The sequence below is a fragment of the Pseudomonas furukawaii genome, assembly GCF_002355475.1.
GTDB lineage: Bacteria > Pseudomonadota > Gammaproteobacteria > Pseudomonadales > Pseudomonadaceae > Metapseudomonas > Metapseudomonas furukawaii.
The window spans coordinates 509,253-565,904 of the sequence record NZ_AP014862.1 but is presented as its reverse complement, the minus strand read 5'-3'; the positions used below and the strand labels follow the sequence as shown (position 1 = coordinate 565,904).

The window sequence follows — 56,652 nt, the reverse complement described above, 5'->3', positions numbered from 1 at the left end:
AGGCTGGGCTCGCCCTCCCGCGCTTCGCTGACGCGCCCATCCACCAGTTGGAAGTCTCCCCGAGGATGGTGCTCGGGGTTATCCACCAGGACGAGATGGGCCAGGCCGTCCAGTGGGCGGCACAGGTGGCCGAAGTCGTAGTCGGTCCAGACATCGCCGTTGACCAGCAGGAAAGGTTCATCCCCCAGCAGCGGCAGGGCCCGGAAGATCCCGCCCCCGGTCTCCAGGGGCTCGCCTTCGGGCGAGTAGCGGATCGACAGGCCGAATCGCTCGCCGCTCCCCAGGTGATCCTCGATCTGCTGGCCGAGCCAGGCGTGGTTGATGACCAGGTCCTGGAATCCGGCACGGGCCAGGGCGCGGAGGTGGAATTCGATCAGCGGCGTGCCGGCGGCGCGCACCAGGGGTTTCGGTGTGTGCAGGGTGAGTGGGCGCATGCGCTCGCCCTTGCCCGCCGCGAGGATCATCGCCTTCATCCGCGAGCCGCCTCCCCATCGGGCAGGCTGGCCAGCAACTGGCCCAGTTCGGCCAGTTCAGGCCGCCTTTCGATCACTGCCTTTATATAGGCAAAGAAGCGCGGCACATCGCCCAGGTACTTGGGCTTGCCATCGCGGTGGCAGATACGGGCGAAGATGCCGATCACCTTGAGGTGACGCTGCACCCCCATCAGATCGCTGGCACGCCGGAATTCGGCGAAGTCGGCCTGCACCGGGATGCCGGCTTCGCGGGCGAGGGTCCAGTAGCGCTGCAGCCAGCCCGCCACCCGCTCCTCGGGCCAACTGAGGAAGGCATCCTTGAACAGGCAGGTGATGTCATAGGTGACCGGGCCGTAGACGGCATCCTGGAAATCCAGCACACCGGGGTTGGGCGTGCTGAGCATCAGGTTGCGAGGCATGTAGTCGCGGTGCACCAGCACCTTGGGCTGGGCCAGCGCGCTGTCGATCAGCAGGCGGGAAATGCGCTCCCAGGCCGCCAGGCGCTCGCCCTCCAACTCCAGCCCCAGGTGGTGCTGCAGGTACCACTCCGGGAAGAGCTGCAGTTCGCGACGCAGCAGCGCGTCGTCGTAATGGGGCATGGGCGCATCGAGGCTGCGTTTCTGGAAAGTGAGCAGCGCCTGGATGGCGTCCTCGAACAGGGCATCGGCATTGCTCGCGTCGATCACGTCCAGGTAGGTCTGGCGACCGAGGTCGTCGAGGATCAGGAAGCCCTGTTCCACATCCGCAGCCAGGATGCGGGGGACATGCACGCCCGCCTCGGCCAGCATGCCGGCGACCTTGACGAAAGGGCGGCAGTCTTCGCGCGGTGGCGGAGCGTCCATCAGGATGAGGGTGCGATCCTCGGCCTCCCAGCGGAAGTAGCGCCGAAAGCTGGCGTCGCTGCTGGCGGGTACCAGCCGGGCCTCGGGAACCGGGCCCCAGCCATGGGCCGTGAACAGGGAGGGCAACTGCTGGTCCAGCCATTGGCTGAGCTGCGCGAGGCGCAGGTCTTCATGGTGCATCGAGTGGTCTCCGGCGGCGCTAGCCGTTGTGCGGGTCATGCTTTATTATCCAGCATCTTTTTCAGCCCATCGAGAGGCGTGCGGCCCCAGCGGGCCGAAGGCGCGCAGGAAGCCCGGACTAACAAGATGGCAGTAAGATCTCCCGCGTTTCGCAAGAAATTCCCCCTGCTGGTGACCGGCAGCCTGCTGGCCCTCCAGCCCGTAGCCAGCTCATTCGTCGTCGCCGCAGAGCAATTCGACTGCCAGGCATCCGCCACCGGCGGCTGGGCGTGCGCGCCCAAGGCCAGTGTAGAGAACCTGCCACCACGTCCCGTTCACAGTGACAGCGCCGTGAGCTCCACCATCGGTGCGGCCCCGGCTGCCGAAGGCGAAGCCCAGGGCGACAAGGCAACGCTGGTCACCGAGGCCGGCGGAAAAGGCCTGGCTTCCCGCAGCGCCGACTTCAGCCATATGGACTGGGTCCCCCGGGACCAACTGACCCCCGCGCAACTCGCCGAGGCCGGCCCCTATTGCGCCGGCGCCTATGTCGAGCCCACCCGCCCGGGCATGAACGACGACACCCCGATGGAGGACGCGCCCACCTACATCTCCGCCAAGGCCTCGCGCTATGAGCAGGAGCAACAGGTGGCGACCCTCGCCGGTGACGTGGTCCTGCGCCAGGGCAGCATGCAGGTGGAGGCCGACGAGGCCAATCTCCACCAGGCCGAGAACCGTGGCGAGCTGCTGGGCAACGTCAAGTTGCGCGACAAGGGCGCCCTGGTGGTCGGCGACCGCGCCGAGCTGCAACTGGACAACGGCGAGGCCAAGGTCGAAAACGCCGAGTACGTGCTGCACCAGTCCCACACCCGCGGTAGCGCCCTGTATGCGAAGCGCCAGGAAGACGCCATCATCCGCCTGAAGGACGGTACCTACACCCGCTGCGAACCGGGCGACAACGCCTGGCACCTGAAGGGCAACAACATCAAGCTGAACCCGGCCACCGGTTTCGGCACGGCGACCAACGTCACCCTGCGGGTCAAGGACATTCCGGTGTTCTACACCCCGTACATCTACTTCCCCATCGACGACCGTCGCCAGTCCGGCTTCCTGCCGCCCACCATCGGCAGCAGCAGCGACACCGGCTTCCTGCTGGTCACGCCCTACTACTTCAACCTGGCGCCGAACTACGACGCCACCCTCTACCCCCGCTATATGTCCAAGCGCGGCCTGCTGATGGAAGGCGAGTTCCGCTACCTGACCCACAGCAGCGAGGGCCAGCTGGGCGGCGCCTACCTGAACGACAAGGAAGATGAGCGCGAGCTCATGTCCGAGTACGAGAAGAAGCGCTGGCTGTACCACTGGAAACACACCGGCGGCCTGGACTCCCGCTTGCTGGCCGAGGTGGATTACACCGATATCAGCGACCCCTACTATTTCGAGGACCTGGACACCGACCTGGGTGTGGACGCGCCCACCTACGTCAACCAGCGCGGCACCCTGACCTACCGGGGCAACGGCTACACCGCCAAGCTCAACGCGCACGCCTACGAGCTGGCCACCATCACCGATATCACCCCTTACGATCGCCTGCCGCAGATCACCCTGGACGGCGCGCTGCCCTTCAAGCCGGCAGGGTTGAACTTCGCCTACAGCACCGAGTTCGTGCGCTTCGACCGCAACCTGCGCGACGGCCAGTTCAGCGACATCGACGGCAACCTGACCAATTGGAACGACAACAACATCCGCGGCCTGGCCCGCGCCAATGGCGACCGTGCCCACCTGGAGCCCAGCGTCAGCCTGCCGATGAACTGGACCTGGGGCTTCCTCAAACCCCAGGTCAAGTACGCCTATACCCAGTACGACCTGGATCTGGACGCACAAGGCTTCGACCTCACGAAGGGCGGCATCGCCAAGTCTGCCTTCGACGATGCCCCAGATCGCAGCGTGCCCATCTACAGCGTGGACAGCGGCCTGTACTTCGACCGCAAGACCCAGTTCTTCGGCAAGGACTACACCCAGACCCTGGAACCGCGCCTGTTCTACCTCTATGTCCCCGAGGAAGACCAGACCGATATCCCTGTGTTCGACACCGGCGAGTCGACCTTCAGCTACGCCTCCCTGTTCCGCGAAAACCGCTTCTCCGGCCGCGACCGCATCGGCGACGCCAACCAGGTCTCCCTGGGTGTGACCAACCGCTGGATCGAGTCCAACGGCTTCGAACGCCAGCGCTTCAGCATCGGCCAGGCCTTCTATTTCGAAGACCGCAAGGTGCAGCTGCCGGGCATCGACTACAAGACCCGTGACGACGCCCAGGCCTCAGTATCGCCCTATGCGCTGGAGTACATGTACCGCTTCAACCGCGACTGGCGCATCAACTCCACCTTCAACTGGGACCCGGACTCTCACAGCACCCGTTCGGGCAGTGCGATGTTCCACTACCAGCCTGAAGACAACCCGAACAAGGTGGTCAACGCCGGCTACCGCTACCGCAACGACACCGTGCGCTACGACCAGTCCACCGGTAACTGGGTCGTGGGCGGCGGCGACTTCGGCACCCCGGGCAGCGCGAACTTCATCGAGGACTACTACAAGATCAGCCAGCATGACTTCTCCGTCATCTGGCCGCTGGTCCCGCAATGGAGCGCAATCGCCCGCTGGCAGTACGACTACAACCGCGATCGCACCCTGGAAGCCTTCGGCGGCTTCGAGTACGACAGCTGCTGCTGGAAGCTGCGCCTGATCAACCGCTACTGGGTCGACTACGACGAGTTCGACCAGACGCCGGACACCACCAACAACAGCGGCGACCGCGGGATCTTCCTGCAGATCGTGCTCAAGGGCCTCGGCGGCATCGTCGGCAACAAGGCCGAAAGCTTCCTGGACAAAGGCATTCAAGGCTACCGTGAACGTGAAGAACAAGCTCGCTAATCGCCTGCGCCCGCTGCTGCTGGGCGCAGTTCTCCTCGGCGGCCTCGCCCATGCCGAGGTTCGCCCCATCGACCGAGTGGTCGCCATCGTCGACAACGACGTGATCATGCAGAGCCAGCTGGACCAGCGCCTGCGGGAAGTGCAGCAGACCATCGCCAAGCGCGGCGCCTCGCTGCCCCCCGAGAATGTGCTGAGCCAGCAGGTGCTGGAACGCCTGATCATCGAGAACATCCAGCTGCAGATCGGGGATCGCTCCGGTATCCGCATCGCGGACGAGGAACTGAACCAGGCCATCGAAGCCATCGCCCAGCGCAATGGCATGAGCGTGGACCAGTTCCGCGCCGCCCTGTCCAGCGACGGCCTCTCCTATGAAGACGCCCGCGACCAGGTTCGCCGCGAGATGGTGATCAGCCGCGTGCGCCAACGCCGCGTCGCCGAGCGCATCCAGGTCACCGACCAGGAAGTGCAGAACTTCCTCGCATCCGACATGGGCAAGCTGCAACTGTCCGAAGAGTTCCGCCTGGCCAATATTCTGATCCCGGTGCCGGAGGGCTCCTCGCCGAGCACCATCCAGTCGGCCGAGCGCCAGGCCCAGGAGCTCTACCAGCAACTGCGCCAAGGCGCCGACTTCGCCCAGCTGGCCATCTCCCGCTCCGCGGGCGAGACCGCGCTGGAAGGCGGCGAGATCGGCTGGCGCAAGGCCGCCCAGCTGCCGCCTCCCTTCGACGGCATGATCAGCGCCCTGCAAGTGGGCGAGGTCACCGAGCCGGTCCGCACCCCGGGTGGCTTCATCCTCCTCAAGCTGCTGGACAAGCGCGGTGGCGAGACCCAGGTACGCGACGAAGTGCATGTCCGCCATATCCTGCTCAAGCCCAGCGAAATCCGCAGTGAAGCGGATACCCGCCGCCTGGCCGAGCGCCTGTATGAGCGCATCCAGTCCGGCGAGGACTTCGGCGAGCTGGCCAAGGCCTTCTCCGAGGACCCGGGTTCGGCCCTCAACGGTGGCGACCTGAACTGGATCGACCCCAACGCCCTGGTGCCGGAGTTCCGCGAAGTCATGGCCCAGACCCCGGCCGGCAAGCTCTCCAAGCCGTTCAAGAGCCCCTACGGCTGGCACGTGCTGGAAGTCCTCGGCCGTCGTGCCACCGACAGCAGCGAGCAGTTCCGCGAGCAGCAAGCGATGAACATCCTGCGTAACCGCAAGTACGACGAAGAGCTGCAGGCCTGGCTGCGCCAGATCCGCGACGAAGCCTACGTCGAAACCAAGCTGTAATACCGAGCGAGTCTCGGCCACGCGCTGGCGGTACAATCGCCGCCAGCGTATCGGCCCCCTGCACAGGACTCGCCATGACCACCCTCCGCTTCGCCCTCACCCCCGGTGAACCCGCCGGCATCGGCCCAGACCTCTGCCTGCTGCTCGCCCGCAATGCCCAGCCCCACGCCCTGATCGCCGTGGCCAGCCTCGACCTGCTGGAGCGACGCGCCTCCGAACTCGGCGTGGACATCCGACTGATCGCCATCGACCCCGACGCCCTGCCCGATGCTCCGGCGCCCGCAGGCAGCCTCTATGTCTGGGACACTCCGCTGCGCGCCCCTGCATACCCCGGCAAGCTCGACCCCCGGAATGCCGATTACGTGCTGGAAACCCTGACCCGCGCCGGCCAGGGCTGCCTGGACGGGCACTTCGCCGGCATGATCACAGCGCCGGTGCACAAGGGCGTGATCAACGAGGCCGGGATCGCCTTCTCCGGTCACACCGAGTTCCTCGCGGACCTCACCGCCACCCGCCAGGTGGTCATGATGCTGGCCACGCGGGGACTGCGTGTCGCCCTGGTCACCACCCACCTGCCGCTGAAGGACGTCCCCGCCGCCATCACACCCGAGCGCCTGCAGCGTGTCAGCCGCATCCTGCACACCGACCTGGTGGAAAAGTTCGGCATCCCCCGTCCGCGCATACTCGTCTGCGGCCTCAACCCCCATGCCGGGGAAGGCGGCCACCTGGGACGGGAAGAACTGGAGATCATCGAGCCGACCCTTGAGGGACTTCGCGCCGAAGGCTTGAACCTGGTGGGCCCGCTGCCGGCGGATACCCTCTTCACCCCGAAGCACCTGGAGCACTGTGACGCCGTGCTCGCCATGTACCACGACCAGGGCCTGCCCGTGCTCAAGTACAAGGGCTTTGGCGCGGCGGTGAACGTCACCCTCGGCCTGCCCATCATCCGCACCTCGGTGGACCACGGCACCGCCCTGGACCTTGCCGGCACCGGCGACATCGATTGCGGCAGCCTGGAGGTGGCGCTGGAGACCGCCTATCAGATGGCCGGCAGTCGAGGCTGAGCGAGCCGCCGATCAGCTCCGCACTTCGGCCTGATCGGCGCAATGCTGTAGACTGCGCGCTTTTCCCCGCTTCCAGCTTCTAGCCACAGGCTTCAAGCTGCTCCCCTCGGAGCCCGCAATGCCAGATCACTACCAACACCGCGCGCGCAAGCGGTTCGGCCAGAACTTCCTGCACGACGCCGGCATCATCCATCGCATCCTGCGCAGCATCCACGCGAGGGAAGGCGAGCGCCTGCTGGAAATCGGCCCGGGTCAGGGCGCCCTGACCGAAGGCCTGCTGGCTAGCGGCGCGCAGCTCGACGTGATCGAGCTGGACCTGGACCTGATCCCCATCCTCACGCATCGTTTCGGCCAGTTGCCGAACTTCCGCCTGAACCAGGGCGACGCGCTCAAGTTCGATTTCCGCCGACTCGATGCCGCCCCCCACAGCCTTCGCGTGGTGGGCAACCTGCCGTACAACATCTCGACCCCGCTGATCTTCCACCTGCTGGCCCACGCCGACCTGATCCGCGACATGCACTTCATGCTGCAGAAGGAAGTCGTCGAGCGCCTGGCCGCCGAGCCGGGCGGTGGCGATTGGGGTCGCCTGTCCATCATGGTCCAGTACCACTGCCGGGTGGAGCACCTGTTCAACGTCGGCCCCGGCGCCTTCAATCCGCCGCCCAAGGTGGACTCGGCCATCGTGCGCCTGGTGCCCCATGAAGTGCTGCCGCACCCTGCCAAGGATCCCGCCCTGCTCGAACGCGTCGTCCGCGAGGCCTTCAACCAGCGCCGCAAGACCCTGCGCAACACCCTCAAGGGCCTGCTTGACGCCGCCGCCATCGAAGCCGCCGGCGTCGACGGCGGGCTGCGCCCCGAGCAGCTCGACCTGGCCGCCTTCGTCCGCCTGGCCGACCAACTGGCCGCGTCCCAGCCCGACTCCTAGACTCAGTACCCAGCTATTCGAGAGTGCCCGCGTGTCCGATTCCCGCTACCAGGTCGATGTCAGCGTCGCCACCCGCTTCCTCCCGGAACAGTCGCAGCCGGAGCAGAACCGCTTCGCCTTCGCCTACACCGTCACCATCACCAACAACGGTGAGCGGCCCGCCAAACTCCTGAGCCGGCACTGGGTGATCACCGACGGTGACGGCCATGTGCAGGAAGTCCGTGGCGCCGGCGTGGTCGGCCAGCAGCCACTCATCGCCCCGGGCGCCAGCCACACCTACACCAGTGGCACCGTCATGGCGACCCGGGTGGGCACCATGCAGGGCAGCTACCAGATGGTCGCCGACGACGGCAAACGCTTCGACGCCCCCATCGCCCCCTTCCGCCTGGCCGTTCCCGGCGCCCTGCACTGAGGGGACATCCATGACGACTTACGCGGTCGGCGACCTCCAGGGTTGCCTCGATCAACTGAAGTGCCTGCTGGATCAGGTGCACTTCGACCCGGCGAAGGACCGGCTCTGGCTGGTGGGAGACCTGGTCAATCGCGGCCCCAAGTCCCTGGAGACTCTGCGCTTCCTCTTTTCGATCAGGGACTCCGTGGTCTGCGTCCTGGGCAACCACGACCTGCACCTGCTGGCCGTGGCCCACAACATAGAACGCCTGCGCAAGGCCGATACCCTGAGGGAAATCCTCGACGCCCCCGACCGGGCCGACCTGCTCGACTGGCTGCGCCGACAGAAGCTGCTGCACTACGACGAGCAGCGCGACATCGCCATGGTGCATGCCGGCATCCCCCCCCAGTGGACCCTGAGGAAGGCCCTCAAGCGCGCCGCCGAAGTAGAAGAAGCCCTGCAGGACGATGCCCGGCTGCCGCTGTTCCTGGACGGCATGTACGGCAACGAGCCCGCCAAGTGGGACAAGGACCTGCACGGCGTCACTCGCCTGAGGGTCATCACCAACTATTTCACCCGCATGCGCTTCTGCAAGGCCGACGGAACCCTGGACCTCAAGACCAAGGAAGGCCTCGGCACGGCGCCGCCCGGATACGCCCCCTGGTTCAGCTTCCCCAACCGCAAGACCCACGGACAGAAGATCATCTTCGGCCACTGGGCGGCCCTGGAAGGCCAGTGCAACGAACCCGGGCTCTTCGCCCTCGACACCGGCTGCGTATGGGGTGGCACCATGACCCTGCTGAACATCGACAGCGGCCAGCGCATCAGTTGCAGCTGCCAGGAGAACCACCATGAGTGAATTCCAACGCATCGCCCCGGAACGGGCCCACGACCTGCGCGAACAGGGTGCAGTGGTTGTGGACATCCGCGACCCGCAGAGCTTCGCCCAAGGGCACATCAGCGGCTCCCGCCACCTGGACAACCACTCCCTTGCGGACTTCATCGCCCACGCCGACTTCGACAAACCGCTGATCGTCGCCTGCTACCACGGCAACTCCAGCCAGGGGGCAGCCGCCTACCTCGCCCACCAGGGTTTTTCCGAGGTCTACAGCCTGGATGGGGGCTTCGAACTGTGGCGAAGCGTCTATCCCGGGGATGTCGCCCAGGGCGGCACCGATTGAAATTTTTTTCCGCGTGGCGCAACCCCGCGCCACGCGTGGCTTGGCGCCATTTCTCCGACGGACGGTAATCCCTTGTTATCGTTCCGTCATCCTTGACCTCGCCGAGAACGGGCTACTCTTAGCTCAGGCCATCCAAAAAAGGGGAGAGCCGGTACACCGGCTCCGGGCCATCGGCAGCGACCATTGAGGTGTTCTGGGGGATTTCCATCGGCCGACCTTCCTCGGCTGACCGCCCGCACCCGCACAACCGACCCCGCGCCGGCTTCCTGTTTCCAGCGAGGTGACGTCATGAGCATTTTCAGCCACTTCCAACAGCGTTTCGAAGCGACCCGCCAGGAGGAATATTCCCTCCAGGAATATCTGGACCTGTGCAAACAGGATCGCAGCGCTTACGCCACCGCCGCCGAACGCATGCTCATGGCCATTGGGGAGCCAGAGTTGCTGGACACGTCGGCCGATCCACGACTGTCGCGGATCTTCTCCAACAAGGTGATCCGGCGTTACCCGGTGTTCGCCGACTTCCATGGCATGGAAGAGTGCATCGACCAGATCGTGTCCTACTTCCGCCACGCCGCCCAGGGCCTGGAAGAGAAGAAGCAGGTCCTCTATCTGCTGGGGCCGGTGGGGGGCGGCAAGTCCTCCCTGGCGGAAAAACTCAAGCAGGTCATGGAACGCGTCCCCTTCTACGCCATCAAGGGCTCGCCGGTCTTCGAGTCGCCCCTCGGCCTGTTCAACCCCGACGAGGACGGAGCCATCCTGGAGGAGGAGTACGGCATTCCCCGGCGCTACCTGCGCACGGTGATCTCGCCCTGGGCCACCAAGCGCCTGAACGAGTTCGGCGGTGACATCAGCAAGTTCCGCGTGGTCAAGCTCTACCCCTCGATCCTCAACCAGATCGCCATCGCCAAGACCGAGCCGGGTGACGAGAACAACCAGGACATCTCCTCGCTGGTGGGCAAGGTGGATATCCGCAAGCTGGAGGAATTCCCGCAGAACGACGCCGACGCCTACAGCTATTCAGGCGCACTGTGCCGGTCCAACCAGGGCCTGATGGAATTCGTCGAGATGTTCAAGGCCCCGATCAAGGTGCTGCACCCGCTGCTCACCGCCACCCAGGAAGGCAACTACAACAGCACCGAAGGCCTGGGCGGGCTGCCCTTCAGCGGCATCATCCTGGCCCACTCCAACGAGTCGGAATGGCACAGCTTCCGCAACAACAAGAACAACGAGGCGTTCATCGACCGGATCTACATCGTCAAGGTGCCCTACTGCCTGCGGGTCACCGACGAGATCAAGATCTACGACAAGCTCCTCATCAACAGTTCCCTGGCCAAGGCCCACTGCGCCCCGGACACCCTGCGCATGCTGGCCCAGTTCTCCGTGCTCTCGCGCCTGAAGGAGCCTGAGAACTCCAACGTCTACTCGAAGATGCGGGTGTACGACGGCGAGAACCTCAAGGACACCGACCCCAAGGCCAAGTCCATCCAGGAATACCGCGACTCGGCCGGCGTGGACGAAGGCATGAACGGCCTGTCCACCCGCTTCGCCTTCAAGATCCTCTCCAAGGTCTTCAACTTCGACCCCCATGAGGTGGCGGCCAACCCGGTGCACCTGCTCTACGTCCTGGAGCAGCAGATCGAGCAGGAGCAGTTCCCGGCCGAGGTACGCGAACGCTACCTGCGCTACATCAAGGAATACCTGGCGCCGCGCTACATCGAGTTCATCGGCAAGGAGATCCAGACCGCCTACCTCGAGTCCTACAGCGAGTACGGCCAGAACATCTTCGACCGCTATGTGCTGTACGCGGACTTCTGGATCCAGGACCAGGAATACCGCGACCCGGAAACCGGCGAGATCCTCAACCGTGTCGCCCTGAACGAGGAACTGGAGAAGATCGAGAAGCCCGCCGGCATCAGCAACCCGAAGGATTTCCGCAACGAGATCGTCAACTTCGTGCTGCGCGCCCGAGCCAACAACAACGGGAAGAATCCCAGCTGGCTCAGCTACGAGAAGCTGCGGGTGGTCATCGAGAAGAAAATGTTCTCCAACACCGAAGACCTTCTGCCGGTCATCAGCTTCAATGCCAAGGGCAGCAAGGAGGAACAGCAGAAGCACAACGACTTCGTCAAACGCATGGTCGAGCGCGGCTACACGGAGAAACAGGTTCGCCTGCTGTCCGAATGGTACCTGCGGGTACGCAAGTCGCAGTAATCGCAGCCACAAGCCGTCAGCTGCAAGCCGCAAGCGGGATCGCCCCCTTGCAGCTTGCGGCGTGAAACTTGGCGCTGCCCCGGAGGGGCATCTATGAGCTATGTCATCGACAGGCGTTTGAATGGCAAGAACAAGAGCACCGTGAACCGCCAGCGGTTCCTGCGGCGCTATCGCGAGCACATCAAGAAGGCCGTTGAGGAGGCCGTGAGCCGCCGCTCCATCACTGATATGGAGCACGGCGAGCAGATCAGCATTCCCGGTCGCGACATCGACGAGCCCGTCCTGCACCATGGCCGGGGCGGCCGGCAGACCATCGTCCACCCCGGCAACAAGGAGTTCACCACCGGTGACCGCATCCCACGTCCGCAGGGCGGCGGAGGGGGACGCGGCAGCGGCAAGGCCAGCAACCAGGGCGAGGGGATGGACGATTTCGTATTCCAGATCACCCAGGAGGAATTCCTCGACTTCATGTTCGAGGACCTGGAACTGCCCAACCTCGTCAAGCGTCACCTGACCGGCGCCGATACCTTCAAGACCGTGCGCGCCGGTATCAGCAACGAGGGCAACCCCTCGCGCATCAACATCGTCCGCACCCTGCGCTCGGCCCATGCCCGGCGAATCGCCCTCTCCGGCTCCAGCCGCGCGAAGCTGCGGGAAGCCAAGGAGGAACTGGCCCGCCTGAAGCGCGAAGAACCCGACAATTTCAGCGACATTCAGGAGCTGGAAGCGGAGATCGCGAAACTGCGCGCCAGGATCGAGCGCGTGCCCTTCCTCGATACCTTCGACCTCAAGTACAACCTGCTGGTGAAGCAGCCCAACCCCAGCTCCAAGGCGGTGATGTTCTGCCTCATGGACGTATCCGGCTCCATGACCCAGGCCACCAAGGACATCGCCAAGCGTTTCTTCATCCTCCTCTACCTGTTCCTCAAGCGGAACTACGACAAGATCGAGGTGGTGTTCATCCGCCACCACACCAGCGCCCGCGAGGTGGACGAGGAAGAGTTCTTCTACTCCCGCGAGACCGGCGGCACCATCGTCTCCAGCGCCCTGAAACTGATGCAGGAGATCATGGCCGAGCGCTATCCCATCAACGAATGGAACATCTACGCGGCCCAGGCATCGGACGGCGACAACTGGAACGACGATTCACCCATCTGCCGGGATATCCTGATCAAGCAGATCATGCCGTTCGTGCAGTACTACACCTACGTCGAGATCACCCCGCGCGAGCACCAGGCGCTGTGGTACGAGTACGAACAGGTCTGCGAAGCGTTCGACGACACCTTCGCCCAGCAGCAGATCGTCTCGGCGTCGGATATCTACCCGGTGTTCCGCGAGCTGTTCCAACGCCGGCTCGTGACCTGAGGGAGGCGTGACATGAGTGCCAGCAAGAAGGAACGCAAGCCCATCTCCACGGGGTCCGAATGGACCTTCGACCTGATCCGCACCTACGACCGCGAGATCAGCCGCATCGCCGAGCGTTATGCGCTGGACACCTATCCGAACCAGATCGAGGTGATCAGCGCCGAGCAGATGATGGACGCCTACGCCTCGGTGGGTATGCCCATCGGCTACCACCACTGGTCCTACGGCAAGCACTTCCTCGCCACCGAAAAGGGTTATACCCGCGGCCAGATGGGCCTGGCCTACGAGATCGTGATCAACTCCGACCCCTGCATCGCCTATCTCATGGAGGAAAACACCATCACCATGCAGGCGCTGGTGATCGCCCACGCCTGCTACGGCCACAACAGCTTCTTCAAGGGCAACTACCTGTTCCGCACCTGGACCGACGCCAGCTCCATCATCGACTACCTGGTGTTCGCCAAGCAGTACATCACCCAGTGCGAGGAGCGCCACGGCATCGACGCGGTGGAAGACCTGCTGGACTCCTGCCACGCCCTTATGAACTACGGCGTCGACCGCTACAAGCGGCCCTATCCCATCTCCGCCGAAGAGGAGCGGCGCCGGCAGAAGGAGCGCGAGGAACACCTGCAGAAGCAGATCAACGACCTCTGGCGCACCATCCCCAAGGGCGCCGGCAAAGGCGGCGAGAAGGACAACCAGCGCTTCCCGGCCGAACCCCAGGAGAACATCCTCTACTTCATCGAGAAACACGCTCCGCTGCTGGAGCCCTGGCAGCGCGAGATCGTGCGCATCGTGCGCAAGATCGCCCAGTACTTCTACCCGCAACGGCAAACCCAGGTGATGAACGAGGGCTGGGCCACCTTCTGGCACTACACCCTCCTCAACGACCTCTACGACGAGGGCCTGGTCACCGAGGGCTTCATGATGGAGTTCCTCCAGTCCCACACCAGCGTGGTCTACCAGCCATCCTTCGACAGCCCCTACTACAGCGGCATCAACCCCTACGCACTGGGCTTCGCCATGTACCGCGACATCCGCCGCATCTGCGAAGACCCCACCGAGGAGGACAAGCGCTGGTTCCCCGACATCGCTGGCAGCGACTGGCTCTCCACCCTCAAGTTCGCCATGAAGAGCTTCAAGGACGAGAGCTTCATCCTGCAGTTCCTCTCGCCCAAGGTGATCCGCGACTTCAAGCTGTTCAGCATCCTCGACGACGACCAGAAGGACGAACTGCTGGTTCCGGCCATCCACGACGAGTCGGGCTATCGAGTGATCCGCGAGCAACTGGCCGCCCAGTACAACCTCGGCAACCGCGAGCCCAATGTGCAGATCTGGAGCGTCGACCGCCGGGGCGACCGATCGCTGACCCTCCGCCACCAGCAGCACGACCGCAAACCCCTGGGTGAATCCACCGAGGACGTGCTCAAGCACCTTCACCGGCTCTGGGGCTTCGACGTCCACCTGGAGACCCGCTACGGCGAACAGATCACCGGAGTCCACCATGTTCCCCCAAAGGGGGAACGCACTGAGGACGGGGAATACCCGCGCCTGGACCTGATCATTCCACCCATTTGATCATGTGACCGCATGCCGGCACTCGCCGAGCATGCGGCCATGTCTCATGGAAGCCCTCCTCAGATGCGCCCGGCGCTAGTCACCTGCACCCGCCCAGCAGATCCGCATCCTCCAGCTCGTCGGTGCCGGCCCCGTCCGTGGCAGCGCCGAACCGATGGACAGCACCCTGATCGCACCGGCCGGACCGCTCCCCGCTGCGCGCCGGGCTGCTATCCTCCGCGTCCACGGAGGCAAGACATGCAGATATTCAAAGTGGGCGGCGCGGTTCGCGATCGCCTGTTGGGTCGCCTGGTAAGCGAAGTCGACTGGGTGGTCGTAGGCGCTACCGCAGAAGAGATGGCCGCACAGGGCTTTCGCCCGGTGGGCGCCGACTTCCCGGTGTTCCTGCACCCGGAAACCGGCGAGGAATACGCCCTGGCACGCACCGAACGCAAGAGCGGACGTGGCTACGGCGGCTTCACCTTCCACGCCAGCCCGGACGTCACCCTGGAACAGGACCTGATCCGCCGCGACCTCACGGTCAACGCCATGGCCGAAGACGAGCACGGCCGCCTCATCGACCCCTACGGCGGACGGAAGGACCTCGAGGCCCGGGTGCTGCGCCACGTCTCCCCGGCCTTCGCCGAAGACCCGCTGCGCGTGTTGCGCGTGGCACGCTTCGCGGCCCGTTATGCCCCCCTAGGCTTCCAGGTCGCCGGCGAAACCCTCGAACTGATGCGACAGATCGCTGACTCCGGCGAACTGGACGCTCTCACACCCGAGCGCAGCTGGAAGGAAATTTCCCGCGCCCTCATGGAGCCGCGCCCGGACATCTTCATCCAGGTGCTGCGGGACAGTGGCGCCCTGGCCGCGTGGATGCCCGAACTGGACCGCCTGTTCGGCGTGCCCCAGCCGGAGCAGCATCATCCCGAAGTGGACACTGGCCTGCATACCCTGGCGGTTCTGCGCCAGTGCGCAGAGCATGAGCAACCCCTGACCGTGCGCTGGGCCTGCCTGCTCCACGACCTGGGCAAAGGACTGACTCCCGAGACGGAATGGCCCCGCCATGTCGCCCATGAAGTACGCGGCCTGAAACTCATCAAGGCCGTGAACGAACGCTGCAAGGCCCCCCGCGACTGCCAGGAACTGGCCCTGCTGGTGGGCGAGTACCACACCCACGCCCACCGCGCCCTTGAGCTGCGCGCCTCGACGCTGCTCGAGCTGCTGCAGGCCTTCGACGTATTCCGCCGCCCACAGCGCTTCGAGGAATTCGTCGCCGCCGCTGAAATGGATGCCCGTGGACGCACCGGGCTGGAACAGCGCGACTACCCACAATCGGCGTACCTGCTGGGTGCGGCTTCCGTCGCGCGAGCGGTGGCCGTCCAGCCGCTGCTGGAACAGGGCTTCAAAGGCGCGGAACTGGGCCAGGCCCTGACGCGGGCTCGGCTGGCGGCACTGGAAGACTACAGGCGGAATAGCGCAGCCGACCGCCCGACCTGAGCACCTCAGGCCGGCGCGGGGTAGGCCTGCAGCAGCGTGACGGGAGTCAGCTCGACACCGTGCCAACGGAAGGAGGCCGGCCAGAGCGCCTGCTGAATGGCGGACGACTCCCAGAGGTCGGCGAAGCTGCGCTCCTCGCCCGGATGAAGGGTGTCAGGGGCCAGGATCGACAGGGGCCAGAGCACGAAAGCGTTCTTAAGCACCTCGGCGCGGGGCAGGACCAGGCCGTCGAAGTTGCCGACGCGATCGCCGTAGAGCAACACGTCGATGTCCAGCGGCAACCCCTTGCGACCTGGCGCATAGCGGCCGTTATCGGCCTCGATGTCCTTGAGCCGGCGATCCAGTTCATGCAAGGGAAGGTCGGTCTTCGCCTCCACCACGAAGTTGAAGAAGTTGCCGCTGCGAATACCGACCGGCAGGCTCTCGAACACTGGCGAGCAGCGCAGGTCATGAAGGAATACCGCCAGCGCGTCGAGGCCGGCGGTCAGGTTGCGTTCGCGCTCGATATTGCTGCCGAGCCCGAGGTAGATACGCGTCAGCGACATCCGCGCTCGATCTCCACACCAACGCTGCTGGCAGCCGGGACGGCCCCCGGCTTGTGCAACTTCAGGCGGACCCAGGGGATATTGAACTCGGCCATCAGCAGCGCCACCAGGCGCTCGGCGAAGGTCTCAACCAGAAGAAACTGGGACTCGGCGGCGAACGCCTGGATACGCTGGGACACAGAGGCATAGTCGAGGGCCTTCTCCAGGTCATCGCCTTCCGCGGCGGGACGATTGTCCCAGCCGAACTGCAGGTCCAGGCGCAGGCACTGGCGAATGCTGCGCTCCCAGTCGTAGGCACCGATGACGGTGTCGACTTCCAGACCTTCGATGAAAACCATGTCCACGTCAGTGCTGCCCCGCTAGAATCGGGACTTCCTCGCCCCGGAATGGATACCATGTTTTGGCTGCTGGCGACTCTCGCCTACCTGCTCGGATCGTTGTCCTTCGCCATTCTGCTCAGCCGGCTGTTCGGCACGGGCGACCCGCGTGCCCAGGGTTCCGGCAACCCTGGCGCCACCAACATGTTGCGGGTGGCGGGCAAGAAACTCGCGATCCTGACCCTGCTCGGCGACCTGCTTAAAGGCCTGCTGCCGGTACTGATCGCCCACCTCTGCGGCCTGGGTATCCAACAGCAGGCCTGGATCGGCCTTGCCGCTGTACTCGGGCACCTGTATCCGCTGTACTTCCGCTTCCGCGGCGGCAAGGGCGTCGCCACTGCCGCCGGCATGCTCCTGGGGCTCTATCCCCCCGCCGCCTTGCTGGCCATCAGCACCTGGCTGCTGACCTTCTACCTGACCCGCACCAGTTCCCTGGCCGCCCTGATCGCCACGCCGCTCACCCTGCCACTGCTGGCCTGGCGGCAACCCGGCGCCCTGCTGCCGATGACGGTACTCACCGCACTCATCGTCTGGCGCCATCGCGGCAATCTACGCGACCTTTTCGCCGGACGCGAACGGCATTTCTGATGCATCCGAGTGAACACCGCGTACACAGCGGTCAGATGGCGGGAAGCTGCTCCATCGGCCAACGGGCCTGCACGGTGATTGCCGGGCCGTCCTGCTGCCCCGCCAGCAAGCGCTGGCAACCGGCATAGGCAATCATGGCGCCGTTGTCGGTGCAGAAGCGCGGGCGGGCGTAGAACACCTCGCCGTTCAGCTCTCCCAGCATCCGCGCCAGGGACTGGCGGAGCGACTGGTTGGCACTTACGCCTCCCGCGATCACCAGGTTCTTCAAGCCGGTCTGCTTGAGGGCCCGCTTGCACTTGATGGTGAGAGTCTCCACCACCGCCTGCTCGAAGGCCAGAGCGATGTCGCAACGGGTTTGCTCGCCGTCGTCCCCAGCATTGCGGCATTGCTGCCAGGTATTGAGGGCGAAGGTCTTGAGGCCGCTGAAGCTGAAGTCCAGCCCCGGACGATCGGTCATCGGGCGAGGGAAAGTGAAGCGGCCCGGGGTACCGCTCTGGGCCAGACGAGCGATCTCGGGGCCACCGGGATAACCCAGTCCGATCAGCTTGGCGGTCTTGTCGAAGGCCTCGCCGGCGGCATCATCCACCGACTCGCCCAGCAAGGCGTAGCGGCCGATGCCATCGACCCGGACCAACTGGGTGTGCCCGCCCGAAACCAACAGGGCGACGAACGGGAACTGCGGCGGCTGCTCTTCCAGCATGGGAGCCAGCAGATGGCCCTCCATGTGGTGCACACCCAGTGCCGGAACGCCCCAGGCAAAGGCCAGCGCCTGGGCGCAGGACGCACCGACCAGCAGCGCTCCCACCAGTCCGGGGCCGGCGGTATAGGCGATGCCATCGATGTCTTCGGGGGTACGGCCGGCCTCTTCCAGCACCTGGCGCAGCAACGGCAGCATGCGCTTCACATGGTCGCGGGAGGCGAGTTCAGGCACGACGCCGCCGTAGACCCGGTGCAGGTCGATCTGACTGAACAGCGCATCGGCCAGCAGGCCGCGCTCACTGTCGTATAGGGCGACGCCGGTTTCGTCGCAGGAGGTTTCCAACCCCAGCACTAGCATGGGAACGAGCCTTTCTGGCCTGGTAATTCGAGAAGCCGCGAATCATAATCCTCGCCCCTCTCGCCGACCAGCGGTTTTCGACTGAAGGCTTTGCATTCCAAGGCCCAAGGCGTTAATATCCGCAGCCCTTGAAATCCGACGCACTGAGCCTGCTATTGCCGGAATGCGTCGACCATTCGGTAATTGATGAAGGTACGACCTGGATGCCAGCCGTCAAAGTTAAAGAGAACGAACCCTTCGACGTAGCCCTGCGTCGTTTCAAGCGCTCCTGCGAGAAAGCCGGTGTACTGGCTGAAGTCCGTAGCCGCGAGTTCTACGAAAAGCCCACCGCTGAGCGCAAGCGCAAGGCCGCTGCCGCCGTCAAGCGTCACGCCAAGAAAGTGCAGCGCGAACAGCGTCGCCGCGAGCGCCTGTACTGAGTTAACCTCTCAGCTGCACGCTCCAGCATCGCCCGGCCCTGGCCGGGCGAGTGCATGATGGGCACACGGAAAACTCCGCTTCGCCAAGGCGAATCGCGGGGTTTTTTGCTTTCCGGGACCATGCTCCCGCCTGTCGCCACTCCGCCCTGGCGCGAGTATGCTTTGACCCTTTCCGCGACCCGAGCAGCCCCTTTATGGCCGGCCTGATTCCCCAAGGCTTCATCGACGACCTGCTGAACCGCACCGACATCGTCGAAGTGGTCGGCTCGCGCGTGCAGCTGAAAAAGGCCGGCAAGAACTACACCGCGCGCTGCCCCTTCCATAACGAGAAAACGCCCTCTTTCAGCGTCAGCCCGGACAAGCAGTTCTACTACTGCTTCGGCTGCGGCGCCGGCGGCAACGCCCTCGGGTTCATCATGGACCACGACCACCTGGACTTCCCCCAGGCGGTCGAGGAACTGGCCAAGCGCGCAGGCCTGGATGTTCCCCGGGAAGAAGGCGCCGGGCGTAGCAACCGACCACGACAGCCCAGCGACTCACCACTCTACGCCCTGCTGACCGCGGCATCGGACTACTACCGTCACGCCCTGAAGCAACACCCCACCCGCAAGGCTGCGGTGGAGTACCTCAAGGGCCGCGGCCTGACCGGCGAGATCGCCCGTGATTTCGCACTCGGCTTCGCCCCGCCCGGCTGGGACAACCTGCTCAAGCACATGGGCGGCGACAGCCTGCAACAGAAGCACATGATCGACGCCGGCCTGCTGATCGAGAACGCCGACACGGGCAAGCGCTACGACCGTTTCCGCGACCGTGTGATGTTCCCGATACGCGACAGTCGCGGCCGGATCATCGCCTTCGGCGGCCGCGTACTCGGCGACGACAAGCCCAAGTACCTGAACTCCCCTGAAACCCCGGTGTTCCACAAGGGGCAGGAACTCTACGGCCTGTTCGAGGCACGCAAGCACAATCGCAACCTCGACGAAATCATGGTGGTCGAGGGCTACATGGACGTCATCGCGCTTGCCCAACAGGGCCTGCGCAATGCGGTCGCCACCCTGGGCACAGCCACCAGCGAAGAACACGTTCGGCGCCTGTTCCGCCTGGTGCCGAGCATCCTCTTCTGCTTCGATGGCGACCAGGCCGGGCGCAAGGCCGCATGGCGCGCCCTGGAGGCCACATTGCCAAGCCTGGAAGACGGCCGACGCGCGCGCTTCCTCTTCCTGCCGGAAGGCGAAGACCCCGACAGCCTGGTCCGCAAGGAAGGCACCGACGCCTTCCGCGCACGGATCACCCAGCACGCCCAACCCCTGGCCGACTACTTCTTCCAGCAACTGACGCTGGAAGCCGACCCCGCCTCCCTGGAAGGCAAGGCGCACCTGGCGACGCTCGCCGCCCCGCTGATCGAGCGCATACCCGGCGCCAACCTGAAAGTCCTGATGCGTCAGCGCCTGGCCGAAATCACAGGCCTGAATGGTGACGCCCTGGGCCAATTGGCCCGAAGCATGCCCAGCGGCAGCGCCAGCCAGGATGTTCACGGGACGTCGGAAGATGCCTACTACGAAAGTTTTTCCGGTTATGACGACCAGCAGCACGACGTGGACCCTTCCCACTACTTCGAGGCGCCGGCGCAGCCCCAGGGAGACTGGCAGCAGGGCGGCCAGCGCAAGGAATGGAAGAAGGGCGACTGGAAGAAGGACGGCAAGAAGTGGAACCGGCAGGGCCGCGACGACTTCAAGCGGCCGCCGCGCACCGAAGTGAAGGTGGAAACCCCCACCCTGACCGCGCTGCGCACCCTGCTCCACCATCCCTCGCTCGCCCAGAAGGTGGAAGATGCCGCCCATTTCGCCGCCGAAGACGACACCTATGCCCAGCTGATGGTGGCCTTGGTCGAGGCCGTGCAAAAGAATCCGAAACTCCGCTCGCTGCAGCTGATCGCCCGCTGGCACGGTACCGAACAGGGCCGTCTGCTGAGGGCGCTGGCGGAGAAGGAATGGCTGATTTCCGAAGACAACCTTGAACAACAGTTTTTCGACACTATAACTAGCTTATCGGCCCGCCAGCGGGAACGCCGCCTGGAAAGTCTGCTGCGGAAAGCGCGGCAAAGCGAACTGAGCGCAGAGGAAAAAGATCAGCTGCGCGACCTCCTCAGCCGCAACACGTCCCCCCTGACACCGACCTCAACTGGCGCGTGAGGCCCCGGATCAGGTATAATCCTCGGCTTGTTTTTAGCCCGCCAAGACCTTAAGTGGATAGGGTGCTATGTCCGGAAAAGCGCAACAGCAGTCTCGCCTCAAAGAGTTGATCGCCCGTGGCCGTGAGCAGGGATACCTGACTTACGCGGAGGTCAACGACCACCTGCCGGAGGATATTTCCGATCCGGAACAGGTGGAAGACATCATCCGCATGATCAACGACATGGGGATCAACGTATTCGAGAGTGCCCCGGATGCGGATGCCCTGTTGCTGGCCGAAGCCGACACCGACGAAGCCGCAGCCGAAGAAGCCGCCGCCGCCCTGGCCGCGGTGGAGACCGACATCGGTCGCACCACCGACCCAGTGCGCATGTACATGCGTGAAATGGGCACCGTGGAGCTGCTGACCCGCGAAGGCGAGATCGAAATCGCCAAACGCATCGAAGAAGGCATCCGTGAAGTGATGAGCGCTATCGCCCACTTCCCCGGAGCCGTCGACGGCATTCTCAGCGAATACCACCGCGTCACCACCGAAGGTGGCCGCCTCTCCGACGTACTCAACGGCTACATCGATCCTGATGACGGCACCCTGCCGGCCGAAGAAGTCGAGCCTGAACTCAAGGACGACAACGCCGCCGCCAAGACCAAGGACGACGACGAAGAAGACGAAGAAGGCGAAAGCGACGACTCCGAGGACGAGGGCGATGGTGGCCCCGACCCGGAAGAAGCCCTTCGCCGCTTCACCGCCGTGTCCGAGCAGCTCGAGAAAGCCAAGAAGGCGCTCAAGAAGCATGGCCGCAGCAGCAAGGAGGCCATTGCGGAACTGCTGGCCCTGGCCGAGCTCTTCATGCCCATCAAGCTGGTGCCGAAGCAATTCGACGCGCTGGTGGAGAAAGTTCGCAGCGCCCTGGACCGCGTCCGCGCCCAGGAACGCGCCATCATGCAGCTCTGCGTCCGCGATGCCCGCATGCCCCGCGCCGACTTCCTGCGCCTGTTCCCGGGTAACGAAGTCGACCTGACCTGGGCCGACGGCCTGGCCAGCGGCAAAGCGAAGTACGCCGAAGCCATTGGCCGCCTGTCCGACGACATCAAGCGCAACCAGCAGAAGCTGGTGGACCTTGAGCAGGAAGTCGAACTGACGGTCAACGAAATCAAGGACATCAACCGCCGCATGTCCATCGGTGAAGCCAAGGCTCGCCGGGCGAAGAAAGAGATGGTCGAGGCCAACCTGCGCCTCGTGATCTCCATCGCCAAGAAGTACACCAACCGCGGCCTGCAGTTCCTCGACCTGATCCAGGAAGGCAACATCGGCCTGATGAAGGCGGTGGACAAGTTCGAATACCGTCGCGGCTACAAGTTCTCGACCTACGCCACCTGGTGGATTCGCCAGGCGATCACCCGCTCGATCGCCGACCAGGCGCGCACCATCCGTATCCCGGTGCACATGATCGAGACCATCAACAAGCTCAACCGCATCTCCCGCCAGATGCTCCAGGAGATGGGCCGCGAGCCCACCCCGGAAGAGCTTGGCGAGCGCATGGAGATGCCCGAGGACAAGATCCGCAAGGTCCTGAAGATCGCCAAGGAACCGATCTCCATGGAAACCCCGATCGGCGACGACGAGGATTCGCACCTGGGCGACTTCATCGAGGACAGCACCATGCAGTCCCCGATCGACGTGGCCACCGTCGAAAGCCTGAAGGAAGCCACCCGCGAAGTCCTGGCCGGCCTCACTGCCCGTGAAGCCAAGGTGCTGCGCATGCGTTTCGGCATCGACATGAACACCGACCACACCCTCGAGGAAGTGGGCAAGCAGTTCGACGTCACCCGCGAGCGTATCCGTCAGATCGAAGCCAAGGCGCTGCGCAAGCTGCGTCACCCGTCCCGAAGCGAGCACCTGCGTTCCTTCCTCGACGAGTAAGCGACATAGACAACCCCCGGCCAGCCCGGGGGTTTTCTTTTCCGCGCACAACATATCAGTTTGCCACCACCGCCCTCTTCCAGACGGTCACGAGCGCCGACTACACTTCGACCTGAATCCCTCCAAGGAACGAGGCCGCCGATGGCGCGAGCGCGGGCCGTATTCATGCTGTGGCTGGCACTCTGGACCTTACCGGCCGGGGCACTCACGCTCACCCCGGACGAACAGGCCTGGCTCGACGACCACGACGAACTCCGTCTGGGCATCGACGCCTCCTGGCCGCCCTTCGAGTTCCGTGACGAGCAGGGCCGCCACCAGGGCCTGGCAGCCGACTACGTCGAACTGATCCGCCAGCGCCTGGACATCGAGCTCACCCCCGTCGAACCCAGCAGCTGGGGTGAAGTGCTGCACCAGGCCCGCACCGGCCAGCTCGACATCCTTCCCGGCATCATGTCCACGCCGGAGCGCCAGCAATACCTGCTCTTCACCCGCCCCTACCTCGACTTCCCCATCGTCATCCTCTCCCAGACCAAAGGCCCACAACCCTCCGGACTCAAGGACCTCTACGGCCTGCGTGTCGGCGTCGTCGCCGACTACGCCCCCCACGAACTCCTCCGCAGCCAGCATCCGGACCTCAGCTTGCAGGCCTACCCCTCCGTAGCCGCCGCCCTCCAGGCCCTCGCCACCGGCAAGGTGGACGCCTTCGTCGGCGACCTCGCCTCCAGCGTCTGGAGCCTGCGCCAGCTCAAGCTCGACGGCATCAGCATCAGCGGCGAAACGCCCTACCGCTACCAACTGGCCATGGCCACCCCCAAGAATCAGCCCATCCTCACCGGCATACTCGACAAGGTCTTCGCCGAAATCACACCCCAGGAAGCCGCCGCCATCCAGGAACGCTGGGTAGGCGGCGCGCTCCAGCGGCGCCCCGACTGGCTCCGCGCCCTGCTCTACGGCCTGCCCGCCCTCCTCCTCATCGGCGGCGCCCTCGCCTTCGTCATCCGCGTCAACCGCAAGCTCAGCAACGAAATGGCCAGCCGCGCCGCCCTCCAGGAAGAGCTGCGCAGCAGCGAACAGCACTACCGTGGCCTGGTGGAAAGCCTCAACGCCATCGCCTGGGAAATGCGCGTCGACGACTACCGATACACCTACGTCTCCCCCCACGCCGAGCGCCTCCTGGGCTACCCGCTGGCCGCCTGGCTCGAACTCGGCTTCTGGCACCGCGCCCTGCACCCGGACGACGCCGAATGGGCCACCGCCTTCTGCAAGTCCGAGACCCAGCTTGGCCGCGACCACAGCCTCGATTACCGCATGATCGCCGCCGACGGCCGCATCCTCTGGGTCCGCGACATCATCACCCTCATCCCCCATGGCGAAAGCCGCATGATGCGCGGCCTGATGATCGACATCACCGAAGCCAAGCAGACCGAACACGCCCTGCGCCTCTCGGAACAGAAATTCGCCTCCGTCTTCCACAACTGCCCCGACATCATCGTCATCGCCCGCCGCACCGACGGCAGCCTGCTGGCGGTCAACCACACCTTCGAACAACAGATCGGCCTCAAGGCCGAAGACGCCATCGGCCGCACCGCCACCGAACTCGACATCTGGGGCATCCCCGGCATCGGCCCGAAACTCCTCCAGCGCCTCCAGCAGGGCAACCCGCTGCACAACTTCGAAATGCCCTTCCGCCGCACCAACGGCGACACCTTCATCGGCCTCATCTCCGCCCAGACAGTCGACCTCGACGACACCCCCGCCCTCGTCGTCGTCGTCCGCGACATCACCCAGCTCAAGGAGACCCAGCAGCAGCTCCAGGTCTCCGAAGAGAAGTTCGCCCGCGCCTTCCACGCCTCCCCGGACGGCCTGCTCATCACCCGCATGCGCGACGGACTCCTGCTCGAAGCCAACGAAGGCTTCACCCGCATCACCGGCTTCGACCAACGGGAAATCGCCGACCGCTCAACCCTCGACCTCGGCCTCTGGGCCAACCCGGCGGACCGCGATCTCATGATCCGCTCCATACGCGAACAGGGCAGCCTCCACCACTTCACCACCCAGATCCGCACAAAGGCCGGGCAACTGCGCATCTGCGAACTCTCCGCCCAGCCCATACCCATCGGCGACGAAGTCTGCATGCTCACCATTGCCCGAGACATCACCGAGCGCCAGCAGATGCAGGACAAGCTGCTGCAGGCCGCCACCGTCTTCGAAAGCACCGCCGAAGGCGTCATGATCACCGACGCCGACCAGCGCATCACCGCCGTCAACCGCGCCTTCAGCGAAATCACCGGCTACGGCGAAGCCGAAGCCCTCGGCCGGACGCCGCGCCTGCTCGCCTCCGGCCAGCACGACAGCGCCTTCTTCGCCGCCCTCTGGCACCAACTGGAACGGGAAGGCCACTGGCAGGGGGAAATCTGGAACCGCCGCAAGAACGGCGATCCCTATCCCGAATGGCTCACCATCAACGCCGTGCGCGACCGCCACCAGCGCATCACTCACTACGTCGGCGTCTTCGCCGACATCTCCCCGCTCAAGCACGCCCAGGCCCGGCTCGACTACCAGGCCCACCACGACCCCCTCACCGGCCTGCCCAACCGCCTGCTCTTCGAAAGCCGGCTGCAACTGGCCCTGGCCGACGCCACCAGCGACCACCACCACGGCGCCGTCCTCTTCATCGACCTGGACCGCTTCAAGCACATCAACGACAGCCTCGGCCACCCCGTGGGCGACCTGCTCCTCAAAGGCATCGCCAGCCGCCTCAAGGAACACCTGCGGGACATCGACACCGTTGCCCGCCTGGGCGGCGACGAATTCATCATCCTGCTCCCCGGCCTGCACAACGCTGGCGACGCCCAGGCCGTCGCCAACAAACTGCTCGCCTGCTTCGAAGCCCCCTTCCCCGCGGGCCAGCACGAGTTCTTCATGAGCGCCAGCATCGGCATCAGCCTCTTCCCCGAGCACGGCCAGGACGTCGCCACCCTGGTGAAGAACGCCGACGCCGCCATGTACCGGGCCAAGGCCCGTGGCCGCAACCGTATCGACCTCTACACCCAGGACCTCACCAGCCAGGCCACCGAGCGCATGTCGCTGGAAACCGAACTGCGCCGCGCCCTGGAACGCAACGAACTGTCCCTCAGCTACCAACCCAAACTCAGCCTCCAGCACCGCACCCTCGTCGGCGCCGAAGCCCTCGTCCGCTGGTACCACCCCCGCCTGGGCGAAATCCCCCCGGAGCGCTTCATCCCCATCGCCGAAGAAAGCGGCCTCATCCTGCCCCTTGGCGACTGGGTCCTGACCCAGGCCTGCCGCCAGATGCAACGCTGGCAGAACGACCACGCCCCCTTCGGCCCGCTCTCCATCAACCTCGCCGGCGCCCAACTGCGCCAGCCGCAACTGGTGGAACGCCTGCAACGGCTCATCCAGGGGCTTGGCCTCGAGCCGCAACGGCTGCAACTGGAAATCACCGAAGGCTTCATCATGAGCCAGGCCGAAGAAGCCCTCGGCGTCCTGCACAACCTCAAGGCCCTTGGCGTCCAACTCGCCATCGACGACTTCGGCACCGGCTACTCCTCCCTCAGCTACCTCAAACGCCTGCCGCTGGACGTGCTCAAGATCGACAAGTCCTTCGTCCACGGCCTGCCCGACGACCCCAACGACGCCGCCATCAGCCGCGCCATCATCGCCCTGGGTCGCAGCATGCAACTCACCGTCATCGCCGAAGGCGTCGAAACACCGGCCCAGGAGGCCTTCCTCACCGCCGAAGGCTGCGAACAGATCCAGGGCTTCATCGTCAGCGCCGCCCTGCCGACCGAAGCCTTCGAACGCAAGTTCCTCAATCCCCTGCCCTCGATTGGCGCCCAGCAAAAGGCGCCTGTATAATCCGCCGGCCTTCTGGGGCCTATAGCTCAGTCGGTTAGAGCAGAGGACTCATAATCCTTTGGTCCACGGTTCGAGTCCGTGTGGGCCCACCAAATCAAAAGCCGCGCATTGCGCGGCTTTTGTGTTTCTGTTGTCCTGGATTACGTGCAGGACTGGGGCTTTCAAAAATTAGCGGCGTCCACAAATCGTCAACACGGGACCAAAGCGAGTCCACAAATTGCTTTACGTATTTGCGTGAGATCCATCCCTCTTTTCCTTCTCAATCAGTTTCCAACTCGACATGCAGCCAATCGCGATTGGCCGTGCTGAGAACCTCAAGTACGCCCCCTTTGGCAACTTGGCGATGACCTTAGTCATTGTGCTCGGCCCATCGCAGAGCCTTGGCGAACCGGGAAAGAACGAGAAACGCCGCCCCTATGCCTTCACCAGAACCTGGGGGCTGCTGAAGAAGAAACTCGGCATGCCCGACCTGCGCTTCCACGATCTACGCCATGAGGCAGTCAGCCGGCTGGTCGAAGGCGGCCTATTCGACCAGGATGTCTCGGCCATCAGCGGCCACAAGTCGATGCAGATGCTCAAGCGCTCTGCGCGCCGAGGATTTGTCGGCAGGCTGGACAAGCTGAAGCCCCAACGCAAGGCGCCTTGACGGTGCGTTGAACGCGCCACAAACTCTACGCAGATAACGTACACAGCATGGAAGCATTATTCGTTGAACTACCGCCCTTCGAGCGCCATCGAGCGGACTACCTGGATGACGAGGCCTTTCGCACCTTCCAGCGCGCGCTGATGAAGAACCCGGAAGCCGGCGATGTGATCCAGGGAACCGGCGGCCTGCGAAAGATTCGCTTCGCCGACGGGCGACGACAGAAGGGCAAGCGCGGCGGCATCCGAGTCATCTACTACTGGTGGCTGGGTGGCGCGCAGTTCTGGCTGTTCACCCTGTATGGGAAGGACGTCCAGGACGACCTGAACGAGCAGCAGAAGAAGCGACTCAAGCAGCTGCTGCAAGCTGAAATTGATGCGAGGACGACACCGTGAAACGAGACATCTTTGCTGAGCTGGTTGAAGGCTTCGAGGCTTTGGCGGATGAACGCCAAGGCAAGGTGACTCTGCGCTCGCACAAAGTCCAATTACCCGAACTGTGCGAAGTCAGCTCCGAGGAGCTGGTGGCGATCCGCCAGAAGCTGAACCTGTCACGCCCGGTTTTCGCCATGTATCTGCGCACCAACCCGCGCACCTTGGAGAACTGGGAGCAAGGTCGGGCCAAGCCAAACGCCCAGGCGACTACGCTGATTCGTCTGGTGCAAAAGTATCCTGAAACTATCGAGCATCTAGCTGCTCTCGGTCAGTGAATCGGTCCACCACCGATCAGGCCATCCCTCATTCAGCGTTCCGCAAGCCAGCCATGTGCTGGTTTTGTCTTGTCTATGTCGGCCACCTCTACACACATCTTGTGAGCGGTTGGGAAGGCTGCCCCCTTTTCTCTGGCAGTAGGCAATGGTTCAACCGCTGTGCCGAGCGGTTCCATGCTCCGCGTGCGTCCTGCGGTCGGGAGCAGGGCGCCACTCGGGCGCCCTGCCGAGGGCTTCGCGCGCGTATCTTCGCGCCTGGCCGCTCAGATCGCCTGGCCGCCGGAGACCTCGATACGCTGGGCATTGATCCAGCGATTCTGCTCACCGAGCAGGCTGGCGATCATCGGGCCGATATCGTCGGGCACGCCAACGCGGCCGAGCGCCGTCATGTCCGCGAACACCTTGTTCAGATCTGGCATGTCGCGCACCGCACCGCCCAGAAAATCGGTCTCGATTGCGCCCGGCGCCACAGTGTTGACTGCAATGCCCCGGCTGCCCAGTTCCTTGGCCATGTACAGGCTTAGTACCTCGACCGCACCCTTGACCGCCGAGTAGGCGGAGAAGCCGGGATAGGAGACGCGCGTCAGCCCCGAAGAGATGTTGACGATACGACCGCCATCGGCCAGCAACGGCAGCAATGCCTGGGTGAGGAAGAACACACCTTTGAAATGTACGTTCACCAGAGCATCGAATTGCGCTTCGGTGGTTTCGGCAATCGAGGCCATGTCCCCGTGGCCGGCGTTGTTGACCAGGTGATCGAAGTTTTCACGCTGCCAGGTCTCTCGCAACGCCTGGCGCAGGCGCTGCACAAACACAGGGAAGGTGGTGACATTGCCGGCGTCCAGTTGCAGCGCGACAGCCTTGCGCCCCAGCGCTTCGATTTCGGCGACCACGGCCAGTGCGGCGTCGGCCTGGCTGTGATAGGTGACAACCACATCGCTACCCTGACGTGCGATATTCAAGGCGGTGTTACGGCCGAGGCCACGGCTGGAGCCGGTTACGATAGCGATCTTGGTCATGGTAGAAATCCTCTGCTTCGTGAAAGGGATTTCATTCTGTGATCCACGAGGTAATCCCGTCCTTACCGAAACCTCGACGCTTTTTGCCTATTTCTCCAATGGTGAGCAACCTGCCCACGTTCAGGCTGAGGAAGCACCGATGAGCGCAGCGCTGCTGAATGTCGTTCGCGAGTATCTGGATAGACATGTCGACCCCAACGGCCTTGCCCAAACACCCATTTCCGGCTTGACCATCATCCGTACGCATGAACCCAGTGGGCTTGATTACGCCATTACCCGGCCTCTCGCCTGTCTCGTCCTGCAAGGCCGCAAGCAGGTGATGATGGGAACTCAGACCTTTACCTTCAGCGCGGGAGATTCCCTGCTGATCACCGCCGATGTACCGACGGTCAGTCAGATTGTTCAGGCGAGTCCCGAGGCACCGTACATCTCGCTGGTGATCGATCTGAATCTCTCCTTGCTCACCGAGTTAATGGAAGAGATGCAGTCCGCTCCGAGCCCTGAGGCGGCGCCGATAAAGATCGAACCGACTGACACAGAGGTCGTTGAAGCGGCGCTGCGACTGATGCGCTTGCTGGATCGCCCGGCTTCAGCGGCAGTGCTGCATGCCTCGTTGATGCGCGAGTTGCACTACTGGTTGCTGGCAGGGCGTCATGGTTCGGCAATCAGTCGTCTGGGCTGGCCGGACGGCCATGCGCAGCGCATCGCGCGGGCGGTGACGGTGCTGCGCAGCGAGTTCACCCGCCCCTTGCCGGTGGAACATCTGGCCTCCGTAGCCGGCATGAGCACATCGTCATTCCATCATCATTTCCGCAAGCACACGTCGCTTACGCCGCTGCAGTTTCAGAAGCAGCTACGGTTGATCGAGGCCCGTCGCCTGATGATCGGAGAAGGGGCCTCGCCCAGTACCGCGGCATTCACCGTAGGCTACGAAAGCGTGTCGCAGTTCAGTCGCGAATACCGCCGCCTATTCGGCATGCCGCCGGGCCGGCATACGGCTCGCGCTTGCTGACCACGGCAGCCCCGGCTCCCGTTGCAGCCTCTCCTCGCTGTGGAGCAGAAGACGCCGAAACTCGACCACCTGCGGCCATCACCCTTGAGTGGTTATCCAACGACCGAAGGCTGCACCCCAGCAGACCTGCCAGGCACGCACCGAAAGTATCGTTATGACCAGGCACTAATCCGGGATCGCCATAGTCGCGTGCAGCCGTGTTTGCGTACCTGTCGGTGCCTGGTTGGCGATAAGTTGTTCCTGCCCAGCAGTTCAGAATGCACGGAAAAGGTGAAAGGCGAGATAAGCGGTGACGGCACTTCGTTGGGCTGAAAAGCGGTCTGCACGGGGGTTGGAAACGGCACTCAACGAGTGCATCGGCGTGCCCTGCACAGCGCAAACACCCAATAGCGCTGGCCTTGGCGCGTGCCCAGCACTCCTCATTGCGATCTGGCTTGAGAATTAGACAGTGAGCCGAATAGCCAGCACTATCGGCTCACCATATGAGCCGAATAAACTCGCTATTCGGCTCACAGGCGAGCAGCCCCCATGAAAGACCCGCTCTGGATCTGGCAACAACCCAATTGGCCTCACTTCAGCTGGCAAGCCGAAGCGCTTTCCCCGCTGCTGCGCGCGTGCAGCCAGGCCCTGGGACGCTTGCTCGGGATGCTTGGCGCTGTGGACAGTGATGCCGAGGCGCAGAGCAGCCTGAATGCCATGCTGCAGAACATCGTCACCTCTTCAGCCATCGAGGGTGAGCAACTGAATGTCGGTTCGGTGCGCTCATCACTGGCGCGGCGCCTAGGGCTGAGCGAAGAAGGCCGCACCACCTCCCGCTCCGAAGGCCTGGCGGAACTGCTGCTCGATGCCACCCACGCGCATCGACAACCGCTGGACGAACAGCGACTGTTCACCTGGCACCGTTGGCTGTTCCCCACCGATGTCCCACTGCTGGCGCGACCACTGCACATCGGCGCACTGCGTGGCGAAGAGCCTATGCAGGTGGTTTCCGGTCGCATCGACCAACCGACCGTACATGTCGAAGCCCCTCCCCGTGCTGGGCTGGAAACGCAACTGGCGGACTTCCTCGCCTGGTTCGAGAACAGCCGCCGCGATGCCAGCCTCGACCCCTTTCTGCGTGCTGGCATTGCGCACTTCTGGTTCATCACCCTGCATCCCTTCGAAGACGGCAACGGTCGACTGACTCGCGCCATCACCGACCTGGCACTGGCCCAGGGCGAACAGCAGGCCATCCGCTTTTACGCCCTGTCAGCGAGCATCCTCGACGACCGCGCCGGCTATTACCGCATCCTGGAAGCCAGCCAGAAGGGCACGCTGGATATCACCGCCTGGCTGCAATGGTTCCTCGCAACGCTGCTCAACAGCCTGGAGCAGGCCCTCGCTCGTATCGACCGTGTGCTGGTCAAGGCACGCTTCTGGCAGGCTCACCGCAGCAAAGCCTTGTCTGCCGAGCAGATCAAAGTGCTTAACCGCCTGCTCGATGGCGGCGAGAAAGGTTTCGAGAACGGCATCAGCGCCTCGCAATACCAGGCCGTGGCCAAGGTCTCGAAAGCCACCGCCACGCGTCATCTTAGCGATCTTGTCGAGAAGGGCTGCCTTGCCCGGCTGCCCGGCGGCGGACGCAGCACGCGCTATCAGCTACAGCACTCGGCCAACGCTCAAAGCTGACTCCTCAGCAACGATTCAGCGCCCCATAAGCACTGCAATACTGTCGTGCCATCATGCGAAGTTTCGGTACTATCCGGTAACTCAGGATTACCCAGGGATAGGAAATGGACTTCACCCTCATCATCGCGCAGGCCTGGGGCACGCTGGGCTGGTTTATCCCGGCCGCATTGCTGATTGGCCTGCTCAAGTCGCCTTGGGCCAAGGGCCAAATTGGCGAACTCCTGGTGCGACTGTTCGCCCATTGGCAGCTGGACAAGCAGACCTACCGCCGCCTGCACAACGTCACCCTGGACACCCCAGACGGCACCACCCAGATCGATCACGTTTTCCTCTCGCCCTACGGCATCTTCGTGCTGGAAACGAAGAACATGAGCGGCTGGATCTTCGGCAGCGAAAAGCAGGCGCAGTGGACGCAGCAGATCTACAAGCAGCGCTTCAAGTTCCAGAACCCGCTACGGCAGAACTACAAGCACCTCAAGGCACTGGAAGCCACCCTTGGCGTCAGCCCCGAGCACCTGCACTCGGTCATCACCTTTGTCGGCGATAGCACTTTCAAAACCGAGGTGCCGGCGAACGTGACCCGGGGCATCGGTTTTATCCGCTATATCAAGTCATTCCAGCAGGCGGTATTCAGCGAGGCTGAAGTCGACGCCATGCTGCACGCCCTACAAACCGGCCGCCGCACGCCGACCCTTGCCACTCACTGCGAGCACGTGCAAAACCTCAAGCGCCGTAGCGATCCGACAGCCGAACGGCAATGCCCTAAGTGCGGCGGCGCGCTACTGATCCGCACTGTGAAGTCAGGTCCGAAAGCCGGGCAGCAATTTTGGGGCTGCTCGGCGTTTCCCAAGTGCCGAACCATGCAAAGCCTTTAACACACGGCCGTATCATCAATCCTGCGTTTGGAGTCGCAATGTCCGTCCCAACCTACGACCAGTTCATTGAGCCAATCCTGCGCTACCTGGCCGCAACGCCCGAAGGCGCGGCAGCACGTGATGCCCATGAAGCCGCTGCGGATGCGCTGAACCTGTCGGAAGCACAGCGCCAAGAGCTGATTGCCAGCGGCCAGGCCACCTACAAAAACCGTGCAGGCTGGGCTCATGACCGCCTCAAGCGCGCCGGCCTGTCCAGCAGCGCCAAGCGTGGATACTGGAAGCTGACCGACGCAGGCATTACCTATGCCGCCCAGCACCCCATGCCTCTGGCTGCGGATATGATTGAACAGCTAGCTCTTGGCTTTATAGACGTGAAGCTCAAGAGCCCGACCGACGCCATCCCACTTGATGTACAAGAGCAGCCTGCACCGACCCTCAGCTCGGCCACTGTAAGCCCCGACGACCGACTGGAGCAGGCTTTACGTGAGCTGCGCGAGGCAACAGCCGCAGACCTGTTGGATAACCTTCTGCAAGTGAGCCCCAACCGCTTTGAAGTTATTGTGCTCGATGTGCTGCACAGCCTTGGTTACGGCGCTAGCCGTAACGATCTGCAGAGGGTCGGCGGCAGCGGGGATGGCGGAATCGATGGGGTAATCTCACTCGACAAGCTCGGCTTGGAAAAGGTCTACGTGCAAGCCAAGCGCTGGCAAGGCACGGTTGGACGGCCAGAACTGCAGGCTTTCTATGGGGCACTTGCCGGGCAAAAAGCCAAGCGTGGCGTGTTTATCACTACGTCAGGCTTTACTGCTCAAGCAGTCGATTTTGCACGTTCCGTAGAAGGCATTGTGCTAGTTGATGGTATTCGACTGGTAGGCTTGATGATGGACCACGAAGTCGGTGTAACATCCAGATTATTACGATTACCGAAGCTAGATAGTGACTACTTCGATGAAGAGTAAACATGCACAACAACAAGAGTATAGTTATTAGAATGAGTGGAGTTTAGCTTTATGGGCCAATATACTTGGATACCACGCGCACTGTTAGAATTTCTAATAAACATTTTGGTCTCAACATTACCCTTTGTCATTGGCATTGGAACGCTAATGCTGTCCGCCAAACTAAACCTAGATTTCTTCAGCGCCTTTAAAAAAATCAGCTCAAATGGCGAGCTAATAATTTACTCCGCAACTCTTATGGCGCCGATCATGTATGCAGTACTGAGAGACCCTCCAGTCGCATTCAGAGCAGGATTTGCCATCTCCGGCGGGATACCTGTCGTCCTAGGAGTTCTCGTCTATGTAATATCCATGACCGATGGATTTACTCATAGACTTTCTATACTCTCAACCATCTGCTTTATTCTTGCGGTAATTGTTTATTTGCTACTTCTCCTAGTACAGCATGAGTTTGAGCATAGAAAAAGCGCTCCTCAAATCCAGGAAGACCGCAGAAATGACCGCCTTGATGGCTACCGGAAACATAGAGAGAGTCAATCATGAAATTTAACGCTATGTTGCCATTCACTGAAAGTGCCGACAAAAAAGAATTTTCTGTTGACTGCATAGCAGTTGAACAGCCGCTTGGGCAGTTCTTTATCGCCAGCATTCCTTACTCAAAACTGATTGAAATAACCTATGCGGACACCCGTAGAGTTGAAGAAGAAGAGCATGGTTTTGAAACCATGCTCGGAATACAAAGGCACGTATCAAAAAGTCGAGTTAGCGAACTAAATCAGTATGTAAATACTTTTGACGCCTGCTTTCCAACTGCGATAATTCTATCCATTCCGGAAAGTTGCGTCGAATATGACGCAAGTAGCAAGCGCTTGAAAATATTTGAATCAAAGTCCGGAGTCAACGATAGCGATGAGGGAGTACCATACGAAAAAATTGCCAAAATACTTGATGGACAGCATCGTATCAAAGGACTAGAGGGATATGTCAAAGATAAGAAATTTGACATGAACGTCAGTATTTTTGTCGACTTAGACCCTGCTTCAGAAGCGTATATTTTTTCAGTCGTCAACCAAGCACAGACAAAAGTCAACAAAAGCCTTGTTTACGACTTATATAGTCTCGCAAAAGCAAAAAGCCCACAAAAGCTATGCCACCAAGTTGCTGTTGCGCTAAATGAAACCGATGGAAGCCCTTTCAGGCATAAGATCAAACGCTTAGGTGTAGCAGGGCCCAAAACCGAAGCGGTGGCGATCACGCAAGCGGCATTTGTTGAAGCGCTGATGAGGCACGTAAGCTACCCAAACTCTCTTGCTGTTGAGGATCGCGATTTATACTTGAGAGGCAAGAAACCACGAGCACCATCATCCAAAGATCTTGAAAAGATGATATTTCGTGGAATGATGCTAGAGGATAGAGACTACGACCTTACTGATGTAATTTGGAATTATTTTGATGCAGTACAAGAACGCTGGCCCGAAGCCTGGCACAGTCAAAACAAAGGCACAATGCTAAGTAAAACCAATGGCTTCATGGCGCTAATGCGCTTCTTAAAGGACATTTACATCGACCGCGAGGCTATAGGCACCGTCCTCAGCAAAGAATCTTTCCTTGAGATTTTCAAAGCAATAGATCTTAACGACAATGACTTTACAGTTGACAATTACAAGCCTGGAACCAGCGGAGAAAGCGCCTTGTACAAAGATCTTAAAAACAAGTACTTTGGCGAGTAGCCCTTAAAATCACCAGCATTTAACAGCGAGTTCTTGATATGTTCCCCTGAACTCGCTCTTTCCTGACAGCACATTACTTCTGGAAAGAACTATCTGCTCGTAGTCGTCGTACAACTTTACTATCGACTCATGATTCGCGTTAAGCACAAGGACTTTAGCGCCACGACCTACAGCTCTCGTAACACAGGCCCTGAGCCTTACTTGATCCTCCCAGCGGAAAAGATTTTCATTATATTTTATGAAGCCATTATAGTTATGCTTCACAGTATATGGCGGATCAATGAATACAAAATCATCTTTCTCTGCACGATCAACTATCTGCTCGAAATCCGCGACCACAAACTCTGCACAACTAAATAGCTGAGCAATTTGAGGGAATGCATCAACATCCATTAGAACATTTGACTTTGTTCCAATCGGAACATTGAACTGGCCATCAAGATTAACCCGATACAAGCCATTCCAGCACGTTCTATTTAAGTATAGCGTCCTAGCAGCTCTGGCATAGATTGTTTTTGGCGACTGCCCCCGAACAATGTAATAGTACTCTTTGCAATGGAGAGCCTGATGCTCCTTGAGAATTTCAACCACTCGCTTCCAGTTCTTCTGGACAGCAGAGTACACATTGATTAGCTCTGGGTTCACATCTGACAAAATTGCTTTCTTAGGCTGCAGATGAAAATAAACCGCACCACCGCCCAAGAATGGCTCGATATATTTATTGAATTCGGTAGGGAAGAGCTCTGAGGATTTACGCACCAACCATCTTTTGCCACCCGCCCATTTAATTATTGGTTGAAGCTCCATTTTTACTCTCGAACAGCGGCAAATTAACAGGGGCGTAGCTTAGTCACAGGACTAGGTCAAGTCCAGCCTGGTGGTCGTGGCTAGCCTCTGCCGGAAACGCATGCTGGGCAGCAGCCTGTTCAAAGCCTTGAGCGCTTTCATCATCAGACAACCAATCAAGAAGCTGAACGCTTCTGGACACCAAAAACAGTACACTGGCGGTACAGTGCCCAGCTTTTACAGATTTCGCTCAATTACGCTTAACCCGCTCTACGACGATGCTTTCAGTTAACTGCACCTGCGCTAAGCTACGCCCGATTTCACTGGGCTTGCAGCGTTTCCAGGCAACTCATAATCCTTTGGTCCAGGGTTCGAGTCCGTGTGGGCCCACCAAATCAAAAGCCGCGCATTGCGCGGCTTTTGCGTTCTAGCTGTCTGGCCATTGCCCGGAGCGCCCCGCCGCTTTCAGTGCCCTGCAGCAAGCTCCCGGAGCGCGGCTATGGCCAGGAACCCCGAGCGAGAAGCGTAACGATGGTCGCGCTTCACCCGCTCGTCGATGCGCTGCAGCAGGTTCTCGGGCAGGGTGGCATTGAATCGCACCGTCTTGCCCAGATAGGGAGTGATGTCGAAGTCCACCACAGCCCACACGCCACCCGCGAAGTCGGGGTTGGCGATGTGGATGTCCACATCCTGGGGCTGCGGAAGCGCATCCCCGTCGGCTACCAATCCCTCGAAGTGCAGAGTAAGGGCTTCCAGCACGTTATCGAGGGCCTCGGCGACGGTGGCACCGGCGGAGAAGCAGCCCGGTACATCGGGCACCGTAACGCCGTAGTCGGAATCGGGATCCTTGTGCAATGCAACGGGAAATTTCACGTCATGCGTTCTCCGGCGGAAGTTAGGTAGGCGGCGGGCCCTTGCCGATCTCATTAACGCAACGCCGCCACCGCAAACGCCTCGCGGCGACGCATCAGCAGCAGCACGCAAACGAACGAGATGAGCGCCAGCGCCGTGTAGAACAGCGCCAATGGCCACCATTGGCCGGCGGACTGGCCGGCGATCAGCGTGCCAATCATGGGCGTCGTGCCGCCGATCAAGGCGCCACAGCCCTGATAGGCCAGGGAGATGCCGGAGTAGCGCTGGCTGACCGGAAACACCGAGACGACATAGCCGGCGATCACGGCATAGAACGCCGAGGAGAAGACCTTCGTCAGCGAGATACCGAGAATGATCATCAGGCTCTGCCCTGTGCTCACCAGGCTGAACATCAGGTAGGGGACAAACAGGCTCAACCCGGATGTGATGAGCAGAAAACGCCCGGCCCCGACCCTGTCGGCGAGCCATGCGGCAATCGGCTGGTTGATCAACTGCACGACGGCGACGATCGACAGGCACTCCAGGATCATCGAACTCTTGATACCCAGGTACTGGGTGGCGTAGGCGATCATGAAGGTGTTGGTGAAATAGGCTGACGAGATACCGATGGTGCAGGCCCCCATCACCAGCAGCACCAGCGGCCAGGAATCCCGCAGCACCAGGCGGATGGGCGATGCCTCCGTCTTCGCCGCCTTGGCCTGGGCCTCGAACTCAGGGGACTCATTCACCCTGCTGCGGATCACGAAGGCCAGCAACAGCAGCACGACGCTGCCAATGAAAGGCAACCGCCAACCCCAGGCATACATCGCCTCCTCGGGCATTTCACTGATGAAGCGGAAGACCATCAACGACAACACCAGTCCGGCCGGGCTGCCCAGTTGCGCGAAGGACGCATAGAAACTCCGCTTGCCCTCCGGCGCGTGCTCGCTGGCCAATAGCACTGCACCGCCCCACTCCCCGCCCACCGCGATTCCCTGGCATATCCGCAACAGCACCAAAAGGATCGGCGCCAGGATGCCAACCTGCTCATAGGAAGGCAGCAGGCCGATGCCAACGGTCGAAACGCCCATCAGCAGCAGCGTCAGGATCAGCGAGTACTTCCTCCCGAAGCGGTCGCCCAGATGGCCGAACACGATGCCGCCCAGCGGCCGGGCCAGGAAGCCCACCGCCAGCGTGGCGAACGATGACAAGGTGCCCAGGAACTGGCTGCTCCCGGGGAAGAACACATGACTGAAGATGAGTGCGGATGCGGTTGCGTAGATGTAGAAGTCGAACCACTCGATCAAGGTGCCCAGGAAGGATCCAGCCGCAGCCCGGATAGGCTGTCGACTATGACTGGACGATGTCGTTGGATGAGCATTCTGTTGATGGGTCATGTCGCTTCCTGATCAGTATTGGAATTGTTGTGAAGACCTCGAGCAGCGATGGCGCGCTGGCGACTACCAGCGCCGCACGCGAGAGCGAGCGATTTGGGGTGCATTGAGGGTTTCGAAGGCCTGGGCGAACTTCAGCAGCGTCAGTTCGTCGCGATAGCGGCCGATCACCTGGATGCCGACCGGCAGGCCGTCGTCGCTGAATCCGCAAGGCAGTGAGATGGCCGGGTGGCCGGTGAGCGTGATGAGCGAGCAACTGTTCATCCACTCGATGTAGTTCCCCATGGGCCGCTCTCCGATCCGCTCGACGAATGGCCGCTCCACCGGAAACGGCAACACCTGACTGACCGGCGCGACCAGGAAGTCGTAGCGTTCCAGCAGCGCCTGGGTATCGCGGAACAGCCGGGCACGGACCGCCTCGGCCGCGATCACATCCTGGACGCTGAAGCGCTGCGCCAGCTCGATATTCCAGACCAGGTCCTCCTTCAGCAGATGGCGCCGGTCCTTCAGCAAATGGGCATAGCCGGTCGCATAGGTGAGCGCACGCAGCACCTGGAAAGCCTGGGCGGCCCCCGCGAAGTCCGGCTCCGCCTGCTCGACCGAGCCCCCCAGGTCGGCCATTCTCAGCGCACCTTGGTCGATGACCGTCCGCACCTCCCGGGCGACCGGCAAGCCGCCCAGGTCCGGGCTGTAAGCGATTCGCGCCCCCTTGAAATCGGCCTCCAGCCTCCCGCGAAACACGCTGGCCGGTGCGTCGACACTCAGCGGGTCGCGCCGATCCGGACCGGCGATCACACTCAAGAGCAAGGCCACGTCGGCCACGCAGCGTCCCAGGGGACCGGCGACGGTCAGTTGGCCGAAACTGTTGGTGTTCGGCCAGTTGGGTACTCGCCCCATGGACGGCCGCAACCCCACCAGGTTGCAGAAGCTCGCGGGGTTGCGCAGCGATCCCCCCATGTCGGTGCCGTCCGCCAGAGCGACCATCCCAGTGGCCAGCGCCACGGCCGAGCCACCGCTGCTCCCACCACAGGTCAGCTCAGGTGCGAAGGGGTTGCGGGTCGCGCCAAAGACTTCGTTGAAGGTCTGCGAGCCCGCACCGAACTCGGGCAGGTTGGTCTTGCCCAGCAGGATCGACCCCGCCTCCGCCTGGCGGGCAACGATCAGGGAATCCTGGTCTGGTACATGATCGGCGAACACTCGCGATCCCCAGGTCGTGCGCATCCCCTTGGTGAGAAAAGAGTCCTTGTGCGCAACCGGCAGCCCGTGCAGTGGGCCCAGCGTTTCCCCACGGGCCTGGCGCTCGTCGGCGCAAGCGGCCCTGTCGAGTGCGCCCTCGGCATCGACGGTCACCAGCGCATTCAGGGTCGGATTGAGCCGTTCCACCCGCTGCAGGCAGGCGCTGGTCAACTCCCTGGCGGACAAATGCCCACTGCGGATCTCCGTCGCCAGGTCGCATGCAGAGCGTTCGGTTAACTCGAGATCGAGGGTTCCGGTCATGTTTGCCTCACTAAATGTATCGCTAATCGATACTTCTTGTTGTATCGCGATACAACTTATAGGCAATGACCGTTGACGGGGTCAAGGCGTGGTATGTTCCGCCCACAACAGGGAGGCCCAATCAGTTGAGCGATAAAGACCCACGGCACACACATCCGCAGTTCATCGAGACACTGGAGAAAGGCATCCGCGTGCTGGAAGTGTTCCGCAGCGGTCAGGCCTCCATCGGCCTGACCGAACTGGCGGACAGCTGCGGCATGACCAAGAGCGCCGCCCAGCGCTTCACCCACACCTGGTGTGAGCTGGGCTACCTCTCCAAGGATGAGCGCTCGCGGCGCTACAGCCTGACCCACAAAGCCCTGGAACTAGGCTTCCTCTACCTCAACGCCGACCCGCTCATCAGCCGCACGTTGCCGGCCCTGCAATTGCTTCGCGAGCGGTGCAACCTGACCGTCAACCTCAGCGTGCTCAGCGGCCACGACATCGTCTACGTCATGCGTATTCCGGGGCAGAACCAGACCTTCGCCGAGATGCTGCCGGGCCGGCGAATGCCAGCCTGGTGCACGTCCGCCGGGCGCGTGCTGCTATCGGCGCTGCCGGACGAGGCGATCCGCGCCAGCCTTGCCGGCATCGAGCCCACCCGCTACACCCCGCGCACAGAGGTGGATGGCGAGGCGCTGTTCGAGACGATCCTGCGAACACGTGCGCAAGGCTACGCCCTGACCTGTGAGCAGGTGATGATCGGCCAGATCGGCATCGCCGCGCCGGTCCGCAACGTCCATTTCCAGACCGTGGCGGCGGTCAACATCACCGCTCAGCTCAGCCTGTGGCCGACCGAACAGGTCGAACAGAAACTGGTGCCGCTGCTGATGGAAGTCACCCAGGCCATCACCGTGGGATGACTCGCTCCGTATCGATGATGGACGCGTCAATCGGCTCAACCAGCTCGCCGCCGCAACGAATCGTGACCGCCTGTACCACCTGAAGCCTGCGCTTTCGCGTTATCTGGATGCCGAGTCATGGCATGTGGAAGCCATTCAGGAAGGGCTCAGGGACGCTGAGGCCGGCAACTTGACCGACATCGAAGCCGTGAAGGCCAAGTGGGTGAAACGTGCGAACGATCTCGCCGACTGAAAAGGCACAGAGCGATCTCGACGGCATCGTCCAGGCCGCTCTCAATCACCCCAGCACCACATAATCATTCCCCGACCGGATCCCCCGATGCTCCCCCGGCACCAGTTGCACGTAGCGGCCGGAGACGAGGTCGACCGGGATGCAGTCGTCCACATCGTGGAGGTTGTCGGTGTGGGGTTTGTCCCAGTGCAGGGCGGCGAGGCGGTGTTTGCCCTTGGCCTTGGCTTCGGCCTTGTCGCGGGCGACGACCAGGAGGTAGCTGTGGGCCTCGCCGAAGATGCCGGTTTCGTAGCCGCCGAGGTTGATGAAGTAGAGGCGCGGGTCGCCCGGGGCGGGGGCGAGGGAGGTGAAGTGCAGCTTGTAGCCGTCCACGCCGTCGACGGCCATCCAGGAGTCCAGGTGCAGGCCCTCGGGGCTGCCGAACCAGCCTTCCCGGAGTTGCGGATAGGTGGCTTCCAGGCTGTCGGCGAGGGCGAACGCCACGTCGTGCACTTCGATCTTCGCGCGGGGATGGCGGCCGCCCAGCATCACTACGTACAGCATGTCCTGCTCCTTGTTTGGCAGCGCGCATCCTAGCACCGGATTCGCCGGGCGCGTCCTCCGATGATTCCTACCGGCCATCAGCCTTGAAGGCCTACAAAGCGGGCCGCTAGCGTCTCCCCCCGTTGCAGCCTCGGCTGCGACCGGGAGTGGAATCCCGCACTCATGAACTTCGCAATACCGCCATAAGCAGGGTCAGCGAGTAGAAATTCGATTCGATGACACTGGCCATCTATGGCGGACCGTGCGAGGAGGGCACCAGCCCACCGGTATTGGTTCATGAGCCGGGATTCCACACCTCGTACGGTCCGCCACCCTCACGCAGTCAGGAACAGGTGGCGGCTCCCCCAGCAAGGAAGGAGTCTCGACATGTCCCACGATTATTTCGTCCCCAGTGTGTTTCACCGTCACCACCGCGCGCTGCGCGCCCTGCTGATCGACGATCAGGTCTGGGTGGTGGCCCACGACCTGGGCCCACTGACCAACCGCCGATTCGATAGGCACCTGGCACGCAAGCTGGACCCGGACCAGTGGCGCCACGCACGCATCGAGAATCACCAGGGCGAGGTGGAAACCCAGCTGCTCATCAGCGAAAGCGCGGTGTGCGAGCTGCTCAAGGTGAACTTCTACCACCCGGAAAATCGCAGCCTGCGCCAGTGGTTCACCGGCGAAGTGGTGCCCGCCCTGCGCTCGGCCGCCAACCCCAGCCTGCCCCGGCAACGTCGTTTCACCTGGCAGGGCAAGGAGTTCAACCTGATGGAATGGCAGGGCCGCGAGTGGGTGCGGATGAAGGATGTGGCGGAGCTGCTGGAAGGGCAGCATCCCGACACCACAACGCTGTAGGAGCGGGCTCGCCCGCGAACCAGCCCGCACAATTCGCCGGCAAGCCGGCTCCTACGAAACCGCGCCCCCCGTAGGAGCGGGCTCGCCCGCGAACCGGTCCGCACCATTCGCCGGCAAGCCGGCTCCTACGAAACCGCGCATCCTGTAGGAGCGGGCTCGCCCGCGAACCGACCCGCACCATTCGCCGGCAAGCCGGCTCCTACGGAACCGCGCCACCTGTAGGAGCGGGCTTGCCCGCGAACCAGCCCGCACCATTCGCCGGCAAGCCGGCTCCTACGAAACCGCGCCCCCTGTAGGAGCGGGCTCGCCCGCGAACCGACCCGCACCATTCGCCGGCAAGCCGGCTCCTACGGAACCGCGCCCCCTGTAGGAGCGGGCGCGCCCGCGAACCAGTCCGCGCCATTCGCCGGCAAGCCGGCTCCTACGAAACCGGGCGCCCTGTAGGAGCGGGCTTGCCCGCGAACCAGTCCACAGCGTTCGCCGGCAAACCGGTCCGCCGACGGGTGCTCAGGCACCCACGGCGAAGCCCCGCAGGAAGCCGGCGTAGGACTTGGGCAAGGGGAAGTCGAGGTCGCCGCGCTTGCTGGTGGACAGGCGCAGTTCGCCCAGGGTTTCCACCAATTTCAGGGCGGCGCCCACGCCGTCGATCACCGGCACACCCAGGTCGGCCTGCAGGGTCTGGGCGAGGTGGCTCATGCCGGCGCAGCCCAGGACGATGGCGCCGGATTCGTCCCGTTCCAGGGCCTCGCGGCAGGCGCTGCGCATCAACCGGCGCAGGCCGTCCGGGTCCTGGTCCAGGGCCAGCACGGGAATCTCCACGGCGTGGATGCCCCGGCACTGGGCGTGGAAGCCGTAGCGCTCCACCAGATGCCGGGCGATCACCTTAGTGCGGCCCAGGGTGGTGACGATGCTGAAGCCGGTAGCCACCCAGGTGGCCAGGTGCATGGCGGCTTCGGCGATGCCGATCACCGGGTAGCGGGCGATCTCCCGCGCGGCCAGCAGGCCGGGGTCGCCGAAGCAGGCGATCACATGCCCTTCCACCCCCTCACGCTCACCGTCGCGAATGGCCTGGAGCAGGCCGGGCACGCTCAGGGCCTCGTCGTAATGCCCCTCGATGGAGGCGGGCCCGGCCGCATTGGTCACCGCCAGCAACTGGTTGCCGGGCCGCAGCAGGTGCTGCGCGGAGGCGGTCAGGGCGGCGGTCATGGCGGTGCTGGTGTTGGGGTTGATGAGCTGGATCTTCATGGCCGGGCTCAGGTCTCGATCAGGTGCTTGAGCGGGTGATAGCCCGCCTTCAACTTGCCGGCGGATTCGAGGATGGCGGTCTCGATGGCGGCGAGGTGGAAGCAGGTCAGTTCGATGGCCGCATTCTGGTTGCCGGCCTCGATGAATTCGATCAGCCGCAGGTGCTCGTCGTCGCGGCAGGCGTCGTGGCGTTCGTCGTCGAGGGCGGCGGCATAGAGCGAGGCGCGGGAGATGAGCTTGCGGAACCAGTCCAGCAGCACCGGGTTGTGCAGGGCCATGGCCAGCTTGATGTGGAACTCCCCCAGCAGGTGGATCAGCCGCTCGTGGTCGTGCTCGCGGCGCGCCGCTTCTTCCAGCAGCAGGTGGTCGCGCAGGTCGCGCATGGCGGCGCTGTCGCGGCGGCGGCAGAGCTCGGTGACGATGCCGATCTCGATCAGCCGGCGGGTCTCGAACAGCGAGCGGATTTCCTCGTCGCTGGGCAGCGAGACCCAGCAGCCCTTGTTCGTCTCGGAGCTCACCAGGCCGTCGGCCTCCAGTTGCTTTAGCGCCGCCCGCACCGAGGTGCGGCTGACGTTGAACAGCTCGGCCAGGGCGGCCTCTCCCAGCTTCATACCAGGCCTCAGGGAGCGCTTGCTGATGGCCTGGTACACCCCCTGATAGACCCGGTCCACCGTGGTTTCCAGCTTCTTGTCGCTCATGGGTCTCTCCCTCTCATCGGTGAACGGCCTGATTCGGACGGAAATGCTCTGTCAGAAAAAGCCTGTTGCGCAATCAGAATAATCCAGCTATTTCTAGGTTGCATTCAATTTTTGCATACAAAAACAAGAGGTGACGCACCATCATGAAGCACGCATCATCCATCGAGGTGCAACGCGTCAGCAAGCGCTACACCGACGACCCCGAGGTGGCCCCGGCGCTGGATGAGGTTTCGGTGAGCATCCGTTCCAACGAGTTCTTCACCCTGCTCGGCCCCTCGGGCTGTGGCAAGACCACGTTGCTCAGGTCCATCGCCGGCTTCGAGCAGGTCAGCGCGGGCAGCATCCATATCGGCGGCCAGCGGGTGGACGAGCTGCCGCCCTACAAGCGCCGGGTCAACACCGTGTTCCAGAGCTACGCCCTGTTCCCCCACATGTCGGTGGCGGAGAACATCGCCTTCGGCCTGGAGATGCAGGGCCTCGCACGCGGCGAGATCCCCGCGCGGGTGAAGGAGATGCTGGCCCTGGTGCAGATGGAGCACCTGGCGCGCCGGCGTCCGGCGGAACTCTCCGGCGGCCAGCAACAGCGTGTGGCGCTGGCCCGCGCCCTGGCGCCGCGCCCGGACGTGCTGCTGCTGGACGAGCCGCTGTCGGCCCTGGACCTGAAGCTGCGCAAGGAAATGCAGGTGGAGCTCAAGCGCGTGCAGCAGGAGGCGGGTATCACCTTCATCTTCGTCACCCACGATCAGGAAGAGGCGCTGACCCTGTCGGACCGCATCGCCGTGATGGCCAGCGGCAGGATCCTGCAGATCGGCAGCCCCAGCGAGATCTACGAGCGCCCGAAGCACCCCTTCGTCGCTCACTTCATCGGCGACATCAACTTCCTCCCCGGCCAGATCCGCCAGTGCCCGCAGAACGGTCGGCTGTTCCGCCCCGACGGCATCCCGGTGGACATTCCCTGCGCCCACGACGGCGACGCCCCCAGCGGCCGCGCCCAGCTGGCCTTCCGCCCGGAACGCTCGAAGCTGGTGGAGCCCGGCGAACCCCACCACCTGCGCGGCGTGATCGAGGCGGTGCTCTACGTCGGCACCGCCACGCTCTACCAGTGCCGACTGGCCAACGACCTGAAGGTGATGCTGCGGGAAAGCAATGAGGGCGCGGTCAGCGCCCGCACCCCGGGCTCGTCCGTGGCGGTGCAGCTGCCGCCCCACGCCTGCCTGCTGATGGAGGCCTGAGATGAGCGTCAGCGCTACGTCCCCCAGCCTCAACCGGCTGTTGCTGCTGTCGCCGGTGCTGCTCACCCTGCTCTGCCTGATCGCCATTCCCCTGGGGATCATGGGCTACATCAGCCTGCTGCCGCGCAACCTCTACGGCGGCGTCGACTGGAGCGCGGGCTGGCACCTGGAAAGCTACGTGCGGCTGTTCTTCCAGGAGGATTTCGACGGCAACCTGGAGGTCAACTGGGTCTATGCCCAGGCGCTGCTGCGCTCGGTGCTGCAGGCCGGCGGAACCACACTGCTGTGCTTCCTGCTGGGCTTCCCGGTGGCGCTGTGGATGACCAGCCTCAGCGAGCGCTCGCGCAACATCATGGTGCTGCTGATCACCATCCCCTTCTGGACCAACCTGCTGATCCGCAACTACGCCTGGCTGATCATCCTGCGCGAGCAGGGCTGGCTGGCCCAGAGCCTCAACGCGCTGTTCCCCCAGGCCGGCGGCATCACCCTGCTCTACAACGACTTCGCCGTGGTGGTGGGGCTGGTCTACAGCTTCCTGCCGTTCATGATCCTGCCGATCTACTCCACCCTGGAGAAACTCGACTGGCGCCTGGTGGAAGCCGCCTACGACCTCGGCGCCAACCGCTGGAAGGCCCTGCGCCGGGTGATCCTGCCGCTGTCCATGCCGGGCGTGGTGGCCGGCGCGCTGCTGGTGTTCGTGCCGAGCCTGGGCGCCTTCATCACCCCCGCCATCCTCGGCGGCGGCAAGACGCTGATGATCGGCAACCTGATCCAGCAGCAGTTCGGCACCGCCCGCAACTGGCCGCTGGGCAGCTCGCTGTCCTTCCTGCTGCTGGGGCTGATGCTGCTGGCCCTGGTGCTCTACGCCCTCTACGCCCGGAAAGCCGCCAAGGCCATTCGCCAGGGAGCCCGCTGATGATCGCCAACCACCTGAAGAAATTGCCGCTGACCCGCGAAACCAGCCTGCTGGTGCTGGCCTACCTGTACCTGCCGATCCTAGTGCTGATCGCCTACAGCTTCAACGCCAACCGCACCGCCACGGTGTGGACCGAGTTCTCCTTCGCCTGGTACGGGCGCATCCTCGCCAACCCGTCGATCCAGGCGGCGGCGCTGAACTCGGTGATAGTCGCCTCCATCGCCACCGTCTGCGCCACCGCCATCGCACTGCTGGCGGCGCTGGCCACCTACCGGCCCTTCTACGGGCAGAAGCTGGTGGAAGGCGGCATCAACCTGCCGCTGATCCTGCCGGAGATCGTCACCGCGGTGGCCACCCTGCTGCTGTTCATGGCGCTGGGCATCAAGCTCGGCCTGCTGACGGTGATCATCGCCCACATCGGCTTCTGCATCCCCTTCGCCTACCTGCCGATCCGCGCACGCCTGAACGACATGGACAAGAGCCTGCTGGAAGCGGCGGGCGACCTCTACGCCAACCCCTTCCACACCTTCCGCCGGGTCACCCTGCCGCTGCTGTTCCCGGCGGTCCTGTCCGGCGCGGTGCTGGCGTTCGTGGTCAGCCTGGACGACTTCATCATGACCTTCTTCGTCGCCGGCCCCGGTTCCACCACCCTGCCGGTGTACATCTTCTCGGCCATCAAGGCCGGGGTCACCCCGGAGATCAACGCCATCTCCACCCTGATGCTGGTGATCTCCATCGTCCTGGTGGTGTTCTCCTTCTGGCTCGGCCAGCGGGGCAAACCCACCGCCTGAACCCTGTTCCACCTCTGCCCAACCTGTTCTCGACACGGAGAAAGACAATGAAGTTGAAAGCACTGCGTCATGGGGTAGCCGGACTCGCCCTCGCCTGCCTCACCGCCACCGCCCAGGCGGAGGAGCCCAAGGAACTGTTCTTCTACAACTGGACCGACTACTACCCGGTGGAACTGCTGGCCAAGTTCGAGAAGGAAACCGGCATCAAGGTCACCATGGACGGCTACGACAGCAACGAGACCCTGCTGGCCAAGCTGCAGGCGGGCGGCGCCAACTACGACGTCATAGTGCCGTCCCACTCCATCATGCGAACCCTGATCGAACAGGGCCTGCTGCAGGAAATCGACAGCCCCGGCCTGCCCAACTTCGCCCATGTGAAGCCGGCCTTCCGCAACCCGGACTTCGACCCCGGCCGCAAGTACTCGGCGCCCTACCTCTGGGGCACCACCGGCTTCTCCTACGACAGCGCGCGGGTGCCGGGCGGCACGCTGGACGACTCCTGGAAGGAGTTCTTCGAGCCGCGTCCGGAACTCCAGGGCCAACTGGCCGCGCTGGACACCCCCAGCAGCCTGATCAACGCCGCCAGCCATTACCTGGGCGTGGACGAGTGCACGGAAAACCCCCAGGACGCCAAGCGCATCCTCGAGCTGCTGCAGAAGCAGAAGCCCTTCCTGAAGATGTACAGCTCCGACAACACCGTGGACCGCATGGCCTCGGGCGAAGTGATCATGATGCAGAACTGGAACGGCTCCACCGCCCGCGCGACCCTGCAGAAGAGCACCATCAAGTACGTCTACCCCCGCGAAGGCATCGCCATGTTCCAGGACAACTTCGCCGTGCCCAAGGGCGCCCCGCACCCGGGCAACGCCAGGGTCTTCATCGACTGGATGATGAAGCCGGAGAACGCCGCCGCCGTGACCAACGCCATCGCCTACGCCAACGGCATCGAGACCGACGCGCTGCTGGACAGGAAATGGCAGGTGATGGACGCCATCAACATGCCCGACGCCTACGCCGAACGCCTGCGCCCCGAGAAGGAGTGCAGCAACCAGGCCCGCGAGCTGCAGGACCGCATCTGGTCGAAGCTCAAGGGCTGACGGCTAGCGCTCTTCGTAGGATGGGTAGAGCGGAGCGAAACCCATCCTACGGAAATGCTCGCTCCTACATGACCTTTCACCATTCGTAATCTGCCTTCGAGGTCCCCATGACTCACGCCTACTGGCTGCGCAACGTCCGCCCCTTCGGCGGCGCGGCCGAAGACTTCCTCATCCGCGACGGCGTCTTAGCCGAGCGCCGTCCGGCCAGCGCCGCGCCCCTGGCCGCCGGTGATGTCGACGGCGGCGGCCAACTGATGACCCGGCCCCTGGTGGAAAGCCACATCCACCTCGACAAGACCCTCTGGGGCCAGCCCTGGCGCCCCAACAGCGCCGGGCCGGCGCTGAAGGACTACATCGCCAACGAGCGCCGCGTGCTGCGGGAAGTCGAGGCGCCCATCGCCGCCCGCGCCGGCGCCCTGCTGGAGAACTGCATCGCCCGGGGCTCGCTGACCCTGCGCTGCCATGTGGACATCGACCCCGAGTTCGGCCTGAGCCATGTGGAGGCCATGCAGGCCCTGCGCGAGGGCTACCGCGACCTGATCCACCTGGAGCTGGTGGCGTTCCCGCAGACCGGCCTGGTGAGCCGCCCGGGCACCGCGGAACTGATGCGCCAGGCCCTGGCGCTGGGCGTGGAGAACGTCGGCGGGCTGGACCCCTGCGGCATCGACAACGACCCCATCGCCCAGCTCGACATCGTCTTCGGCCTCGCCGCCGAGTTCGACCGGGGCGTGGACATCCACCTGCACGACAAGGGCGAACTGGGGCTCTGGCAGATCGCCCGCATCGCCGACTACACCGAACGCTTCGGCCGCCAGGGCCGGGTGATGATCAGCCACGCCTACTGCCTGGGCATGGCGCCCTGGAGCCAGGTGGAACCCCTGGCCCGGCGCCTGGCGGAGCTGGGCATCTCGCTGATGAGCTCGGCTCCCGCCGACTGCGCCGTGCCGCCCTTTCTCGCCCTGCGCGCGGCGGGCGTGAACCTCTGCCTCGGCTCCGACGGCATCCGCGATGCCTGGTCGCCCATGGGCAACGGCGACATGCTGGAGCGCGCCATGCTGCTGGCGTTCCGCTTCGACCTGGCCAAGGACGATGAACTGGCCGCCGCCTTCGACGCCGCCAGCCTGCACGGCAGCCGGGCCCTCGGCCGCGCCGGGCAGACGCTGGCCCCGGGCGGCGCGGCGGACTTCCTGCTGATGGAGGCCCAGAGCCTGGGCGAGGCCGTGGTGGCGAGGCCGCCCAGGCGGGTGTACCGCGCCGGACGCCTGATCGCCGAACAAGGACGCCTGCTGGAGAGCCGCCTGTGAACAGCCCGCGCATCGGCCTCAGGGCCAGTTGCGTGGTGGGCTTCGACGGCACCCGCCATGTGCTCTGGCGCGAGGGCGAAGTGGTGCTGGAGGGCGACCGCGTGGCCTTCGTCGGCCGGGGCTATCCCGGCCCGGTGGCGCGCTGGATCGACTACGGCAACGCCCTGGTCAGCCCTGGCCTGATTGACCTCGACGCCCTGGGCGACCTGGACTCCACCGTGCTCTGCCTGGACAACGGCGACGAGCGCGCCATGGGCCGCCTGTGGTCGGCGGAATACCTGGCGCGCGGCCCCCGGGAGAGCTACCGCTTCGACGAGGAAGTGTTCAAGTACCGCTACGCCTTCACCCAGCTGATCCGCAACGGCATCACCACCGCCCTGCCGATCACCTCCATGTACTACCGCGAGTGGGCGGAAACCTACGAGGAGTTCGCGGCGGTGGCGGGCGTGGCCGCCGAGCTGGGCCTGCGCACCTACCTGGGCCCCTGCTACATGAGCGGCATGCAGTACCTCGATGCCAACGGCCAGCTGCGCGAGCACTGGGACGAAACCCGGGGCCTGGCCGGGCTGGACGCGGCCGAGCGGTTCTTCCGCGACTTCGACGGCCGCCACGGCGGGCTGATTCGCGGAGCCCTGCTGCCGGACCGCATCCAGACCTGCACCCCGGCGCTGCTGGAGCGCACCGTCGCCCTCTCCCGCGAGCTGGACGCACCGGTGCGCCTGCACTGCTGCCAGGGCCGTGACGAAGTGGCCCTGGTCAAGCGCCTGCGCGGCGCCGCGCCCCTGGCCTGGCTGGAGCGGCTGGGCCTGCTCGGGCCGCGCGCGCTGCTGCCCCACGGCATCCACATCGAAGGCGAGGACGACCTGGCGCGGCTGGCCGACAGCGGCGCCAGTCTGGTCCATTGCCCGGTGGTCTTCGCCCGCGATGGCGAGTCCCTGGACTCCTTCGGCCGCTACCGCGCCCGGGGCATCAACCTCGCGCTGGGCACCGATACCTGGCCGGCGGACCTGATCGACAACATGCGCCAGGGCCTGAACATCGCCCGGATCCGCGAAGGGGGCAGCGACAGGACCCGCGCCCTCGACTACTACAACGCCGCCACCCTCGGCGGCGCCAGGGCCCTGGGCCGCGACGACTTGGGCCGCCTGGCGCCCGGCGCCAAGGCCGACATCGCGGTGTTCAGCCTCGACGGCCTGCACCTGGGCCCGCTGTTCGACCCGCTGAAGAACCTGATCCTCGCCGGCCGCGGCGACGACTGCATCGCCAGCTGGATCGACGGCCGCTGCGTGATGGAGAACGGCCAGGTCAAGGGGGTCGACTACCCCAGCCTGCAACGCCAGGCCCAGCGCCAGTTCCAGCGCCTGATGGAAAGCCACGCCGAACGCGCCCCCGGCCGTCCCGACTGGCGCCGCCTGTTCCAGCCGGCCATTCCCTACGCCGACGCCTGGGGTGCCGAACACCCCCTCGTCACCCGCGCCGGCAACCCCGAACGACAACACGAGAACACGCCATGCTGAGTTTCGATTTCGCCCGCCTGAGCCCCCGCGAGAAGTACAAGATCCTGATCGGCAGCGTGGTCCCCCGGCCCATCGCCCTGGTCACCACGGTGGACGCCGATGGCCGCGCCAACGCTGCGCCCTTCAGCTTCTTCAACGCCCTTTCCGCCGACCCGCCGATCCTCGCCCTCGGCGTGGAGAACCACGCCGACCTGACGCCCAAGGACACCAGCCGCAATGTGCTGATCAACCAGGAATTCACGGTGAACATTGTCAACGACGCCCTGGTGGAAGCCATGAACGTCTGCGCCGTGCCCTTCGAACCGGGCTTCGACGAACTGGTGGCGGCCGGGCTCACCGCCGTGCCCGGCAGCCGCGTCGGCTGCCCGCGCATCCTCGAAGCGCCGGTGGCCCTGGAATGTCGGCGGATGATGGGCCTGTCCATCGGCCACTCGCGGGAGATCATCCTCGGCGAAGTGCTGATGGCCCATGTGCGCGACGACCTGATCGACCCGGAAACCCTCTACATCGACCAGCTCGGCCTCGACGCCATCGGCCGCATGGGCGGTCACGGCTACGCCCGCACCCGCGAGTACTTCGACCTGCCGACGCGCTCCCTGCAGGCGTGGAAGGAAGCCCCGGGCGGTGGCGAACGGCTCTGGCCCCCGAGCCAGTTCGCCTAGCCCTCCGGGAGCGGGGCCGGGGGAGAGGGAAGCCCGGGAACCTGGTCGCCGGCCACCTCGTAGAAGGCCTTCACCACCCGCAGCGCCGCATAGCTGTCCAGGCAGGCGAGGAAGTGCCGGCTCTCCAGCCCCTCGCCCTTCAGCGGCAGGGCGGCGACCCGGGGATCGCGGGGCACTTCCTGGGCGTAGAGGATGCTGACGCCGAGCCCCGCCGCCACCGCCTCGATCACCGCCTCGCGGCTGTTCAGTTCCAGCGCGGCGCGCAGTTCCAGCTCCTGGGCCGCACAGGCCCGCTCAAAGGTGCGCCGGGTCAGGGAACCGGGCTCGCGCTGCAACAGCACCTGGCCCCGCAACTCGTTGAGCGCCAGCGCCTTGCGCCGTCCGACCCAGGGATGGCCGGCCGGCAGCAGCAGGCACAGCCGCGTCGCGCCCAGGGGCATCAGGTGCAGGCCGGTGCGGGGCGGGATATCGCTCACCAGCGCCAGGTCGACCCGCTCGCCATTGAGCGCCGCCAGGGTTTCCTGGGTGTTGCCCAGGCGCAGGTTGATGGCCACGCCGGGGTAGCGCTCGCGCATCCGCGCCAGCAGCGGCATGACCAGGTGCGGGCTGTCGGCGGCCAGGTCGAGCCGGCCGGCCTCCAGCGCCTGGCTGGTGTCCAGCAGGTCCTCGGCCTTCTCCGCCAGGGCGAACAGCTGGTGGCTGATGGCGGCCAGGCTGCGGCCCAGCTCCGTGGGCTCCACCTGCCGCGCACTGCGCCTCAGCAGCCTTACCTGGTAATGCTCCTCCAGGGCCTTCACATGCCCGGTCACCGCCGGCTGGCTGATGCACAGGCGCTCGGCGGCGCGGGTGAAACTGCCTTCACGGACCACCGCATCGAAGGCGCGGAGCTGGAAGAGGTTCATGGCCACTCCATCAGTGGGACTTATCCGGCGGATAACGATAAACGATTTGAATGATGGATCGGTGACGCCGCACGCTAGCCAGCAATCCCCCCGCGCTCGCCGGAGCCCACCGTGTTCAACGAAACCGATCTCGCCACCCTGCTGGTGCTGCTCTCCGCGCTGATGCACGCCGCCTGGAACGCGGTGATCAAGTCCGGCAGCGATCGCCTGTCCTCCATGGCCCTGGTGGACGGCGTGGCCTTCTGCCTGAGCCTCGCGCTGCTGCCCCTGGTGAGCCCGCCGCCGCTGGTGGTCTGGGGGCTGATCGGCCTGTCGGTGGTGGTGAACACCCTCTATCGCCTGCTGCTGATCCGGGCCTACCACTACGGCGACTTCGGCCAGGTGTACCCGGTGGTGCGCGGCCTGCCGCCGCTGCTGGTGGCGCTGGCCGCCGGGCTGGTGTTCGGCGAGCGGCTGTCGGGGGCGATGCTGCTGGGCATCGTGCTGATCTCCCTGGGCATCCTCAGCCTGCTGTCCACCCGCCTGGAGACCAATGCCCTCAAGGCGCTGGGGTGCGCGGCGCTGGCCGGCGTCGGTGTGGCGCTCTACACCCTGATCGACGCCCAGGGCGTGCGCCGGGCCGACGGCGTGCTGCAGTTCGTGGTCTACCTGACCCTGATGCAGAGCATGACCACCCCGGTGATCGCCTGGATGCGCCGGGGTCCCCTGGTGCTGCGCTTCGCCCGGGAGAACTGGCGCATCGGGCTGTTCGGCGGCTTCAACTACTGCGTGGCCTACGGCCTGGTGCTCTACGCCATGACCCTGGATGCGGTGGCGAAGGTGGCGGCGCTGCGGGAAAGCAGCGTGATCATCGCCGCCATCATCGCCAGCCTGGTGTTCAAGGAACCCTTCGGCCTGCGCCGCATCCTCGCCGCCTGCGTGGTCACCGCCGGCATCCTGCTGATCAAGATGGTGGATTGACCTCGGTCGATGGGTTTCGCTTCGCTCTACGCCATCCTACGGAACGCGCCGGATCCGCTGGGTGCGGATGGTGGATTGACCCCGCCGATGGGTTTCGCTTCGCTCTACGCCATCCTACGGAACGCGCCGGATCCGCTGGGTGCGGATGGTGGATTGACCCCGGTCGATGGGTTTCGCTTCGCTCTACGCCATCCTGCGGAACGCGCCGGGCTGCAGGGGCGACGTAGGATGGGTAGAGCCTGCGAAACCCATCAGCCCTCCCCCTCCTAACGTTTGGCGATGATGTACACCGCGTGGACGATGCCGGGGATGTAGCCCAGCAGGGTGAGCAGGATGTTCAGCCAGAAGGCGCCGGCGAAGCCCACCTGCAGGAAGACGCCGAGCGGCGGCAGAAGGATGGCGATGAGGATGCGGATCAGGTCCATGCGTTAACTCCTTGTGGGAAAGATCTACTGCGGGATTTCTGACATTCCTACAGGCTAGGCGTTCGGGGAATTCGCGCCCCATAATCGCCGCCGAATGTTTCAACCGGATGCCCCCGCCATGCCCATCGCCAGCGAAGACCTCGACCAGCACGGCCTGGTCATCGGCGTCTCCCCCGAGCGTTTCCGCGAAGTGGCGATGCCGCTGCTGTTCGACCACCTCAACGCCCAGTGCGAGGGCACCATCGCGGTGAACCGCCAGGCGCGCATCGTCTGGATCAATGACAAGTACGCCGAGAAGCTCGGCATCGCCGACCCGCGTTCGGTCCTCGGCCAGGAAGTGGAAGCGGTGCTGCCCGCCAGCCGCCTGCGGGAGGTGGTGCAGAGCGGCGCGCCGAGCATGCTCGACCTGATGGCCTTCGGCGACGAGCACTTCGTGGTCACCCGCATTCCCCTGCGGGACGAGGATGGGACGCTGGTGGGCGCCCTGGGCTTCGTGCTGTTCGACCGTGCCCGCCACCTGCAGCCGGTCATGGCCAAGTACAACCAGTTGCAGAACCAGCTGGCCGCCGCCCAGCGCGAACTGGCCCGGGCACGCCGCGCCCGCTACACCATCGCCGGTTTCATCGGCTCCAGCGCCGCCGCCAGCGAGGTGAAGCGCCAGGCCCGGCGCGCCGCCCAACTGGACGCCACGGTGCTGCTGCGGGGCGAGACCGGCACCGGCAAGGAACTGCTGGCCCAGGGCATCCACAACCTGTCGCTGCGGGCCAGCGGGCCCTTCGTCGCGGTGAACGTGGCGGCCATCCCCGAATCCCTGGTGGAGGCCGAGCTGTTCGGCACCGCCCCCGGCGCCTACACCGGCGCCGACCGCCGTGCGCGGGCCGGCAAGTTCGAGCTGGCCGATGGCGGCACCCTGTTCCTCGACGAGATCGGCGACCTGCCGCTGCCGCTCCAGGCCAAGCTGCTGCGGGTGCTGCAGGAGCAGGAGGTGGAGCCGCTCGGCTCCAACCAGGTCAAGGCGCTGAACGTGCGGGTGATCGCCGCCACCCACGTGGACCTGGAGGCCAAGGTGGCCGCCGGGGCGTTCCGCGAAGACCTCTACTACCGCCTCAATGTCCTCGCCCTGCGCCTGCCGCCCCTGCGGGAGCGCCGCGAGGACCTGTCGGCGCTGATCGAGCACCTGGCCGACGACATCGCCAGCCGCTCCGGCCAGCCGCCGCTGGAACTGACCGACGACGCCCTGGCCCTGCTGGCGGCGCAACCCTGGCCGGGCAATGTGCGGGAACTGCGCAACCTGCTGGAGCGCGCGCAGCTGTTGGGGGATGGCAGCCAGCCCCTGGCTGCGTCGGAGCTGGCCGAACTGCTGGTGGACCCGTTGCCCGCCGTCGCCCTGCCGGCAGCGGCAGCGCCCGCTCCCGAGTCTCCCACCCCGGTTCGCCCCCTGGCGGACAGCCTGGCCGAGGCCGAACGCGCCGCCATCCTCGCCGCCCTCGCCGCCTGCAAGGGCAACCGCACCCAGGCCGCCGAACGCCTCGGCATCGCCCGCGCCAGCCTCTACAACAAGCTCCAGGCCCACGGGTTGTAGGGGCGATGGGATTCGCCGGGCTGATCCCATCCCGCGAAGGAGGCAAAGGTCGCCGCAGGATGGGTTGAGGCACGAAACCCATCAGCCGGAGTTTCAGGCGAAGCATGTCCATCAATCTGGACAGTCCCCAGCATGAACCGTCCAACACAATGGACATCGTCCATTTTCATGGACACTGATGAAGATTCCCTGGCACCCCATAGAATCCGCCCAAGCCCCATTCCAGAGCCGTCCCGCCCCCTTTTCAGCCCACCTGGCACGGCTTTCGCTCTATACGACACAAGGGCCGACACCCGGCCCACCACCAGCCGCATCACGCGGCGGAAAACAACAACAAGAAGGAAGTTTCCATGGGCACCCTAGGTATCCTGCTTTCCCTCGCTCTGCTGATGTACCTCGCCTACCGCGGCATCAACGTGCTCATCCTGGCCCCGCTGATGGCCCTGCTGGCGGTGCTCTTCGCCGGTGACGCGGCGCTGATGCTGCCCACCTACACCCAGGTGTTCATGAAATCCCTGGGCGGCTACCTGATCCAGTTCTTCCCGCTGTTCCTGCTGGGCGCCATCTTCGGCAAGCTGATGGACGACTCCGGCTCGGCCCGCGCCATCGCCCACGGCATCGTCGCCAAGCTGGGCCGCGAGCGCGCCGTGCTGGCCATCGTGCTGGCCTGCGGCCTGCTCACCTACGGCGGCGTTTCGCTGTTCGTGGTGGCCTTCGCCGTGTACCCCATCGGCACCGCGCTGTTCCGCGAGGCGGGCATTCCCAAGCGCCTGCTGCCGGGCGCCATCGCCCTGGGCGCCTTCACCTTCACCA

The 56,652-nt window shown here is 64.0% G+C and carries 52 protein-coding genes, 1 tRNA gene and 1 pseudogene (2 of these 54 running past the window's edge); 39 read left to right on the top strand and 15 right to left on the bottom strand.

All coding sequences use genetic code 11. The features are described from left to right. Both murU and KF707C_RS02550 read right to left on the bottom strand, forming a co-directional pair. On the bottom strand, positions 1 to 473 hold the 5' portion of the coding sequence (gene murU, locus KF707C_RS02555; RefSeq protein ID WP_003450733.1) for an N-acetylmuramate alpha-1-phosphate uridylyltransferase MurU. 199 nt of this gene lie to the left of the window's left edge; the window shows 473 of its 672 coding nt (coding positions 1–473); its start codon is at positions 471 to 473; the stop codon falls past the left edge of the window. Beyond that, positions 470 to 1,495 (bottom strand): aminoglycoside phosphotransferase family protein, encoded by a 1,026-nt coding sequence (locus tag KF707C_RS02550; protein WP_003450735.1) that lies wholly within the window; start codon positions 1,493 to 1,495, stop codon positions 470 to 472. The genes murU and KF707C_RS02550 overlap by 4 nt, the downstream gene beginning before the upstream one ends. Positions 1,496 to 1,621: 126 nt before the next feature. On the opposite strand from KF707C_RS02550, the gene KF707C_RS02545 reads away from it, so the two are divergent. The 11 genes from KF707C_RS02545 (at position 1,622) to KF707C_RS02495 (ending at position 15,869) form a co-directional block, all read left to right on the top strand. After that, the gene (locus KF707C_RS02545; RefSeq protein ID WP_003450737.1) at positions 1,622 to 4,402 is read left to right on the top strand and encodes an LPS-assembly protein LptD; all 2,781 of its coding nucleotides are present in this window, start codon (positions 1,622 to 1,624) and stop codon (positions 4,400 to 4,402) included. Then, on the top strand, positions 4,383 to 5,675 hold the full coding sequence (locus KF707C_RS02540) for a peptidylprolyl isomerase (protein WP_085986650.1): 1,293 nt from the start codon (positions 4,383 to 4,385) through the stop codon (positions 5,673 to 5,675). The genes KF707C_RS02545 and KF707C_RS02540 overlap by 20 nt, the downstream gene beginning before the upstream one ends. Before the next feature lie 74 nt (positions 5,676 to 5,749). Continuing rightward, complete coding sequence (gene pdxA, locus KF707C_RS02535) at positions 5,750 to 6,739, top strand: 4-hydroxythreonine-4-phosphate dehydrogenase PdxA (protein WP_003450741.1); 990 nt, start codon at positions 5,750 to 5,752, stop codon at positions 6,737 to 6,739. Between the two features lie 118 nt (positions 6,740 to 6,857). Next, a complete protein-coding gene (gene rsmA, locus KF707C_RS02530; RefSeq protein WP_003450743.1) occupies positions 6,858 to 7,664 on the top strand; it encodes a 16S rRNA (adenine(1518)-N(6)/adenine(1519)-N(6))-dimethyltransferase RsmA in 807 nt (268 codons plus the stop codon). A 31-nt stretch (positions 7,665 to 7,695) separates the two neighbouring features. Beyond that, positions 7,696 to 8,076, top strand: a complete 381-nt coding sequence (gene apaG / locus KF707C_RS02525) for a Co2+/Mg2+ efflux protein ApaG (RefSeq protein ID WP_003450745.1) — start codon at positions 7,696 to 7,698, stop codon at positions 8,074 to 8,076. Positions 8,077 to 8,086: 10 nt separating this feature from the next. Further along, complete coding sequence (locus KF707C_RS02520; RefSeq protein WP_003450747.1) at positions 8,087 to 8,914, top strand: symmetrical bis(5'-nucleosyl)-tetraphosphatase; 828 nt, start codon at positions 8,087 to 8,089, stop codon at positions 8,912 to 8,914. Further along, positions 8,907 to 9,236, top strand: a complete 330-nt coding sequence (gene glpE / locus KF707C_RS02515) for a thiosulfate sulfurtransferase GlpE (protein WP_003450750.1) — start codon at positions 8,907 to 8,909, stop codon at positions 9,234 to 9,236. Before KF707C_RS02520 ends, glpE begins: the two co-directional genes overlap by 8 nt. Positions 9,237 to 9,524: 288 nt before the next feature. Next, positions 9,525 to 11,447: a PrkA family serine protein kinase gene (locus tag KF707C_RS02510; protein ID WP_003450752.1), complete on the top strand. Its 1,923-nt coding sequence runs from the start codon at positions 9,525 to 9,527 to the stop codon at positions 11,445 to 11,447. A gap of 93 nt (positions 11,448 to 11,540) precedes the next feature. Further along, positions 11,541 to 12,812 (top strand): YeaH/YhbH family protein, encoded by a 1,272-nt coding sequence (locus KF707C_RS02505; protein ID WP_003450754.1) that lies wholly within the window; start codon positions 11,541 to 11,543, stop codon positions 12,810 to 12,812. 12 nt (positions 12,813 to 12,824) lie between these two features. Then, complete coding sequence (locus tag KF707C_RS02500; protein WP_003450755.1) at positions 12,825 to 14,390, top strand: SpoVR family protein; 1,566 nt, start codon at positions 12,825 to 12,827, stop codon at positions 14,388 to 14,390. A 237-nt stretch (positions 14,391 to 14,627) separates the two neighbouring features. Continuing rightward, entirely contained in the window at positions 14,628 to 15,869 is a 1,242-nt protein-coding gene (locus KF707C_RS02495; RefSeq protein WP_003450757.1) for a multifunctional CCA addition/repair protein, read from the top strand. A gap of 5 nt (positions 15,870 to 15,874) precedes the next feature. Here KF707C_RS02495 and folK read toward each other — a convergent pair whose 3' ends face one another. Together folK and folB are read right to left on the bottom strand one after the other, a co-directional pair. Continuing rightward, a complete protein-coding gene (folK, locus tag KF707C_RS02490) occupies positions 15,875 to 16,414 on the bottom strand; it encodes a 2-amino-4-hydroxy-6-hydroxymethyldihydropteridine diphosphokinase (protein ID WP_003450759.1) in 540 nt (179 codons plus the stop codon). Then, a complete protein-coding gene (gene folB, locus KF707C_RS02485; RefSeq protein ID WP_003450760.1) occupies positions 16,405 to 16,758 on the bottom strand; it encodes a dihydroneopterin aldolase in 354 nt (117 codons plus the stop codon). The genes folK and folB overlap by 10 nt, the downstream gene beginning before the upstream one ends. A gap of 51 nt (positions 16,759 to 16,809) precedes the next feature. Here folB and plsY point away from each other — a divergent pair, with 51 nt between their 5' ends. Continuing rightward, the gene (plsY, locus tag KF707C_RS02480; protein ID WP_003450762.1) at positions 16,810 to 17,379 is read left to right on the top strand and encodes a glycerol-3-phosphate 1-O-acyltransferase PlsY; all 570 of its coding nucleotides are present in this window, start codon (positions 16,810 to 16,812) and stop codon (positions 17,377 to 17,379) included. A 31-nt stretch (positions 17,380 to 17,410) separates the two neighbouring features. Here plsY and tsaD read toward each other — a convergent pair whose 3' ends face one another. Further along, entirely contained in the window at positions 17,411 to 18,436 is a 1,026-nt protein-coding gene (tsaD, locus tag KF707C_RS02475) for a tRNA (adenosine(37)-N6)-threonylcarbamoyltransferase complex transferase subunit TsaD (RefSeq protein ID WP_003450763.1), read from the bottom strand. 203 nt (positions 18,437 to 18,639) lie between these two features. Here tsaD and rpsU point away from each other — a divergent pair, with 203 nt between their 5' ends. The 8 genes and pseudogenes from rpsU (at position 18,640) to KF707C_RS02435 (ending at position 28,199) form a co-directional block, all read left to right on the top strand. Beyond that, the gene (rpsU, locus tag KF707C_RS02470; protein WP_003085057.1) at positions 18,640 to 18,855 is read left to right on the top strand and encodes a 30S ribosomal protein S21; all 216 of its coding nucleotides are present in this window, start codon (positions 18,640 to 18,642) and stop codon (positions 18,853 to 18,855) included. 194 nt (positions 18,856 to 19,049) lie between these two features. Further along, positions 19,050 to 21,047, top strand: a complete 1,998-nt coding sequence (dnaG, locus tag KF707C_RS02465; RefSeq protein WP_003450765.1) for a DNA primase — start codon at positions 19,050 to 19,052, stop codon at positions 21,045 to 21,047. Between the two features lie 67 nt (positions 21,048 to 21,114). Continuing rightward, positions 21,115 to 22,968, top strand: a complete 1,854-nt coding sequence (gene rpoD / locus KF707C_RS02460) for an RNA polymerase sigma factor RpoD (protein ID WP_003450767.1) — start codon at positions 21,115 to 21,117, stop codon at positions 22,966 to 22,968. 141 nt (positions 22,969 to 23,109) lie between these two features. Next, positions 23,110 to 26,847, top strand: a complete 3,738-nt coding sequence (locus KF707C_RS02455; RefSeq protein WP_003450770.1) for a bifunctional diguanylate cyclase/phosphodiesterase — start codon at positions 23,110 to 23,112, stop codon at positions 26,845 to 26,847. Positions 26,848 to 26,862: 15 nt separating this feature from the next. Continuing rightward, positions 26,863 to 26,939, top strand: a tRNA-Ile gene (locus KF707C_RS02450). 290 nt (positions 26,940 to 27,229) lie between these two features. Next, positions 27,230 to 27,493, top strand: a pseudogene (locus KF707C_RS02445) (tyrosine-type recombinase/integrase); the annotation flags it as partial. Positions 27,494 to 27,540: 47 nt separating this feature from the next. Beyond that, complete coding sequence (locus tag KF707C_RS02440) at positions 27,541 to 27,885, top strand: hypothetical protein (RefSeq protein WP_003450776.1); 345 nt, start codon at positions 27,541 to 27,543, stop codon at positions 27,883 to 27,885. Then, positions 27,882 to 28,199 (top strand): helix-turn-helix domain-containing protein, encoded by a 318-nt coding sequence (locus KF707C_RS02435; protein WP_003450778.1) that lies wholly within the window; start codon positions 27,882 to 27,884, stop codon positions 28,197 to 28,199. The genes KF707C_RS02440 and KF707C_RS02435 overlap by 4 nt, the downstream gene beginning before the upstream one ends. Positions 28,200 to 28,462: 263 nt before the next feature. Here KF707C_RS02435 and KF707C_RS02430 read toward each other — a convergent pair whose 3' ends face one another. Continuing rightward, a complete protein-coding gene (locus tag KF707C_RS02430) occupies positions 28,463 to 29,218 on the bottom strand; it encodes an SDR family oxidoreductase (protein ID WP_003450780.1) in 756 nt (251 codons plus the stop codon). A 139-nt stretch (positions 29,219 to 29,357) separates the two neighbouring features. On the opposite strand from KF707C_RS02430, the gene KF707C_RS02425 reads away from it, so the two are divergent. The 6 genes from KF707C_RS02425 to KF707C_RS02405 all read left to right on the top strand — a co-directional run bounded on the left by KF707C_RS02425 (position 29,358) and on the right by KF707C_RS02405 (position 35,462). After that, a complete protein-coding gene (locus KF707C_RS02425; protein WP_036992394.1) occupies positions 29,358 to 30,230 on the top strand; it encodes an AraC family transcriptional regulator in 873 nt (290 codons plus the stop codon). A 528-nt stretch (positions 30,231 to 30,758) separates the two neighbouring features. Next, positions 30,759 to 31,898 carry a Fic family protein gene (locus tag KF707C_RS02420; RefSeq protein ID WP_003450782.1) on the top strand — a complete coding sequence of 380 codons (1,140 nt, stop codon included), beginning with the start codon at positions 30,759 to 30,761 and terminating at the stop codon, positions 31,896 to 31,898. A gap of 104 nt (positions 31,899 to 32,002) precedes the next feature. Continuing rightward, positions 32,003 to 32,773, top strand: a complete 771-nt coding sequence (locus KF707C_RS02415; protein WP_003450783.1) for a nuclease-related domain-containing protein — start codon at positions 32,003 to 32,005, stop codon at positions 32,771 to 32,773. A 38-nt stretch (positions 32,774 to 32,811) separates the two neighbouring features. Further along, positions 32,812 to 33,732, top strand: a complete 921-nt coding sequence (locus KF707C_RS02410; RefSeq protein ID WP_036992399.1) for a restriction endonuclease — start codon at positions 32,812 to 32,814, stop codon at positions 33,730 to 33,732. Positions 33,733 to 33,783: 51 nt separating this feature from the next. Further along, positions 33,784 to 34,275 (top strand): hypothetical protein, encoded by a 492-nt coding sequence (locus KF707C_RS28970; RefSeq protein WP_145959066.1) that lies wholly within the window; start codon positions 33,784 to 33,786, stop codon positions 34,273 to 34,275. Continuing rightward, positions 34,272 to 35,462 carry a DGQHR domain-containing protein gene (locus KF707C_RS02405; protein WP_197704971.1) on the top strand — a complete coding sequence of 397 codons (1,191 nt, stop codon included), beginning with the start codon at positions 34,272 to 34,274 and terminating at the stop codon, positions 35,460 to 35,462. Before KF707C_RS28970 ends, KF707C_RS02405 begins: the two co-directional genes overlap by 4 nt. 9 nt (positions 35,463 to 35,471) lie before the next feature. Here the strand turns inward: KF707C_RS02405 and KF707C_RS02400 are convergent, their stop codons facing one another. From KF707C_RS02400 to KF707C_RS02385, 4 genes are all read right to left on the bottom strand, one after another. Next, positions 35,472 to 36,269, bottom strand: coding sequence for a DNA adenine methylase (locus KF707C_RS02400; RefSeq protein WP_081608067.1), 798 nt, complete (start codon positions 36,267 to 36,269; stop codon positions 35,472 to 35,474). A gap of 444 nt (positions 36,270 to 36,713) precedes the next feature. Beyond that, positions 36,714 to 37,121 carry a type II toxin-antitoxin system HicB family antitoxin gene (locus KF707C_RS02395; protein ID WP_003450786.1) on the bottom strand — a complete coding sequence of 136 codons (408 nt, stop codon included), beginning with the start codon at positions 37,119 to 37,121 and terminating at the stop codon, positions 36,714 to 36,716. Between the two features lie 53 nt (positions 37,122 to 37,174). After that, positions 37,175 to 38,497 (bottom strand): MFS transporter, encoded by a 1,323-nt coding sequence (locus KF707C_RS02390; protein WP_003450787.1) that lies wholly within the window; start codon positions 38,495 to 38,497, stop codon positions 37,175 to 37,177. Between the two features lie 63 nt (positions 38,498 to 38,560). Beyond that, on the bottom strand, positions 38,561 to 39,991 hold the full coding sequence (locus KF707C_RS02385; protein WP_036992403.1) for an amidase: 1,431 nt from the start codon (positions 39,989 to 39,991) through the stop codon (positions 38,561 to 38,563). Positions 39,992 to 40,116: 125 nt separating this feature from the next. On the opposite strand from KF707C_RS02385, the gene KF707C_RS02380 reads away from it, so the two are divergent. Together KF707C_RS02380 and KF707C_RS02375 are read left to right on the top strand one after the other, a co-directional pair. Beyond that, entirely contained in the window at positions 40,117 to 40,893 is a 777-nt protein-coding gene (locus KF707C_RS02380) for an IclR family transcriptional regulator (RefSeq protein WP_003450791.1), read from the top strand. Positions 40,894 to 40,903: 10 nt separating this feature from the next. Beyond that, positions 40,904 to 41,125: a CopG family ribbon-helix-helix protein gene (locus KF707C_RS02375; protein WP_036992409.1), complete on the top strand. Its 222-nt coding sequence runs from the start codon at positions 40,904 to 40,906 to the stop codon at positions 41,123 to 41,125. 45 nt (positions 41,126 to 41,170) lie between these two features. Here KF707C_RS02375 and KF707C_RS02370 read toward each other — a convergent pair whose 3' ends face one another. Beyond that, entirely contained in the window at positions 41,171 to 41,668 is a 498-nt protein-coding gene (locus tag KF707C_RS02370; protein WP_003450794.1) for a DUF1543 domain-containing protein, read from the bottom strand. Between the two features lie 366 nt (positions 41,669 to 42,034). Here KF707C_RS02370 and KF707C_RS02365 point away from each other — a divergent pair, with 366 nt between their 5' ends. Continuing rightward, the gene (locus tag KF707C_RS02365) at positions 42,035 to 42,508 is read left to right on the top strand and encodes a BRO-N domain-containing protein (RefSeq protein ID WP_003450797.1); all 474 of its coding nucleotides are present in this window, start codon (positions 42,035 to 42,037) and stop codon (positions 42,506 to 42,508) included. A gap of 507 nt (positions 42,509 to 43,015) precedes the next feature. Here KF707C_RS02365 and KF707C_RS02360 read toward each other — a convergent pair. Beyond that, positions 43,016 to 43,753, bottom strand: a complete 738-nt coding sequence (locus tag KF707C_RS02360) for an aspartate/glutamate racemase family protein (RefSeq protein ID WP_003450224.1) — start codon at positions 43,751 to 43,753, stop codon at positions 43,016 to 43,018. Between the two features lie 8 nt (positions 43,754 to 43,761). Further along, a complete protein-coding gene (locus tag KF707C_RS02355) occupies positions 43,762 to 44,451 on the bottom strand; it encodes a GntR family transcriptional regulator (RefSeq protein WP_003450226.1) in 690 nt (229 codons plus the stop codon). Positions 44,452 to 44,594: 143 nt separating this feature from the next. Here KF707C_RS02355 and KF707C_RS02350 point away from each other — a divergent pair, with 143 nt between their 5' ends. The 7 genes from KF707C_RS02350 to KF707C_RS02320 all read left to right on the top strand — a co-directional run bounded on the left by KF707C_RS02350 (position 44,595) and on the right by KF707C_RS02320 (position 51,970). Next, positions 44,595 to 45,683, top strand: coding sequence for an ABC transporter ATP-binding protein (locus KF707C_RS02350; protein ID WP_003450229.1), 1,089 nt, complete (start codon positions 44,595 to 44,597; stop codon positions 45,681 to 45,683). A 1-nt stretch (position 45,684) separates the two neighbouring features. Then, complete coding sequence (locus KF707C_RS02345) at positions 45,685 to 46,599, top strand: ABC transporter permease (protein WP_003450231.1); 915 nt, start codon at positions 45,685 to 45,687, stop codon at positions 46,597 to 46,599. Beyond that, a complete protein-coding gene (locus tag KF707C_RS02340) occupies positions 46,599 to 47,390 on the top strand; it encodes an ABC transporter permease (RefSeq protein ID WP_003450234.1) in 792 nt (263 codons plus the stop codon). The genes KF707C_RS02345 and KF707C_RS02340 overlap by 1 nt, the downstream gene beginning before the upstream one ends. Before the next feature lie 47 nt (positions 47,391 to 47,437). Then, positions 47,438 to 48,487: an extracellular solute-binding protein gene (locus KF707C_RS02335; RefSeq protein WP_003450237.1), complete on the top strand. Its 1,050-nt coding sequence runs from the start codon at positions 47,438 to 47,440 to the stop codon at positions 48,485 to 48,487. 107 nt (positions 48,488 to 48,594) lie between these two features. Then, positions 48,595 to 49,791: an amidohydrolase family protein gene (locus tag KF707C_RS02330; protein WP_003450240.1), complete on the top strand. Its 1,197-nt coding sequence runs from the start codon at positions 48,595 to 48,597 to the stop codon at positions 49,789 to 49,791. After that, positions 49,788 to 51,308, top strand: coding sequence for an amidohydrolase family protein (locus tag KF707C_RS02325; protein WP_003450243.1), 1,521 nt, complete (start codon positions 49,788 to 49,790; stop codon positions 51,306 to 51,308). The genes KF707C_RS02330 and KF707C_RS02325 overlap by 4 nt, the downstream gene beginning before the upstream one ends. Continuing rightward, a complete protein-coding gene (locus KF707C_RS02320) occupies positions 51,302 to 51,970 on the top strand; it encodes a flavin reductase family protein (RefSeq protein ID WP_003450246.1) in 669 nt (222 codons plus the stop codon). Before KF707C_RS02325 ends, KF707C_RS02320 begins: the two co-directional genes overlap by 7 nt. On the opposite strand, the gene KF707C_RS02315 is transcribed toward KF707C_RS02320, so the two are convergent. Then, positions 51,967 to 52,872: a LysR substrate-binding domain-containing protein gene (locus KF707C_RS02315; protein ID WP_003450248.1), complete on the bottom strand. Its 906-nt coding sequence runs from the start codon at positions 52,870 to 52,872 to the stop codon at positions 51,967 to 51,969. The genes KF707C_RS02320 and KF707C_RS02315 overlap by 4 nt on opposite strands. Positions 52,873 to 52,983: 111 nt before the next feature. Between KF707C_RS02315 and KF707C_RS02310 the strand changes: the two genes are divergently transcribed. Next, positions 52,984 to 53,832, top strand: a complete 849-nt coding sequence (locus KF707C_RS02310; protein ID WP_003450254.1) for an EamA family transporter — start codon at positions 52,984 to 52,986, stop codon at positions 53,830 to 53,832. 266 nt (positions 53,833 to 54,098) lie between these two features. Here KF707C_RS02310 and KF707C_RS02305 read toward each other — a convergent pair whose 3' ends face one another. Beyond that, on the bottom strand, positions 54,099 to 54,257 hold the full coding sequence (locus KF707C_RS02305) for a YqaE/Pmp3 family membrane protein (protein ID WP_003450258.1): 159 nt from the start codon (positions 54,255 to 54,257) through the stop codon (positions 54,099 to 54,101). Between the two features lie 118 nt (positions 54,258 to 54,375). On the opposite strand from KF707C_RS02305, the gene KF707C_RS02300 reads away from it, so the two are divergent. Both KF707C_RS02300 and KF707C_RS02295 read left to right on the top strand, forming a co-directional pair. After that, a complete protein-coding gene (locus KF707C_RS02300) occupies positions 54,376 to 55,839 on the top strand; it encodes a sigma-54 interaction domain-containing protein (protein WP_003450261.1) in 1,464 nt (487 codons plus the stop codon). Between the two features lie 350 nt (positions 55,840 to 56,189). Then, positions 56,190 to 56,652: the beginning of a GntP family permease gene (locus KF707C_RS02295; protein ID WP_003450263.1), read on the top strand. It continues 923 nt past the right edge of the window; the window shows 463 of its 1,386 coding nt (coding positions 1–463); its start codon is at positions 56,190 to 56,192; its stop codon lies beyond the right edge, outside the window.

What these genes read in the sequence shown, in the direction of transcription:
- KF707C_RS02505 (WP_003450754.1), top strand. Translation starts at nt 11,541, where the DNA reads ATGAGCTATGTCATCGACAGGCGTTTGAATGGCAAGAACAAGAGCACC.
- KF707C_RS02495 (WP_003450757.1), top strand. Translation starts at nt 14,628, where the DNA reads ATGCAGATATTCAAAGTGGGCGGCGCGGTTCGCGATCGCCTGTTGGGT.
- KF707C_RS02335 (WP_003450237.1), top strand. Translation starts at nt 47,438, where the DNA reads ATGAAGTTGAAAGCACTGCGTCATGGGGTAGCCGGACTCGCCCTCGCC.
- KF707C_RS02430 (WP_003450780.1), bottom strand. Translation starts at nt 29,218, where the DNA reads ATGACCAAGATCGCTATCGTAACCGGCTCCAGCCGTGGCCTCGGCCGT.
- KF707C_RS02385 (WP_036992403.1), bottom strand. Translation starts at nt 39,991, where the DNA reads ATGACCGGAACCCTCGATCTCGAGTTAACCGAACGCTCTGCATGCGAC.
- rsmA (WP_003450743.1), top strand. Translation starts at nt 6,858, where the DNA reads ATGCCAGATCACTACCAACACCGCGCGCGCAAGCGGTTCGGCCAGAAC.
- KF707C_RS02550 (WP_003450735.1), bottom strand. Translation starts at nt 1,495, where the DNA reads ATGCACCATGAAGACCTGCGCCTCGCGCAGCTCAGCCAATGGCTGGAC.
- KF707C_RS28970 (WP_145959066.1), top strand. Translation starts at nt 33,784, where the DNA reads ATGGGCCAATATACTTGGATACCACGCGCACTGTTAGAATTTCTAATA.
- KF707C_RS02365 (WP_003450797.1), top strand. Translation starts at nt 42,035, where the DNA reads ATGTCCCACGATTATTTCGTCCCCAGTGTGTTTCACCGTCACCACCGC.
- KF707C_RS02420 (WP_003450782.1), top strand. Translation starts at nt 30,759, where the DNA reads ATGAAAGACCCGCTCTGGATCTGGCAACAACCCAATTGGCCTCACTTC.
- KF707C_RS02400 (WP_081608067.1), bottom strand. Translation starts at nt 36,269, where the DNA reads ATGGAGCTTCAACCAATAATTAAATGGGCGGGTGGCAAAAGATGGTTG.
- rpoD (WP_003450767.1), top strand. Translation starts at nt 21,115, where the DNA reads ATGTCCGGAAAAGCGCAACAGCAGTCTCGCCTCAAAGAGTTGATCGCC.
- KF707C_RS02500 (WP_003450755.1), top strand. Translation starts at nt 12,825, where the DNA reads ATGAGTGCCAGCAAGAAGGAACGCAAGCCCATCTCCACGGGGTCCGAA.
- KF707C_RS02300 (WP_003450261.1), top strand. Translation starts at nt 54,376, where the DNA reads ATGCCCATCGCCAGCGAAGACCTCGACCAGCACGGCCTGGTCATCGGC.
- KF707C_RS02415 (WP_003450783.1), top strand. Translation starts at nt 32,003, where the DNA reads ATGGACTTCACCCTCATCATCGCGCAGGCCTGGGGCACGCTGGGCTGG.
- KF707C_RS02455 (WP_003450770.1), top strand. Translation starts at nt 23,110, where the DNA reads ATGGCGCGAGCGCGGGCCGTATTCATGCTGTGGCTGGCACTCTGGACC.
- KF707C_RS02410 (WP_036992399.1), top strand. Translation starts at nt 32,812, where the DNA reads ATGTCCGTCCCAACCTACGACCAGTTCATTGAGCCAATCCTGCGCTAC.
- KF707C_RS02360 (WP_003450224.1), bottom strand. Translation starts at nt 43,753, where the DNA reads ATGAAGATCCAGCTCATCAACCCCAACACCAGCACCGCCATGACCGCC.
- KF707C_RS02405 (WP_197704971.1), top strand. Translation starts at nt 34,272, where the DNA reads ATGAAATTTAACGCTATGTTGCCATTCACTGAAAGTGCCGACAAAAAA.
- KF707C_RS02440 (WP_003450776.1), top strand. Translation starts at nt 27,541, where the DNA reads ATGGAAGCATTATTCGTTGAACTACCGCCCTTCGAGCGCCATCGAGCG.
- KF707C_RS02370 (WP_003450794.1), bottom strand. Translation starts at nt 41,668, where the DNA reads ATGCTGTACGTAGTGATGCTGGGCGGCCGCCATCCCCGCGCGAAGATC.
- KF707C_RS02510 (WP_003450752.1), top strand. Translation starts at nt 9,525, where the DNA reads ATGAGCATTTTCAGCCACTTCCAACAGCGTTTCGAAGCGACCCGCCAG.
- KF707C_RS02305 (WP_003450258.1), bottom strand. Translation starts at nt 54,257, where the DNA reads ATGGACCTGATCCGCATCCTCATCGCCATCCTTCTGCCGCCGCTCGGC.
- KF707C_RS02330 (WP_003450240.1), top strand. Translation starts at nt 48,595, where the DNA reads ATGACTCACGCCTACTGGCTGCGCAACGTCCGCCCCTTCGGCGGCGCG.
- folK (WP_003450759.1), bottom strand. Translation starts at nt 16,414, where the DNA reads ATGTCGCTGACGCGTATCTACCTCGGGCTCGGCAGCAATATCGAGCGC.
- pdxA (WP_003450741.1), top strand. Translation starts at nt 5,750, where the DNA reads ATGACCACCCTCCGCTTCGCCCTCACCCCCGGTGAACCCGCCGGCATC.
- KF707C_RS02545 (WP_003450737.1), top strand. Translation starts at nt 1,622, where the DNA reads ATGGCAGTAAGATCTCCCGCGTTTCGCAAGAAATTCCCCCTGCTGGTG.
- glpE (WP_003450750.1), top strand. Translation starts at nt 8,907, where the DNA reads ATGAGTGAATTCCAACGCATCGCCCCGGAACGGGCCCACGACCTGCGC.
- rpsU (WP_003085057.1), top strand. Translation starts at nt 18,640, where the DNA reads ATGCCAGCCGTCAAAGTTAAAGAGAACGAACCCTTCGACGTAGCCCTG.
- KF707C_RS02350 (WP_003450229.1), top strand. Translation starts at nt 44,595, where the DNA reads ATGAAGCACGCATCATCCATCGAGGTGCAACGCGTCAGCAAGCGCTAC.
- dnaG (WP_003450765.1), top strand. Translation starts at nt 19,050, where the DNA reads ATGGCCGGCCTGATTCCCCAAGGCTTCATCGACGACCTGCTGAACCGC.
- KF707C_RS02425 (WP_036992394.1), top strand. Translation starts at nt 29,358, where the DNA reads ATGAGCGCAGCGCTGCTGAATGTCGTTCGCGAGTATCTGGATAGACAT.
- tsaD (WP_003450763.1), bottom strand. Translation starts at nt 18,436, where the DNA reads ATGCTAGTGCTGGGGTTGGAAACCTCCTGCGACGAAACCGGCGTCGCC.
- KF707C_RS02345 (WP_003450231.1), top strand. Translation starts at nt 45,685, where the DNA reads ATGAGCGTCAGCGCTACGTCCCCCAGCCTCAACCGGCTGTTGCTGCTG.
- KF707C_RS02320 (WP_003450246.1), top strand. Translation starts at nt 51,302, where the DNA reads ATGCTGAGTTTCGATTTCGCCCGCCTGAGCCCCCGCGAGAAGTACAAG.
- KF707C_RS02315 (WP_003450248.1), bottom strand. Translation starts at nt 52,872, where the DNA reads ATGAACCTCTTCCAGCTCCGCGCCTTCGATGCGGTGGTCCGTGAAGGC.
- KF707C_RS02355 (WP_003450226.1), bottom strand. Translation starts at nt 44,451, where the DNA reads ATGAGCGACAAGAAGCTGGAAACCACGGTGGACCGGGTCTATCAGGGG.
- KF707C_RS02340 (WP_003450234.1), top strand. Translation starts at nt 46,599, where the DNA reads ATGATCGCCAACCACCTGAAGAAATTGCCGCTGACCCGCGAAACCAGC.
- KF707C_RS02520 (WP_003450747.1), top strand. Translation starts at nt 8,087, where the DNA reads ATGACGACTTACGCGGTCGGCGACCTCCAGGGTTGCCTCGATCAACTG.
- KF707C_RS02390 (WP_003450787.1), bottom strand. Translation starts at nt 38,497, where the DNA reads ATGACCCATCAACAGAATGCTCATCCAACGACATCGTCCAGTCATAGT.
- plsY (WP_003450762.1), top strand. Translation starts at nt 16,810, where the DNA reads ATGTTTTGGCTGCTGGCGACTCTCGCCTACCTGCTCGGATCGTTGTCC.